The 56736-nt window shown below is 72.1% G+C and carries 51 protein-coding genes; 18 read left to right on the top strand and 33 right to left on the bottom strand.

Annotated features, from left to right (window positions below):
• Window positions 1–252 precede the first annotated feature (252 nt).
• Window positions 253–1170, top strand: a complete 918-nt coding sequence (locus tag LO763_RS16510; protein WP_230786333.1) for a hypothetical protein — start codon at window positions 253–255, stop codon at window positions 1168–1170.
• A 91-nt stretch (window positions 1171–1261) separates the two neighbouring features.
• Here LO763_RS16510 and LO763_RS16505 read toward each other — a convergent pair whose 3' ends face one another.
• The 6 genes from LO763_RS16505 to LO763_RS16480 form a co-directional block, all read right to left on the bottom strand.
• Window positions 1262–1912, bottom strand: coding sequence for an aggregation-promoting factor C-terminal-like domain-containing protein (locus LO763_RS16505; protein WP_230786331.1), 651 nt, complete (start codon window positions 1910–1912; stop codon window positions 1262–1264).
• 415 nt (window positions 1913–2327) lie between these two features.
• The gene (locus LO763_RS16500) at window positions 2328–3413 is read right to left on the bottom strand and encodes an HAAS signaling domain-containing protein (RefSeq protein ID WP_230786329.1); all 1086 of its coding nucleotides are present in this window, start codon (window positions 3411–3413) and stop codon (window positions 2328–2330) included.
• 2 nt (window positions 3414–3415) lie between these two features.
• Window positions 3416–3766: a PadR family transcriptional regulator gene (locus LO763_RS16495; RefSeq protein WP_255672624.1), complete on the bottom strand. Its 351-nt coding sequence runs from the start codon at window positions 3764–3766 to the stop codon at window positions 3416–3418.
• 79 nt (window positions 3767–3845) lie between these two features.
• Window positions 3846–5261, bottom strand: a complete 1416-nt coding sequence (gene gltX, locus LO763_RS16490) for a glutamate--tRNA ligase (protein ID WP_439650298.1) — start codon at window positions 5259–5261, stop codon at window positions 3846–3848.
• A gap of 118 nt (window positions 5262–5379) precedes the next feature.
• Window positions 5380–6171 carry a fumarylacetoacetate hydrolase family protein gene (locus LO763_RS16485; protein ID WP_369432012.1) on the bottom strand — a complete coding sequence of 264 codons (792 nt, stop codon included), beginning with the start codon at window positions 6169–6171 and terminating at the stop codon, window positions 5380–5382.
• 123 nt (window positions 6172–6294) lie between these two features.
• Window positions 6295–6636, bottom strand: coding sequence for a hypothetical protein (locus tag LO763_RS16480; RefSeq protein WP_230786321.1), 342 nt, complete (start codon window positions 6634–6636; stop codon window positions 6295–6297).
• A 179-nt stretch (window positions 6637–6815) separates the two neighbouring features.
• On the opposite strand from LO763_RS16480, the gene LO763_RS16475 reads away from it, so the two are divergent.
• Window positions 6816–7949: a PQQ-binding-like beta-propeller repeat protein gene (locus LO763_RS16475; protein WP_230786319.1), complete on the top strand. Its 1134-nt coding sequence runs from the start codon at window positions 6816–6818 to the stop codon at window positions 7947–7949.
• 152 nt (window positions 7950–8101) lie between these two features.
• Here LO763_RS16475 and cimA read toward each other — a convergent pair whose 3' ends face one another.
• The 7 genes from cimA to rimO form a co-directional block, all read right to left on the bottom strand.
• Window positions 8102–9733, bottom strand: a complete 1632-nt coding sequence (gene cimA, locus LO763_RS16470) for a citramalate synthase (RefSeq protein WP_230786317.1) — start codon at window positions 9731–9733, stop codon at window positions 8102–8104.
• A gap of 266 nt (window positions 9734–9999) precedes the next feature.
• A complete protein-coding gene (locus LO763_RS16465; protein WP_230786315.1) occupies window positions 10000–10704 on the bottom strand; it encodes an RICIN domain-containing protein in 705 nt (234 codons plus the stop codon).
• A gap of 89 nt (window positions 10705–10793) precedes the next feature.
• A complete protein-coding gene (pspM, locus tag LO763_RS16460; protein WP_230786313.1) occupies window positions 10794–11594 on the bottom strand; it encodes a phage shock envelope stress response protein PspM in 801 nt (266 codons plus the stop codon).
• A 12-nt stretch (window positions 11595–11606) separates the two neighbouring features.
• On the bottom strand, window positions 11607–12470 hold the full coding sequence (locus LO763_RS16455) for a PspA/IM30 family protein (RefSeq protein WP_304608843.1): 864 nt from the start codon (window positions 12468–12470) through the stop codon (window positions 11607–11609).
• 149 nt (window positions 12471–12619) lie between these two features.
• On the bottom strand, window positions 12620–13057 hold the full coding sequence (locus LO763_RS29420; RefSeq protein WP_304608842.1) for a helix-turn-helix domain-containing protein: 438 nt from the start codon (window positions 13055–13057) through the stop codon (window positions 12620–12622).
• Between the two features lie 86 nt (window positions 13058–13143).
• Window positions 13144–13725, bottom strand: a complete 582-nt coding sequence (gene pgsA, locus LO763_RS16445; RefSeq protein WP_230786312.1) for a CDP-diacylglycerol--glycerol-3-phosphate 3-phosphatidyltransferase — start codon at window positions 13723–13725, stop codon at window positions 13144–13146.
• Window positions 13722–15209: a 30S ribosomal protein S12 methylthiotransferase RimO gene (gene rimO, locus LO763_RS16440; protein ID WP_230786310.1), complete on the bottom strand. Its 1488-nt coding sequence runs from the start codon at window positions 15207–15209 to the stop codon at window positions 13722–13724. Before rimO ends, pgsA begins: the two co-directional genes overlap by 4 nt.
• A 247-nt stretch (window positions 15210–15456) precedes the next feature.
• Between rimO and LO763_RS16435 the strand changes: the two genes are divergently transcribed.
• Window positions 15457–16542, top strand: coding sequence for a hypothetical protein (locus LO763_RS16435; RefSeq protein WP_230786308.1), 1086 nt, complete (start codon window positions 15457–15459; stop codon window positions 16540–16542).
• 45 nt (window positions 16543–16587) lie between these two features.
• On the opposite strand, the gene LO763_RS30265 is transcribed toward LO763_RS16435, so the two are convergent.
• Entirely contained in the window at window positions 16588–20652 is a 4065-nt protein-coding gene (locus tag LO763_RS30265; protein WP_230786306.1) for a DNA translocase FtsK 4TM domain-containing protein, read from the bottom strand.
• A 74-nt stretch (window positions 20653–20726) separates the two neighbouring features.
• Here LO763_RS30265 and LO763_RS16425 point away from each other — a divergent pair, with 74 nt between their 5' ends.
• The 3 genes from LO763_RS16425 (at window position 20727) to LO763_RS29415 (ending at window position 23093) form a co-directional block, all read left to right on the top strand.
• Window positions 20727–21428 (top strand): SDR family oxidoreductase, encoded by a 702-nt coding sequence (locus LO763_RS16425; protein WP_230786304.1) that lies wholly within the window; start codon window positions 20727–20729, stop codon window positions 21426–21428.
• A gap of 181 nt (window positions 21429–21609) precedes the next feature.
• Window positions 21610–22278, top strand: coding sequence for a hypothetical protein (locus LO763_RS16420; protein WP_230786302.1), 669 nt, complete (start codon window positions 21610–21612; stop codon window positions 22276–22278).
• A 131-nt stretch (window positions 22279–22409) separates the two neighbouring features.
• The gene (locus LO763_RS29415; protein ID WP_304608841.1) at window positions 22410–23093 is read left to right on the top strand and encodes a hypothetical protein; all 684 of its coding nucleotides are present in this window, start codon (window positions 22410–22412) and stop codon (window positions 23091–23093) included.
• Window positions 23094–23219: 126 nt separating this feature from the next.
• Here the strand turns inward: LO763_RS29415 and LO763_RS16405 are convergent, their stop codons facing one another.
• The 3 genes from LO763_RS16405 to thyX form a co-directional block, all read right to left on the bottom strand.
• Window positions 23220–24911 carry a ribonuclease J gene (locus LO763_RS16405; protein ID WP_230786298.1) on the bottom strand — a complete coding sequence of 564 codons (1692 nt, stop codon included), beginning with the start codon at window positions 24909–24911 and terminating at the stop codon, window positions 23220–23222.
• Window positions 24911–25804 (bottom strand): 4-hydroxy-tetrahydrodipicolinate synthase, encoded by an 894-nt coding sequence (gene dapA / locus LO763_RS16400; RefSeq protein ID WP_255672620.1) that lies wholly within the window; start codon window positions 25802–25804, stop codon window positions 24911–24913. The genes LO763_RS16405 and dapA overlap by 1 nt, the downstream gene beginning before the upstream one ends.
• A gap of 168 nt (window positions 25805–25972) precedes the next feature.
• A complete protein-coding gene (thyX, locus tag LO763_RS16395; protein ID WP_230786292.1) occupies window positions 25973–26725 on the bottom strand; it encodes an FAD-dependent thymidylate synthase in 753 nt (250 codons plus the stop codon).
• A 216-nt stretch (window positions 26726–26941) separates the two neighbouring features.
• On the opposite strand from thyX, the gene LO763_RS16390 reads away from it, so the two are divergent.
• Window positions 26942–27436 (top strand): hypothetical protein, encoded by a 495-nt coding sequence (locus LO763_RS16390; RefSeq protein ID WP_230786290.1) that lies wholly within the window; start codon window positions 26942–26944, stop codon window positions 27434–27436.
• Window positions 27437–27447: 11 nt separating this feature from the next.
• Window positions 27448–28269 (top strand): DUF4097 family beta strand repeat-containing protein, encoded by an 822-nt coding sequence (locus LO763_RS16385; protein WP_230786289.1) that lies wholly within the window; start codon window positions 27448–27450, stop codon window positions 28267–28269.
• An 86-nt stretch (window positions 28270–28355) separates the two neighbouring features.
• Here the strand turns inward: LO763_RS16385 and LO763_RS16380 are convergent, their stop codons facing one another.
• The gene (locus LO763_RS16380) at window positions 28356–28913 is read right to left on the bottom strand and encodes a DUF2752 domain-containing protein (RefSeq protein WP_230786287.1); all 558 of its coding nucleotides are present in this window, start codon (window positions 28911–28913) and stop codon (window positions 28356–28358) included.
• Between the two features lie 285 nt (window positions 28914–29198).
• On the opposite strand from LO763_RS16380, the gene LO763_RS16375 reads away from it, so the two are divergent.
• Together LO763_RS16375 and LO763_RS16370 are read left to right on the top strand one after the other, a co-directional pair.
• Window positions 29199–29885, top strand: a complete 687-nt coding sequence (locus LO763_RS16375) for an LppM family (lipo)protein (RefSeq protein ID WP_230786286.1) — start codon at window positions 29199–29201, stop codon at window positions 29883–29885.
• A gap of 120 nt (window positions 29886–30005) precedes the next feature.
• Window positions 30006–30830 (top strand): hypothetical protein, encoded by an 825-nt coding sequence (locus tag LO763_RS16370; RefSeq protein WP_230786284.1) that lies wholly within the window; start codon window positions 30006–30008, stop codon window positions 30828–30830.
• A 57-nt stretch (window positions 30831–30887) separates the two neighbouring features.
• On the opposite strand, the gene dapB is transcribed toward LO763_RS16370, so the two are convergent.
• The 6 genes from dapB to LO763_RS16340 form a co-directional block, all read right to left on the bottom strand.
• Window positions 30888–31622 (bottom strand): 4-hydroxy-tetrahydrodipicolinate reductase, encoded by a 735-nt coding sequence (gene dapB, locus LO763_RS16365; protein ID WP_230786282.1) that lies wholly within the window; start codon window positions 31620–31622, stop codon window positions 30888–30890.
• The gene (locus LO763_RS16360; protein WP_230786280.1) at window positions 31619–32917 is read right to left on the bottom strand and encodes a M16 family metallopeptidase; all 1299 of its coding nucleotides are present in this window, start codon (window positions 32915–32917) and stop codon (window positions 31619–31621) included. Before LO763_RS16360 ends, dapB begins: the two co-directional genes overlap by 4 nt.
• On the bottom strand, window positions 32918–35320 hold the full coding sequence (locus tag LO763_RS16355; protein ID WP_230786278.1) for a polyribonucleotide nucleotidyltransferase: 2403 nt from the start codon (window positions 35318–35320) through the stop codon (window positions 32918–32920).
• A 343-nt stretch (window positions 35321–35663) separates the two neighbouring features.
• Window positions 35664–35939 carry a 30S ribosomal protein S15 gene (rpsO, locus tag LO763_RS16350; protein ID WP_230786276.1) on the bottom strand — a complete coding sequence of 92 codons (276 nt, stop codon included), beginning with the start codon at window positions 35937–35939 and terminating at the stop codon, window positions 35664–35666.
• Window positions 35940–36047: 108 nt separating this feature from the next.
• Entirely contained in the window at window positions 36048–36977 is a 930-nt protein-coding gene (locus LO763_RS16345; protein WP_230786249.1) for a bifunctional riboflavin kinase/FAD synthetase, read from the bottom strand.
• An 87-nt stretch (window positions 36978–37064) separates the two neighbouring features.
• Complete coding sequence (locus LO763_RS16340; protein WP_230786245.1) at window positions 37065–37307, bottom strand: hypothetical protein; 243 nt, start codon at window positions 37305–37307, stop codon at window positions 37065–37067.
• A 242-nt stretch (window positions 37308–37549) separates the two neighbouring features.
• Here LO763_RS16340 and LO763_RS16335 point away from each other — a divergent pair, with 242 nt between their 5' ends.
• Complete coding sequence (locus LO763_RS16335) at window positions 37550–38650, top strand: phospholipase D-like domain-containing protein (protein WP_230786243.1); 1101 nt, start codon at window positions 37550–37552, stop codon at window positions 38648–38650.
• Window positions 38651–38699: 49 nt separating this feature from the next.
• Here the strand turns inward: LO763_RS16335 and LO763_RS16330 are convergent, their stop codons facing one another.
• The 3 genes from LO763_RS16330 to LO763_RS16320 all read right to left on the bottom strand — a co-directional run bounded on the left by LO763_RS16330 (window position 38700) and on the right by LO763_RS16320 (window position 42039).
• Entirely contained in the window at window positions 38700–39650 is a 951-nt protein-coding gene (locus tag LO763_RS16330; RefSeq protein WP_230786241.1) for a carbohydrate ABC transporter permease, read from the bottom strand.
• The gene (locus LO763_RS16325) at window positions 39647–40621 is read right to left on the bottom strand and encodes a carbohydrate ABC transporter permease (protein ID WP_230786239.1); all 975 of its coding nucleotides are present in this window, start codon (window positions 40619–40621) and stop codon (window positions 39647–39649) included. The genes LO763_RS16330 and LO763_RS16325 overlap by 4 nt, the downstream gene beginning before the upstream one ends.
• An 89-nt stretch (window positions 40622–40710) precedes the next feature.
• Complete coding sequence (locus tag LO763_RS16320; RefSeq protein ID WP_230786237.1) at window positions 40711–42039, bottom strand: ABC transporter substrate-binding protein; 1329 nt, start codon at window positions 42037–42039, stop codon at window positions 40711–40713.
• 346 nt (window positions 42040–42385) lie between these two features.
• Between LO763_RS16320 and LO763_RS16315 the strand changes: the two genes are divergently transcribed.
• On the top strand, window positions 42386–43732 hold the full coding sequence (locus LO763_RS16315) for a GH1 family beta-glucosidase (protein WP_230786235.1): 1347 nt from the start codon (window positions 42386–42388) through the stop codon (window positions 43730–43732).
• On the opposite strand, the gene LO763_RS16310 is transcribed toward LO763_RS16315, so the two are convergent.
• On the bottom strand, window positions 43729–44292 hold the full coding sequence (locus tag LO763_RS16310; RefSeq protein ID WP_230786234.1) for a thiamine phosphate synthase: 564 nt from the start codon (window positions 44290–44292) through the stop codon (window positions 43729–43731). The two genes, LO763_RS16315 and LO763_RS16310, sit on opposite strands and share 4 nt — an antisense overlap.
• Before the next feature lie 143 nt (window positions 44293–44435).
• Between LO763_RS16310 and LO763_RS16305 the strand changes: the two genes are divergently transcribed.
• Together LO763_RS16305 and LO763_RS16300 are read left to right on the top strand one after the other, a co-directional pair.
• Entirely contained in the window at window positions 44436–45218 is a 783-nt protein-coding gene (locus LO763_RS16305) for a maleylpyruvate isomerase family mycothiol-dependent enzyme (protein WP_230786232.1), read from the top strand.
• 138 nt (window positions 45219–45356) lie between these two features.
• Window positions 45357–46622, top strand: a complete 1266-nt coding sequence (locus tag LO763_RS16300; RefSeq protein ID WP_230786230.1) for a YibE/F family protein — start codon at window positions 45357–45359, stop codon at window positions 46620–46622.
• Window positions 46623–46649: 27 nt separating this feature from the next.
• Here the strand turns inward: LO763_RS16300 and LO763_RS16295 are convergent, their stop codons facing one another.
• Window positions 46650–47570, bottom strand: a complete 921-nt coding sequence (locus tag LO763_RS16295) for a LysR family transcriptional regulator (RefSeq protein ID WP_230786228.1) — start codon at window positions 47568–47570, stop codon at window positions 46650–46652.
• A 102-nt stretch (window positions 47571–47672) separates the two neighbouring features.
• Here LO763_RS16295 and LO763_RS16290 point away from each other — a divergent pair, with 102 nt between their 5' ends.
• Window positions 47673–48923: a pyridoxal phosphate-dependent aminotransferase gene (locus tag LO763_RS16290; protein ID WP_230786226.1), complete on the top strand. Its 1251-nt coding sequence runs from the start codon at window positions 47673–47675 to the stop codon at window positions 48921–48923.
• A 54-nt stretch (window positions 48924–48977) separates the two neighbouring features.
• Here the strand turns inward: LO763_RS16290 and LO763_RS16285 are convergent, their stop codons facing one another.
• From LO763_RS16285 to LO763_RS16275, 3 genes are all read right to left on the bottom strand, one after another.
• Window positions 48978–49316: a DUF1707 domain-containing protein gene (locus LO763_RS16285; RefSeq protein WP_230786224.1), complete on the bottom strand. Its 339-nt coding sequence runs from the start codon at window positions 49314–49316 to the stop codon at window positions 48978–48980.
• A 169-nt stretch (window positions 49317–49485) separates the two neighbouring features.
• Window positions 49486–49776, bottom strand: coding sequence for a 4a-hydroxytetrahydrobiopterin dehydratase (locus LO763_RS16280; RefSeq protein ID WP_230786222.1), 291 nt, complete (start codon window positions 49774–49776; stop codon window positions 49486–49488).
• A 34-nt stretch (window positions 49777–49810) separates the two neighbouring features.
• Entirely contained in the window at window positions 49811–50422 is a 612-nt protein-coding gene (locus LO763_RS16275; RefSeq protein ID WP_230786220.1) for a carbonic anhydrase, read from the bottom strand.
• Between the two features lie 205 nt (window positions 50423–50627).
• Between LO763_RS16275 and LO763_RS16270 the strand changes: the two genes are divergently transcribed.
• Entirely contained in the window at window positions 50628–51308 is a 681-nt protein-coding gene (locus LO763_RS16270) for a winged helix-turn-helix transcriptional regulator (protein ID WP_230786218.1), read from the top strand.
• On the opposite strand, the gene LO763_RS16265 is transcribed toward LO763_RS16270, so the two are convergent.
• Window positions 51305–52123 carry a putative hydro-lyase gene (locus LO763_RS16265; RefSeq protein ID WP_230786216.1) on the bottom strand — a complete coding sequence of 273 codons (819 nt, stop codon included), beginning with the start codon at window positions 52121–52123 and terminating at the stop codon, window positions 51305–51307. The two genes, LO763_RS16270 and LO763_RS16265, sit on opposite strands and share 4 nt — an antisense overlap.
• 222 nt (window positions 52124–52345) lie before the next feature.
• On the opposite strand from LO763_RS16265, the gene LO763_RS16260 reads away from it, so the two are divergent.
• Entirely contained in the window at window positions 52346–55384 is a 3039-nt protein-coding gene (locus tag LO763_RS16260; protein ID WP_230786214.1) for an AfsR/SARP family transcriptional regulator, read from the top strand.
• 126 nt (window positions 55385–55510) lie between these two features.
• Window positions 55511–56491, top strand: a complete 981-nt coding sequence (locus tag LO763_RS16255; RefSeq protein ID WP_230786212.1) for a zinc-binding dehydrogenase — start codon at window positions 55511–55513, stop codon at window positions 56489–56491.
• Window positions 56492–56736 lie beyond the last annotated feature (245 nt).

Raw genomic sequence — 56736 nt, 5'->3', positions numbered from 1 at the left:
GGGAGGCGCCGCACCCGGTGCGTCGGTCCGGCGGATTGGAAAGGCATCGCTCACGTCAGCGCCTCCGTTCGGGTGAATTCCGGTCCGCAGAACGGTTTCAGCGCCGATTCCTGTCGGTCGCAACCGGGATGCTCGCAGCCAGGCTTCCTTTCCCCTCTCGGGAGGGTGGGGGTTTGGGACGGCCGCGGGGGGGCGACACGCGAGCCGCGGCCGACTAGTGTGGGCCCCAACGATCTTGAAAGCAGGTGCGCCTTGCAGATCACCGTCGACGCCTGGGACCCCTCCTTCGCCGACAATCCGGAGTCCCCCTCCCGCTCCGACCGGGCCGTGGTCCGGTCCGACGTCGAGCTCGACCCCGCCGACTGGCGGCCGGTCGACGCGCCCGCCTCGGGGCCGCGGCGGATCGTCGTGGTCGACGGGGTGCGCCGCATCGACGCCCGCGTCGAGCTGCTCGACGAGGGCGTCCGCTCGCCGGGCGTGTGCGTCTCCTGGGCCGCGGGCGCCGTCGCCTGCGACCTCGACGGCAAGGCCTCGGCCGTCGCCGAGGCGGCCGTGGAGCGCGGCCTGTTCGCCGCCGTCGACCCCGGCGCCGACTTCGGCCGCTACCCGTACCGCAGGGCCGAGTCGGCCGATCCCGGCGAGCTCATCGCGACCGCGCAGGCCGCGATGGCCGAGCTGGAGGCGAAGGTCGCGTCCATGGTCGCGATGGACGCCGAGCTGTCCGTCCTGGACGGCCCGCTGCGCGGGCGCACCCGGCTGCCGAACTCGGTGGGGTACGTCAAGAGCCACCACCGCTCCTACCTCCAGACCGAGCTGAACGCCGTCGTCGAGCGGCTCGCGCCCGGTCAGCGGACCCCGGTCTTCCACCTCATGTCCGGCTGGCCGCGCTACACCTGGTACCTGCGCCTGCCGGGCACGTCCTCGCGCGGGTGGGCGGGCATCGCCCGGCTCGAGGCCGCCGACGACCTGAGCGAGGAGGCGGCCATCGCGCTGGCCGACGCGACGGCGGCGTCCCTGCCGCCGCTGGGCTCGGCCGCGCACAAGGACGCGCGGGCCCCGCAGAACCTCACGCCGATCGCGGGGCTCGAACGCCGCCTCAAGCGGATGCTCGGCGACCCGCGGCTGCTGCTGCGCTCGGTGCGCGCGGCGTCCCTGGAGGCCGGGCGGTAGGCGGACGTGCGAGAGGCCCCGGTGCGTTCCGCACCGGGGCCTCTCGGGGTCAGCGAGTCCGGGGCCCGCATGGGTTCACGATAGCGGCGGTCTAGTACCAGCCGTTGGACTCGCTGTGCGACCAGGCGCCGCACGGGCTGCCGTAGCGGCCCTCGATGTAGTCCAGGCCCCAGGCGATCTGGGTGGCCGGGTTGGTCTGCCAGTCGTCGCCGTGGGAGGCCATCTTGTCGCCGGGGAGCGACTGCGGGATGCCGTAGGCGCCCGAGCTCGGGTTGGAGGCGGTCTCGTTCCAGCCGGACTCGCGGTCCCACAGGTTCACGAGGCAGCCCACCTCGTTCATGTCCCAGCCGGCCTCGAGTGTCATGGTGCAGCCGACGGCCTTGTTGCCGGAGTACTCGGAGCAGTCGGCGGAGACCTCGACCGAGGGACCGGAGTCGCCGGAGCCGGAGGAGGACTCCTCGGCGGCGGGCTCTTCCGGTTCCGGTTCCGGTTCGGGGACTTCGGCGGCCTCGGCCTTGGCGGCGTCGGCGGTGCCCTGCTCCTTGACGGGGAGGATGCTCTCCATCGCGTCGACCTGGTCCCACTGGCGGTCGGCGTCCCCGGCGTCGGCGACGATCTCGGCGGCGAGCAGCTCCTCGGCGGTCGGGTCGTCGGTGCTGATGATCGCCGCGCTGGCGCTGCTGCCCGAGCCGAGGGCGACCAGGACGGCGGCGGCGGAGGCGAACACCCGGTTGCGGACCACGTGCCGGAGCCCGCCGGGGCGGGGCTCTGGGGCGCGGTGCTTCGCTCGGGAAGGCTTCGTTCGGGTAAACATCGGGGGTAACCCTAAGGACCCGATTTCGCGGCGCCGTACCGCTCGGTAATGAGCTCAATACGGCACATTGCGGTCTGCGAGCGAAACTATCGGGTGCCCGTCTCGACCGATAGTTCTGGTATCGAGCGGATTGCGGCAAAGGCCGGAGAACCGGGCGCCCGACCTCCCCCGAACGGCCCATTGACGCCCGGACGGGCCGCCGGATCTTCTTCCACTTAGGTCCACGGAGATGAACGTCACAACGCGGACGCCACCGGGTCGACGCAGGTCACAGCAGCCCCGCATGCCCCTGGAGACGCATCCTCACCAGGGGCGGCGACGCCGGCGTTCTCGCCCGCTCGGCCTAAGACGTCGCGGTCTCCTCAGGGGTCGCGGAGGGCGTCGCGGTCGTCTCGGGGGTGGCGGTCGAGTCCTCGGCAGGCGTCGCCGTCTCCCCGGGGGTCGCGGTCGCACTCTCGGAGGGCGTCGCCGAGGGGCCCGCGGTCGTGTCGGGGGCTTGGTCGGCGCACAGCGGGTACTGGTAGTAGCCCAGGTCGTCAAAGGCCCCGGAGGCGTCGCCCTCCGGAGCGCCCTGCGACCGGTGCTCCTCGGCGGTCGCGAACGGGTCCATGGCCGGCTCGCAGTTCCAGGGGTCGCCGATCATGATCGGGTCGCCGTTCTGGTCGAACAGGTAGACGCCGGTGAGGGGTTCGCCGTTCTCGTCGTAGACGTAGATGTCGGAGAGGTAGGAGGCCGGATCGTCGTAGTAGTAGTCGTCGGAGGCGTTCTCGACCGATCCGATCGGCACGACGCCGCTCAGCGACCACCCGAACGCGTAGAAGCTGTAGGCGACGAGGGCGACGCCCGCCGCCCCGGTCCACAACCGCCGGCGCCGGCCCCATTCGAGGGACTTCTTGCCGATCCGCAGCGAGGCCCAGACGCAGAGCAGCACCAGGGCGATCGCGAGCAGCGTCCCGGGAATCGACCCGAGCAGGTTGTAGCCGGTGGCGTTGAACTGGGCGGCGGCGAACAGGTAGAGGAACACCAGCGCGACGAGGGCGCCCCGCAGGGCCCACCAGCCGGGACGCAGGCGGTCGCGCAGTTCCGCGGCGTCGGCGTGGCCGGTGCTCACGGCGTACTTGTCGGCCCAGTCCTTGAGCCGCCGCGTCAGCGGCTCGGCGGTCTGGCGGAGGCCGCGGCGCAGGCGGTCCCCGGCGCGCTCCCTGGGGACCTCGGCGGTCTCGCGCAGCTCCCGGGCGTAGGCCTCGGGGCTGCCGAGAAGGTCGCGGAGCGCGGTTCCGGCGTCGAGGTCCGCGGCGACCTCGGCGAGGTGGGCGTCCAGGTCGGACATCAGGTCCTCGCGTATGGCCTCGGGCAGGTCGGCCAGATGGCGTTCGACCGCGACCAGGTAGGCGTCGATCTCGGCGGTCCGGCTGGGAACGTCGGTCATGGTCAACCCTTCGTGGGGGCGTCGAGCAGGGTCCGCATCTTCGCGCTGACGTCCTCCCAGGCGTCGCGCATCTGGCGGAGGTGCTTCCGGCCGGGCTCGGTCAGTGCGTAGTACTTGCGGTGGGGCCCTGATTCGCTGGGCTGGACGTACGTGGACAGGTGCCCGGCCCGGTAGAGGCGCCGGAGCGTGCCGTAGACCGAGGCGTCGCCGAGTTCGTCGAACCCGGCCTTGCGCAGGCGGCCCAGGATCTCGTAGCCGTAGCCGTCCTGGTCGTCCAGGACGCGGAGCACGATGATGTCGAGCAGGCCCTTGAGCAGTTGCGATCGATCCACGCCTACCACAGTACCATGCATTGCACAGTAGTGCGCTACGGCGAGTCCCCTGGCGCGGCGAAGGCCCCGCCCGGTGCCGGGCGGGGCCTTCGCGGGGCTCCTAGAGCGTCGCCCGGGCGGCGCGCAGGCGCGCCAGGCTGACGTCCCTGCCGAGCAGCTCCATCGACTCGTACAGCGGCGGCGAGACGGTCTTGCCGCTGACCGCCACGCGGACCGGGCCGAAGGCCTTGCGCGGCTTGAGGCCCATGCCGTCCACGAGGGCGGCCTTGAGGGCCTCCTCGATGGACGCGGTGGTCCACTCGATGCCCTCGAGGGCCGCGATCGAGGCGTCGAGGACCTGCGGCGCGTCGTCCTTGAAGGTCTTCCTGGCGCTGTCCTCGTCGAGCTCGACCTCGGTGCCGCAGAACAGGAAGCGGAGCATCTCGACCGCCTGCGCGAGGGTCGTGCAGCGCTCCTGCACCAGCGGGACCGCGACCTGGAGGACGTGCGCCTGCTCGGGAGTCGGGGCCTCGCCCACGAGTCCGGCCGCGGCCAGGCGCGGGAGCAGGAGCCGGGTCAGCTCGGCGGGGTCCACGGCGCGGAAGTGGTCCGAGCAGATCGCGTCGAACTTCTTCTCGTCGAACCGCGCCGGGTTCGACTTCACGTCGTGCAGGTCGAAGGCCTCCAGGAACTCCGCGACGGTGAACACGTCGCGGTCGCCCGAGATCGACCAGCCGAGGGTCGCCACGTAGTTGAGGACGCCCTCGGGCAGGTACCCGGCCTCCTTGTACTGCAAGAGGTTCGAGCGCGGGTCGCGCTTGGACATCTTCTTACCGCGCTCGTCCACGATGAGCGGCAGGTGCGCGTACTCGGGCTCGGCCTCGGCGATGCCGAGGTCGATCAGGGCCCGCCACATGACGATCTGGCGCGGCGTCGAGGGCATGAGGTCCTCGCCGCGGGTCACCATGGTGACCTTCATGATCGCGTCGTCGACCGGGTTCGTCAGGGTGTACAGCGGCGAGCCGTCGGCGCGGGCGATCACGTAGTCGGGCACGGTCCCGGCGGGCGTGGTGATCTCGCCGCGCACCGCGTCCTGGAAGGTGATGTCCTCGTCCGGCATCCGCATCCGGTACACCGGCTTGCGGCCCTCGGCGCGGAAGGCGGCCTTCTGCTCCTCGGTGAGGTCGCGGTCGAAGTTGTCGTAGCCGAGCTTCGGGTCGCGGCCGGCGGCGCGGTGGCGGGCCTCGACCTCCTCGTTGGTGGAGAAGGCCTCGTAGGCGTAGCCGCCGTCGAGGAGGCGCTCGACGACGTCGGCGTAGACGTCGAGGCGCTGCGACTGCCGGTAGGGGGCGTGGGGGCCGCCGATGTCGGGGCCCTCGTCCCAGGTCATGCCGAGCCACGAGAGCGCCTCGAGGAGCTGCTCGTAGGACTCCTCGGTGTCGCGCGCCGCGTCGGTGTCCTCGATGCGGAAGACGAACTGGCCGCCCTTGGCGCGGGCGTAGCCCCAGGAGAACAGGCAGGTGCGCACCAGGCCCACATGCGGCGTCCCGGTGGGGCTGGGGCAGAAGCGGGTGCGGACGGCATGGGACGGCGAAGCCGTTCCGGTTCGGGGAGCAGCCGCTTGCGGCGGTTGGGCGGGGCGACGGGCGTGGGCGTCATTCACTGGGGACCACCTTGTTGGAGAGCGTGCCGATGCCGGCGACGGAGACGGAGACGGTCTCGCCGGCCTGGAGGGGGCCGACGCCGGCGGGCGTGCCGGTGAGGACCACGTCGCCGGGCAGCAGCGTCATGATCTGGGAGACGTAGGCGACGAGCGAGGCCGGGTCGAAGACCATGTCCTTGGTCGAGCCGAGCTGGCGGACCTCGCCGCCGACCTCGCAGCGGACCTCGGCGTCGGCCACGTCGGTGCCGTTCTCAAGCGGGTCGGTCTCGATCCAGGGGCCGAGCGGGCAGAACGAGTCGAAGCCCTTGGCGCGCGTGAACTGCACGTCCTGCTGCTGGAGGTCGCGGGCGGTCACGTCGTTGGCGCAGGTGTAGCCGAAGATCGAGCCCTTGGCGGCCTCGCGGTCGAGGCCGCGGGCGCCGGGCAGGCCGATGACGACGGCGAGCTCGGCCTCGTGCTCGACCTGGTCGGAGACGGCCGGGAGCCGGATGTGCTCGCCGGGTCCGACGACCGAGGTGGAGGGCTTGAGGAAGATCAAGGGCTCCTTGGGGACCTCGTTGCCCAGTTCGGCGGCGTGCTCGGCGTAGTTGCGGCCCACGCAGACCACTTTGGACGGGAGGATGGGCGCGAGGAGGCGCACGTCCTCCAGCGCCCACCGCTGGCCGGTGAGTTCGATCTGCGCGAAGGGGTGGCCCTCGATCTCGGCGGCGGTGGCCCCCGGGCCCTCCCCTTCGAGGACGGCGAACGACATGCCGGTCGGTTGAGCGATCCGCGCGATCCGCACAGTCGGCCCCTCTCTGAGACTGGTTCGAAACCTTGCGGCCTCAGCTTAGTTCGGGGGCGGGAGGGATCGGAGGCACCACTGGGCGCGGAGCGGCCGGGTCACTGGGCGCGGAGCGGCCTCCGGCTAGCCGAGCAGCAGGAAGAGCCCGGCGAGGACGACGGTGGCGACCAGGGCGCCGACGACGATGCCCATGCCGAGGCGCCGGACCTTGGCGAACATGCCGACGAAGAAGCCGAGCACGCAGGTCAGCGGCGTGGCGACCAGGAGCGAGAGGGCCGTGGCGCCGAGGCGGACCTTGAGGGTCTCGCCGATGTCGCCGACGAGGACGAACCCGAGCGCGACGGCGAGGATCACCGTGATCACCAGGCCGAGGAGGAAGCCGGAGCCGAAGCGGCGCCGTCCGTACACGGCCGAATCCGCGGCCCGGGCGGCCGCGCGGGCGCGATCGGTCTTGTAGGAAGTCACGTTTCAACTGTAGTACGGTCCGGCCAGGCCCAGGTGGCCGTGCGGGCGTTCGCGGTCGCCGCGTTGCGGTCCGGTGTGGAGGCGGGGGGCGTGTGCGCCCCCACTCACGCCCCGGGTGACGCGCCGTCCGCAATGCCCGGAGAGTCATGGTACGCGTGTAAAACTGCCGTATGCGTCGCATGATCACACTCTTCGTACTGCTCGGGGCCGTCCTGCTCGCGCAGGCGCCCGCCGGAGCGATCGGCTCCAGCCTGCCGCAGGCCACCGCGTCCTTCAACGACGAGGTCTACAAGGTGGCCTACGACGGCGACGTCGTCTACTCGGGCGGGATCTTCACCCGCGCCAAGAACCTCGAGGGGAAGTACTCGGACCGGACCTACCTCGCGGCGGTGAACTCGCGGACCGGCGCCCTGCTGCCGTTCGCGCCCGAGCTGGACGGGCCCGTCCACGAGGTGACGACCGGCGGCGGCTACCTGTACATCGCCGGGGCGTTCAAGCACGTCGACGGGGTGGACCGCGCGCGCGTGGCCCGCTTCGACCTCGCCACCGGGGCGCTCGACGAAGAGTGGCGGGCCAAGCCGTCGGCCACGGTCTACTCGATCGAGCCGGTCGGCTCCACGGTCTACCTGGGCGGGACGTTCCTCTCGGTCGGCGGGTTCGCGCAGCCGCGCCTCGCCGCGGTGAGCGCCGCGGACGGCACGCCGATCGCCGGCTTCACGCCGTCGATCCCCGAGGGCGGCGTGCGGGACCTCCAGCAGGGCCACGGCCGCCTCTACGTGGCCGGGAGCTTCGGCATGATGGGCGGCGACAAGAAGTACGGGAAGCTCGGCGCGGTCGACCCGGCCACGGGCGCGGTCGACACCGGGTTCCAGTCCCGGGTGTTCGTGCTCACCCGCGAGGTCGTGGTCTCCGGCGACCGCGTGTTCGCGGCGCTCGACGGGCGCGGCGGCGAGATCCGCGCGTTCACCACCTCGGGCGAGACCCTCTGGTACCAGGCGGTGGACGGCGGGATGCAGACCGTCGCGGTGTGGGGCGACACCGTCATCGGGGGCGGCCACTTCGACCAGGCCTGCGTCACCAACCACGCCGGGCCGCTGGGCCAGTGCCTCGACGGCGTCGAGGCCCACCGCGGCAAGCTCCTCGCGGTCGACATGAACGGGGTGCTCCTGGACTGGAACCCCGGCGCGAACGGGGTGATCGGCGCCTGGGACGCCACCGTGCACCCGTCGGGCGCGAACATGACCGTCGGCGGCTCGTTCACCACCTTCGGGAGCGGCACGACCGAGCAGCGGCGGTTCGCCGTCTTCCAGTGACACGCCCGAGGGCCCGTCCGTCTCGTCGGTTCGAGGCGGGCGGGCCCTTCTCTTGCGCCCTCCCGCGCGGTCGGCGCGGGCCGGGCTGGATCGCGGCCTCGTGGGCCGGACCCGATCGGTGTCGCTCGTGGCGTGTCGGTGGGAGCGGAGGCTCAGCGGCGGTTGAGGCCGTACGCGAGGGCGTCGGCCAGGGCGTTCCAGGAGGCCTCGATGAGGTTGGGGGCCACGCCCACGGTGGTCCACTCGGACTCGCCGTCGCTCATGGAGACCAGGACGCGGGTGACCGCGTCGGTGCCCTTGGAGCCCGCGAGGATGCGGACCTTGAAGTCGGAGAGCGTGAGCTCGGCCAGGCGCGGGTGGCGCGCGGCGAGCGCGCTGCGCAGGGCGGCGTCGAGGGCGTTGACCGGGCCGTTGCCCTGCGCGGTCGCGATGACACGCTCGCCGTCCACGTCGAGCCGCACGGTCGCCTCGGCCACCGTCTCGCCGTTCGGGTCGTGGTCGACGATGACGCGGTAGGTGTCGAGGGCGAAGGGCCGGGGCAGGCCGCCCTCGACCTCGTCGCGGACCAGCAGCTCGAAGGAGGCGTCGGCGGCCTCGAAGGACCAGCCCTTGGACTCGAGCTCCTTGACGCGGCCGGTGATGCGGTCGAGCGCGCCCTTGTCGCCGGAGAGGTCGATGCCCAGTTCGCGGCCCTTGAGCTCGACGGAGGCGCGCCCGGCCATCTCGGTGACCAGGATGCGCATGTCGTTGCCGACGGCCACGGGGTCGACGTGGTTGTACAGGGCCGGGTCGGCCTTGATCGCGGAGGCGTGGATGCCCGCCTTGTGCGCGAACGCGGCGTGCCCGGTGTAGGGGGCGTGCTCGTCGGGGGTCATGTTGGCGATCTCGGCGATGGCGTGCGAGATGCGGGTGAGCTTCTCAAGGCCGCCGTCGGGCAGGACCTTGCGGCCGAGCTTGGTCTCCAGGTTCGCGATGACGCTGAACAGGTTCGCGTTGCCGGGCCGCTCGCCGTAGCCGTTCGCCGTGCCCTGGACGTGCATGACCCCGGCCTGGACGGCGGCGAGGGTGTTGGCGACGGCGCAGCCGGTGTCGTTCTGGGCGTGCATGCCGAGGCGGACGCGCTCGGGCGGGAGGTCGGCCTCCAGGCGGCGGCGCAGCTCGGTGACGGCCGCGGTGATGTCCGAGGGGATGCGCCCGCCGTTGGTGTCGCACAGGACGACCGCTTCGGCGCCGGCCTCGAGCGCGGTCCTGACGACGAGGGCCGCGTAGTCGGGGTCGTGGCGGAAGCCGTCGAAGAAGTGCTCGCAGTCGATGAAGACCTGGCGCTCGTGCTCGCGACCGGTGCGCACCGAGTCGGCGATCATCGCGAGGTTCTCCTCGGGGGTGGTGCGCAGGGCCTGCTCGACGTGGCGCATGTCGGACTTGGCGACCAGGCACAGGACGGGGGCGCGCGATTCGAGGAGGGCTTGGAAGCCGGGGTCCTCGGCGGCGCTGGAGGCGGCCCGGCGGGTCATGCCGAAGGCGACGAGCTTGGCGTGCTTGAAGTTCAGCTCCTCGGCCGCGCGGGAGAAGAACTCGGTGTCCGAGGGGATCGCGCCGGGCCAGCCGCCCTCGATGTAGTCGACGCCGAGGTCGTCGAGGAGTTCGGCGACGGCGAGCTTGTCGGCGACGGAGTAGCGCAGGCCCTCCATCTGGGCGCCGTCGCGGAGCGTGGTGTCGAAGACGTGGAAGTCGCCGTCTCGGGTGGCGTTCGTGCCGCTGGATTGCGGGTCTGGTTGCGTCACTTGGTGCTCCAGGTTCTGTGTGTCATCGGTCCCGCCGCTGCGCAGCCGACCTGAACGTTCGTTTGCCCTGAACGAAAAAGACCCCCTGCGGGCGGCAGGAGGTCTGGCGTTCGGCGGTGGCATCTATCGAAGGTGCTCCGCGGAACGCCCGCAGCTAATGATGAGCTGGAAGGTCACGAGTCGAAGTATGCCACCGGCCCCCGACCCGGACCAGCATTTCCCGCATCATGGGATTCAGTGTGTCGCGGCCGGGGGCGGCGCCGGGGTCACCAGTGGGAGCGCAGGGCCCGGCGGCGCTGCCACCACACGACGAGCGCGGCGCCGCCGAGCAGCGCCGCCGCTCCGGCTCCGGCCGCCACGCCCGCGCCGGTGCCGGCCTGCGGGAGCGTCCGGGCCGCGGTCTCGGTGGGCGGCGCGGAGGACGCGGGGGCCGAGGGGGACTCGCTCGGCGGCGCGGGCGGCGGGACGTCGGCCGCGGCGAACTGCCACTCCTGGGAGTGGAGCGTCCCCGAGTCGACGTCCACGGCGAGGACCCGGGCGCCCTCGACCGCGTCGTTGGACTCCAGGCCGAGGTAGTAGCCGTCGGCGGTGATGAACCGGAAGTCCTGGTGCGAGGGCAGGTCGTCGTAGACGACGTCCCAGGTGAGCGCGTCGGCGCAGTCGGCGAGGAGGACCGGCGCGGTCTCGCCGCCGCCGCTCGTGTCGGCGGTCAGGCACTGCCCGGACTCGTCGTGGACGATCTGGTGGCCGCCGAGCGGCACCAGGGCCTCGGGGGTCCTGACCGTCCACAGGTCGTGGACGGCGCTGAGCCGGATCTCGCCGCCCTCGGCGTCGAGCGGGAGCTCGGGATGGTCCTTGAGGTGGAGCTCGACCGGGCCCTCGGGGATCGGGTCGGCGGCCTGCGCCGGCGCCCCCCAGAGGACGAGCGGGACGGACGCCGCAGCGGCGGAGCGAAGCAGTCGGGATGCCATCCGGCGATTAGATCAAATGAGACATTCTCGTCTATTTCGCCTGGTCGGTCAACGCCGGCGCGGTGAGAGGCCTTGCGCCCCAGCGGGTCTCAGGCGGTGGCGTCGCGGCGGGGGTCGATGCGGCCGTGGATCTCGCTGGCGGCGTCCCCGGCGGCGCGGAGGCGGTCGGCGGCGTCGGTGAGCAGGTCCAGGGTCTCGTCGGCGCGGTGGTCGGTCAGCGCCTGCTGGAGCCCGATCGACCCGGCCAGGCACTCCCCCGCCGCGCTGACCATGTCCTCGTACGCGGCCACGCCGGTCTCCAGGCGCTCGACCATGCGCGCCAGGTTCGCCTCGAGCCCTGCGTGGCGGCCCTCGGGCGCGATGGCCATGGCCTGCTCGACGTCCTTGACGCCCAAGGCGAGCCGGTACAGCTCCTGCCCGGCCCTCGAGGCCCCGGCGAGGATCGCGACCGCCTCGGGGTCGCCCTCGAGGCGCTGCGCCATCTGCTCGGCGGCGATCGAGGCCTGCTCCAGGCGCTCGTAGGGCCGCAGGGCCCGGCTGCCGCGGAACTGGGCCTTGACGCGCCCGCGGCGGATCGCCCCGGCGGTCTCGCCGAACAGGCCGCGGGCCTCCTTGGCCAGCCGCGCCGGGCCGTGGAGCTCCAGCGAGTCGCGCTCGGTCGCGGGCAGGGCCCGGGCCAGGCGCCGGTAGTCGAACCAGCGCACCACGGCCATGGCCGTGGAGAACCCCGCGACGGTGATCCACACCCCGTCCAGGGCGCTCGGGCCGAGGTACGGGGTGAAGAAGGCGCTGCCGGCGATCGAGCCGCCCGCGACCGTGGTCCAGGACTTCGCGGAGGACAGGCGGGCCCGCAGGCGCTTGAACGCGCGCTTGCGGGCCTTGGCGTCCACCGGAGGCGCTCCCTAGCTGTTGGTCTTGTCGGCGGTCTTGTCGGGCTCGGCCGAGCCCTCGTCGCCGAGCGAGGCGCGGATGTCGGCGAGGCGGGCGTTGGTGACCGACTCCTTGGACTCGATCGCGGGACCGGCCTTGGAACCGGAGAGCTGGTCGCCCTCCAGGGAGGCGCGGATCTGCTCCAGGCGGGAGGCGCCGGCCATGTCGCGGGTGGCCCGGTTGACCTCCAGCAGGCGGCCCTCGACCGAGTTCGAGGCGAGCTCGGCGCGGCCCATGGCGTTGGAGTAGCGGCCCTCGATCTTGTCGCGGATCTCGTCGAAGTTCGGCACGTTGCCGGGGGCGGCGGTCTGCGACATCGACTCCAGCGAGGAGGCGATGGTCTCCTGCATCTTGGCCTGCTCCAGCTGGCCGAGCAGCTTGGTGCGCTCCTGGAGCTTCTGCTGCAGGATCATCTGGTTGTTCTCGACGGCCTTCTTGGCCTGGTCGGCGGCGGTGAGCGCCTGGTCGTGCATCACCTTCATGTCCTCAAGGGACTGCTCGGTGGAGACCAGCTGCCCGGCGAGGACCTCGGCGGTGGACTCGAACTGCTGCGCCTTCGCCTCGTCGCCCTCGGCGCGGGCCTTGTCGGCGAGCACCAGCGCCTGGCGCGCCTGCGCCTGGAGGCGCTCCACCTCGGACATCGAGCGGTTGAGCTTCATCTCCAGCTGGCGCTGGTTGCCGATCACCGAAGCCGCCTGCCCCACCAGCGCCTGGTGCTGCTTCTGCGCTTCTTCGATCGCCTGCTGGATCTGGATCTTGGGGTCGGCGTGCTCGTCGATCTTCGCACCGAAGAGCGCCATCATGTACTTCCAGCCCTTGACGAACGGATTGGCCATTATCGGGGTCCTTCCGGTGGAGCCTTGGCGAAGCTCGCGAGCCATAGATTAAGCATTGCAACGCCGACTTGCCTCTAGTGTCGGACATCGGCGCCACCCCTGCGGGACACGGTGACGCCTCAATCGCAAAACTACATCATCGGTCGCGTTCAGGCTGCCGCGCGCACCACCGAATCGGTCACCTCGCCCCGGCGGTGCCGAGAACGGACCTGCGCGATCGACGCCGGCGACGGGGGCGGGGCGTGACGGCGGCGCCGCTGCGACTCCTCGGTGAGGTCCTTGTCACGCGGCAGCAGCAGCGCGACCTGGCGGTTCTGCGGCGCCTCGCGCCCCGGCGGCACGGCGTCGACGTGCTCGTGGGCGGCCACCTCGCGGGAGACCTCGGCGAGGACCTCGGACAGGCGCACCTGGAGCGCGCCGCACACCGAGGCCAGGAGCTCGCTCGACGGCTCCTTGTGGCCCCGCTCGATCTCGGAGAGGTACCCCAGGCTCACATTGGCCTGCTTCGACACGTCGCGCAGCGTCCGCTTCTGGGCGCGGCGTCGGCGCCGCAGGGTCTCTCCCAGCAGTTCCCGCAACAACACCATGAGACTCTCCTCCGCGCCGCCATAGCATCCGGCGAAGCTTTCGAGCCGAACGACTACTCAGTTGAGCTTAAGTGGGTCCTGCAAGCCTAGCTCGTCGCCTTCGGCCCGCTCTCCCTCGATTTGAATGCTTTCCAGAGGTAATCCATTCCCGTCAGCACCGTGAGGACCACCGCACCGCCCATGAGCCACGGGCCCACCGCGTCCAGCGGCGACGGCCAGGGCCACAGGTACCAGGCCACCGCGGTGATCTGGAGGACCGTCTTGAGCTTGCCGCCGCGGTCGGCCGCGATCACCGTCCGCCGCAGGACCGCCATGCGCCATGCGGTGATCCCGATTTCCCTCACCAGGATGACGGCGGTCACCCACCACGGCAGGTCGCCGTAGTAGCTCAGGAGCACCAGCGCGGTCCCGATGAGCGCCTTGTCCGCGATCGGGTCGGCGAGCTTGCCGAAATCGGTCACCAGGTTCCGCGAGCGCGCCAGCCAGCCGTCCACGAAGTCCGTCGCCGAGATGAACACGAACAGCGCGCAGGCGGCCATCCGCCACCCCGAGTGCTCCATGCCCGACAGGGCCACGAACACCGCGAAGACCGGCACCAGGAAGATCCGGGCCACCGTCACCACGTTCGCGATGTTCCACGGTGAGACCGGCTGCTCCCGAGCGGTCACCAGGCCTCCTCGACGATCTCCGCGACCAGGTCCACGCCGTGCGAGTCCACGACCTTCGCGGTCACGAAGTCGCCGACCTCGAGCCCCTCGACCTCGCCGACCAGCGCGATCGTCCCGTCGACCTCCGGCGCCTGGTGCGCGCCGCGGCCGTCCACGCCGTCGTCCTCCACGGACTCCACGAGCACGGTCATCGTCTCGCCGACCCGCTCGGCCGCGCGCTGGCTGACCAGCTCGTCCACGAGCATCGACACGCGGGTGTGCCGGTCGGCGACGTCGTCCTCGTCGACGTGCCCGTCGAGGCCCACCGCCTCGGTGCCGTCCTCGTCGGAGTAGGCGAACACGCCCGTGGAGTCGAGCCGGGCCTCCTCCAGGAAGCCCATGAGCTCCTCGACGTCCTCCTCGGTCTCGCCGGGGAAGCCGACGATGACGTTCGTGCGGGCGCCCGCCAGCGGGGCGCGCTCGCGGATCTGGGCCAGCAGGGCCAGGAAGTTCTCGGTGGAGCCGAAGCGGCGCATCCGCCGCAGCACCTTCGCCGAGGAGTGCTGGAACGACAGGTCGAAGTACGGCACCACCTTCTCGACGCGCAGCATCGACTCGATCAGGCTCGGCCGCAGCTCGGCCGGCTGGAGGTACGACAGGCGGATCCACTCGATCCCCTCGACCGCCGCCATGCCCTCCAGGAGGTGCTCCAGCGCCTGCGGGTCGGCCAGGTCCTTCCCGTACGAGGTGGTGTTCTCCGAGACGAGGTTGAGCTCCTTGACGCCCTCGCCGGCGAGCCAGGCGGCCTCGGCGAGGATCTCCTCGGGGGTGCGGGAGACGAACGAGCCGCGGAAGGAGGGGATGGCGCAGAACGTGCAGCGCCGGTCGCACCCCGAGGCGAGCTTGAGGTTCGCGACCGGGCCGTCGGTGAGGCGCCGGCGCACCACAGCGAGGTGCTGCGGGGCGCCCTCGGCGAGCGCGGCGCCGTCGGCCTGCGCGCTCCGCGAGTGCCCCGGGACCACGGCGGCGGCCCCCTGGCGCGCGGCCGGGGCCAGCGGCAGGAGCTTGCGGCGGTCCGAGGGCCGGTGGGACTCGAGCGCGCGCCCGGCCAGGACGTCGTCCAGGCGGGCGGCCATGTCCGGGTAGTGGTCGAAGCCGAGCACCGCGTCGGCCTCGGGGAGGCTCTCGGCGAGCTCGCGGCCGTAGCGCTCGGCCATACAGCCGGTCGCGACGACCTTCGCGCCCGTCGAGGACGCGTCGAGGAGCACGTCGATGGACTCGGTCTTGGCCTGCTCGATGAACCCGCAGGTGTTGACCATGACCACGTCGGCGTTCTCGCCGTCGTCGCTGATCGTCCAGCCGCCGGCGGCCAGGCGGGCGGCCAGCTCCTCGGAGTCGGTCTCGTTGCGGGCGCAGCCGAGCGTCAGGAGCGCGACGCTCTTGGCGCCTTCGGCGCCGTCGCGGGCGCCCTGGTCCTGGGAACGGGTCGAATGAGCTGCAGACACCAGGAAAGCGTACCTACCGGCCCCCCGGAAGCGCCCGCGCGGCGGGCAGGGCCACACCGACGGCGGGCGGTACAGTGGCGCACCTTACGCCCCGGCCCGGCGCGCGGCGCCCCGCCGGAGAGCGCCGACGGCCCCGCTGGGGCGAATGCGCCGAATTCACGAGGGACAATCCGGGCCTTTCATATGCCGTCTGCGCAGGGACAACATCGGTTCACCGCCCTTGGCGGCCATACCTTAGGCTTGTCACATGTCCCCCAAAGACATCGCCCCCGACAGCCCCCGCACCGCCCGCCGCACCGCCTTCGCGGTGCTCGCGGCCGCGGCCGCGCTGTCGGTCGCCGCCTGCGGCGAAGCCCCGACCGGCACCCTCCACACCCGTGCCGGCTACACCATCACCAGCGACGAGGTGCCCGTCTCGGTCTGCCCGGCCGAAGGCGAGTCCCGGTTCGCCGGCGACGAGGGCCTGCTCGTCGGCGCCCACTTCGCCCTCCGCGTCGAGTGCGTGGCGTCCTTCGACGAGATCCCCGAGGGCTTCCAGCTCGAGTACCTCCTCGGCGAGGACACGCAGCTGTACTCGCCCGAGCCGGGCTACGAGTTCACGCTCGTCCAGTTCGCACCCGACCCCGGCGCGGCCGCCCCGTTCACCGTCAACGACGGCGAGGAGCTGGCGGCGACCCTCAAGGTCGGCGACGAGCAGTGGGACTTCGACGGCTCCGTGCCCGCGCCCGGCGCGGTCTACCTCACCGTCGCCGAGAAGGACGCCCCGATCTCGCTGGAGGTCGTGGACGCCGAGCGGACCCAGGCGATCGACATGCGCGAGCGCACCCGCACCGGCCTCATCGAGGCGCTCTACAACGGGTCCACCAACGTCGTCAACACCGACCTGGTCGAGAACTCCGTCGACGGCTACACCAGCACCGGCAGCTACGAGTACTGGTTCGACGACTGGCAGTACTCCACGCAGTTCACCGTCACCCGCGAGGTCTTCGAACCCGACGTCGGCTGGGTCGCCGAACCCGACCGGGCCCGCCTGGACATCACGTTCGGCTGGCTCCACTCCGGCAGCGGCCTCGAGTGGGCCATCGACCCCGAGGAGGCCCTGAAGGTCTCCGGGCCGGACGGCGAGCTGACCGCGACCGCCGTCGACCACGTCGACGAGGACTGGAGCGACGGCATCTGGCGGACCTTCACCCTCCAGTACGACGTCCCCGCGACCGCGCTCGCGTTCGAGCTGAAGTTCCACCCCGAGGGCCCGGTCGAGTGGCCCGAGGAGGGCATCTCGCTGCCGATCACCGGCGACAAGACCCACGACATCAGCGTCAGCTTCGAGTAGGCGCCGCGCGGGGGCCGGTCCGATGCGGACCGGCCCCCGCGCCGCTCACTCGCCCCTGATGGAGGCGATCACGCCGTCGAGGTCGCCGGGCTGCACCAGCACGTCGCGCGCCTTCGTGCCCTCGGAGGGGCCGACGACGCCGCGGGTCTCCATGAGGTCCATGAGCCGCCCGGCCTTCGCGAAGCCGACGCGGAGCTTGCGCTGGAGCATCGAGGTCGAACCGAACTGGGTGGTGACCACCTGCTCGACGGCCTGGCACAGCAGCTCGAGGTCGTCGCCGATCTCGGGGTCGATCTCGCGGGTCGGGCCGTCCCCGGCGGTGACCTCCTCGAGGTACTGCGGCTCCATCTGTGACTTCACGTGCTCGACGACCGCCTCGATCTCCTCGTCCGAGACCCACGCGCCCTGGATGCGCTCGGGCTTGGAGGCGCCCATCGGCAGGAACAGGCCGTCGCCGCGGCCCACCAGCTTCTCGGCGCCGGGCTGGTCGAGGATGACCCGCGAGTCGGCCAGCGAGGAGGTCGAGAACGCCAGGCGCGAGGGCACGTTGGCCTTGATGAGGCCGGTGACCACGTCCACGGACGGGCGCTGCGTGGCCAGGACCAGGTGGATGCCGGCGGCGCGGGCGAGCTGGGTGATGCGCACGACCGACTCCTCGACGTCGCGGGCGGCGACCATCATGAGGTCGGCCAGCTCGTCCACGATCACCAGCAGGAACGGGTGCGGGCGCAGCTCCCGGCCCGAGGCCGGGTCGGTCGTGAGCTCCCCGGAGCGGACCTTGCGGTTGAAGTCGTCCACGTTCCGCACCCCGGCCTTGGCGAGGTCCTCGTAGCGCATGTCCATCTCCTTGACCACCCATTGGAGGGCGTCGGACGCCTTCTTCGGGTTGGTCACGATGGGGTGCACCAGGTGCGGGATGCCCTCGTAGTTGGACAGCTCGACCCGCTTGGGGTCGATGAGCAGCAGCCGCACCTGCTCGGGGGTGGCGCGCATGAGCAGCGACGCGAGCATCGTGTTGATGAGGCTCGAGTTGTGCGTGGGGACGAACGAGCGGCTTGCGAGGAACTGGTGGCTCGGGCTGTCGACCTCGATGCACCGCACGGGGACCGAGGGCACCGGACGGACGTCGACGATGTACCGCTCACGCGTTGTCGGCCTCGTGGACGCGGTCTGGCGAGCGGCTTTCCTCGGCAGCCGGAAGACCTGGTCCGATGTGGTGAAGGAGACGAGGTAGCAGATCGACGTCTCCGGTTTCCGGCCCTTGACGCTCCGGGTGGCCATGGTCGCCCGGTAACCGAGGCTCTGGACCAGTTCGCGGAAGTCGGCCGCCAGCCCTTCGCTTGTCACGGCGAAGACGATGTTCCCGGACTTGCCCACGGTCCCGTCGGTGTCGAGCAGACCCGCCAGCAGCGCGCGGCGCTGCCGTTCCGAGGCGCGCAGATACCGGCCGGGAATGCGCTTGGGCCCGATCTCCGCGAACAGCGCGCGCATCGTCCGATACGGCGCGGCGGGCGGCGTGCCGGGCTCGGCGCCACCGTTCCGCCCGACCGCGAAGCGGCCCTTCGCGGCGGTGCAGACCGCCGAGACGCCGACGCCCGCGTGGCGGGCCGCCCTGGCCAGGCCGACGCCCTGCTCCGCCAGCGTGATCGCCGCCTGGATCCGGCGCTCGCGTTCAGGAGCGTTCGAGATGTGGTAGCCCATCCTCACGCTCGGGTAACCGGTGACGAGGTAGCCGTCGGCCCGGACGCCCTCCAGGATCGCTTCGTCGGCGCTGGTGATCTGGGCGGACCCCGTGGTTCCGTCGCCAAGCCAGCATCCGAGCGTGTAAGGCTCGATGGGCAGGTCCGCGGCGGGCAGGGCCAGCGCCCCGGCGACCGACACCGAGTGGTTCGCCCAGGACCGACCCCGACTCTCCACCCGCAGCGTGGCCGCGATCTCGGCGGTCGTCGTGACTCCCCGCCGTTCTCGGCGCGTGGCGGACCGCCCCGGCATCGTGACCCGGTCGACCAGCGCCTGGTACATCGCATGGCCGGAGCGCACTGGCACGGTCCTCCGGACCATCCTCCCGCCCCGCTCATAGAACGTGGTCGCGGCACCCTCGACCACTGGGATGTCCCTGGCGACCTGGAAGAGGACGTTCCTGTACCGCACACCGACGTCGTCGAGGACCTGGGCGGTCGACATCGGGATGTCGGGCAGGGCGAGCACCGAATGGGCGCGCGTCTTGATCCAGAGGATCTCCTCCTCGGACCAGTAGGAGTCGTCCTTGCGTCGCCGCGCTTTGGAGCGGTCGGCGCGGGTCGTGGTCACCCACTGGTGCTCGGCGTCCGCGACGATGACCGTTCCGTCGGAGAACTCCACTTCGTAGCAAGGCCGGTCCTCCATCACCTCGGTCGCCGCGATGACCGTGCAGGGGACGCCGTGCTCGTCGAACACGCGGTCGCCGACTTGCAGGTCGCCCATGGCCGACCAGCCGTCGGGAGTCGGAATCGGCTCGTCCAGGGCGAGGGCCTTGCCCGAGCCGGTGGCCCCTGCCACGAGCATGTGCGGAGTCTTGGTCAGGTTGGTGAGGATGTAGCCGCCCTCGACGTCCTTGCCCAGACCAACGATCATCGGGTGGGGGTCGGCCTGGGCGAGCTGCGAGCGCAGCACGTCGCCGAGGGCGACGTCGTCGCGATCCGTGTTGGGGATCTCGACGCCCACCGCGCTCTTGCCCGGGATGGGGTTGATGATGCGGATGTCGGAGCTCTTGACCGCGTAGGCGATGTTCTTGGCCAGCTGGATGATCCGCTCGACCTTGACGGCCGGGCCGAGCTCGACCTCGTAGCGGGTCACGGTGGGGCCGCGGGTGAACCCGGTGACGGCGGCGTCCACGTTGAACTGCTCGAACACCTCCATCAGAGCGGCGATCACGGCCTCGTTGGCCTTGGAGCGCTTCTTGGCGGTCGGGCCGGTCGGCAGCATGCCGAGCGAGGGAAGCCGGTAGTCGCCCTCCAGCGCCGCGGCGCCGTCGGAGAGGGTGGGCTGCTCGGTCCGCTTGGGCGCCGGGGTGTGCTTCGGCGGTTCGCGGACCGGTTCGGGGGGCGGCGCGGGCCTGGCCGCGGCGGCCTCGGCCTCGGCGCCGCCGTTGTTGAGCTCGGGGACCTCCTCGGGCGAGAGGCGCGGCAGCACCGTGGTGGGGTGGTGGGCCCGGCGGGCCTCCTCCTCCTTGAGGCGCTTGGCCTCGCGGCTCTCGGCGCGCGTCTTGCGCTTCTCGGACTCGGCCTCGGACTCGGCCTCGTCGTCCTCGTACGACTCGACCCTGCCGGTCGCCAGGCCCCACAGGAGCGCGAGCTTGTACGGCACCTGGTTCAGCGGCGTCGCGGTCACCACGAGGACGCCGAAGAGGAGCAGGAGCACCAGGAGCGGGAACGCGACGTAGGCGGAGACGCCCGCGGCGAGTCCGCCGCCGACGATCCAGCCGATCTGCCCGCCGGCGGCCATCCGCTCGCCCATGTCGGCCGGCAGACCCGAGATCAGGTGCAGGAGGCCGAGGCTGGAGAGCCAGATCGCGCTCCAGCCGACGAGCGACCGCCCGTGCGTCTCCTCGGGCGGGCTCTGGCGCATCACCCGCAGTCCCCACAGGACCAGCAGGACCGGGAGGGCGCGGGTGGCGAGGCCGAGGAGCCAGTCGAGGATGAACGCGAGGCGCTCGCCGACGGGGCCGGCCACGTCGAACCAGACGGCGCAGGCGAGCACGATCGCGACGGCGACCAGGAGCAGGCCGAGACCGTCGCGGCGGTGCGCCGGGTCGATCTCGCGGGCGGTGGCGGCCTCCTTGCCCACCGAGCGGGCCATCCAGCCGGTGGTGCGGGCGGTGCCGACCCACAGGCCCCGCAGGCCGAGGCCGAGGGCCTCGAGCGGGCCGGGGACGGTGCTGCGGCGCTTGGCGGCGGTCTTCTTCGCGGTCCGCTTGGCGGTCTTCTTGACCGCTTTCTTGGCGGTCTTCTTCGCGGTCTTCTTCGCTGCGGGCGGCGCGCTCTTGCGGGCGGGGGACGGGGCGGGCTTGCGCCGCGCCGCCGGCGCACTCCCCTTGCGGGCCGTGCCCTTGCCGTTCGTCCTGGCCATCATGGTCCATACGTTACCGCCCGCACGCCGAGCGGCGCTCCGGTGAAGGCGCTTACGGGAGCGGCTAATGTGACGGCATGTCGAAAACGATCCTCGTGACCGGGGCGGGCCGCGGACTCGGGCGGACCCTGGCCCAGCGGTTCGCCGACCGCGGCGACGCGGTCATCGCGCACGCCCGCACCGCGGCGGCGCTCGACGGCGTGCCGCACGAGCAGGCGCTCATCGCGGACCTGGGCGACCCGGCGGGCCTCGCGGGCGCCGTCGCGGAGGCCGGGATCGAGCGCCTGGACGCGGTGGTGCACAACGCGGGAGTGCTCAATGTGGCCGCGGTGGGCGAGGAGACCCTGGAGTGGTGGCAGCGGACGCTCACCGTCAACGTGGTCGCGGTGGCGGAGCTGACGCGGCTGCTGCTGCCGGCGCTGCGCGCGGCGCGGGGGCACGTGCTGTTCCTCAACTCGGGCGCGGGGCTGAGCGCGGCGCCGCGGCTGGCCTCCTACTCGGCGAGCAAGCACGCGCTGAAGGCGCTGGCGGACGCGCTGCGCGCGGAGGAGCGGGCGAACGGGGTGCGGGTGACGAGCTTCTATCCGTCGCATTTCGACACGGACATGCAGCGGGGGCTGCGGGACCAGTACGGGGCCGAGTACGACCCCGAGCGGGCGATGAGCCGGGAGACGGTGGCGAAGACCATCGCGGACCTGCTCGACGCCCCGGCGGACATGGTGGTCAACGAGCTGCGGGTCGAGCCCCCGAATCCGCTCCCGATCAGGCCCAAGAACTAGCGAATCCGTATATATCACGATAAACCCCCCTTAAGGGACCCCTGGCGCAAAAATAGCACCCGGGTACGACATCCCTCCCGCATCGCTGCACGAGCGTTCCTCGCGAATGGCGGGAACCCTTTAGGATGCGGAGGACGATCCCCTGTCCGGCGCCCCGACGCACGATTGAGATGTGACCGCCGTGAGCGAACACGCTCCCCAGCAACCGCAGTACCAGTCCTACCCCCAGCCGGGCCCGCCCGCGCAGGCCGCGCCCGGCGGGTTCCTCCCCAGCGGCCCCGACCGCCCCACCCCCGTCGGCCTCGGCCTCGCCGGGGTCGGCCTGCTCCTCCTCGCCGTCGGCTCCCTGATCCCGCAGATCTCGCTCGGCGGCAGCGACGGCGACGACATCGCCGGCTCGGCCCTCGAGACCGCCGGCGTCAGCCTCCCTGGCCTGCCCCCCGCCCTGGTCCTCGTGGTCCTCGTCGGCTGGGCCGCCGCCGGCGTCAGGCCGAACCTCCAGTGGGCCGCCAAACTCGGCGGCATCGGCCTCGCCGCCCTCACCGCGGCCGCCGCGCTGCACCCGGTCATCGAGCTCAACGGCGTCTTCGGCAGCGATGCGTGGGAAGAGGCCGAACTGGACGTCGAAGCCAGCGCCGGCGGCGGCATCTGGCTCTTCATCCTGGCCGCCGCGCTCCTGGCCGTCAGCATCTTCCTGATGCGCTGGGCGCCGCCGAAGCAGCCGGCCCAGCAGCAGTTCTACCAGCAACCGGGACAGCAGCCCGGCCCGCAGCCGACGGTCCAGCAGCCGGCCGCGCCGCAGCAGAACCAGCAGCAGGGCAACGGCTGGCCCGGCATGACCCAGCAGTAGCCGCGAACGCCGAAGCGGGGCCGCCCTTTCCGGGCGGCCCCGCTTTTTCGCCTCCATACAGGACACTGCGAACGCGGTGGCGCCGGTGTTCAGGACCATGCGCCCGGTCTCCGGCCAGTAGCATGGCACCGGTGAACTCCATGCCTCCTCAGGACCCCTCCGAGCCCGCCGCGCCCTCGGCGCCGCCCGGGCCGCCCCACATGGCGCCGCCGCCGCCCGGGCCGCCGCAGTTCGCCCCTCCCCCGCCGCTTCGGCCGCCGTCGGACGCGCCCTCGCCGATCGGCCTGGGCGTCGCCGGCGTCGGCCTCGCGCTGCTGTGCGTCTCACTGCTGCTGCCGCGGATCAAGATCGACGACCCCGACGGCGAGTTCAGCTTCTACTCGCTCTCCGGGGTCTACAGCACCGGCAGCGGGTTCGGGATCGACACGCCCACCGTGGTCCTGGCGATCGCGCTGCTCGCCGCGGTCGGGCTCAGCACCCTCCGCCGTCCGGCGCTGCGCTGGCCGGTGCGCCTGGGGGCCGTCGGCGCCGCCGCGCTCTTCGCCGCCGTCGCCTACCACCCGGTGACGCAGCTGCGCCAGGCCGTGGAGTACTTCCAGGGCTACGACGAGTTCGACGGCTCCGAGTCCGCGTCCGCGCAGATCGACATCACCGCCGACAGCGGCGTGTACCTCCTCGCCGTCGGGGTCGCGCTGCTGGCGTTGAGCACGTTCTTCATGCACGTGCGCAGTCAGGGGCAGTACGTCGCGCCGCCGCCCCCGGCCCCGGCCGGCTGGCCCGGAGCCGAGCCCACGATCACCGTCAGCCCCGGTTAGGGCGTGGACGAGGCGGGGCCGCAACCGGATCGGTTGCGGCCCCGCCTCGTCCACGTACTGCCGTCAGACCTCGAGCCGCGCCTCACGCGTGCCCTCACACTCCGAGGCTCCACTTCACGCGTGCTCTCATACTTCGAGCACGTGCGGCACGATCATCGGGCGGCGGCGGTAGGTGTCGTTGACCCACTTGCCGACCGTGCGCCGCAGGATCTGCTGGAGCTGGTGCGCCTCGGTGATGCCGTCCTGCGCCGCGCGCTCCATGGCGTCGTCGATGAGCGGCAGGACCCCGTCGAAGGCCTTCGGGTCCTCCGAGAAGCCCCGGGCGGAGACCGTGGGGCCGCCGACGACCTTGCCGTTCTCGGAGTCGATCACGACCGTGGCGGCGATGAAGCCGCCGTCGCCGAGCATCCGGCGCTCGCTGAGCACCGGCTCGCCGACGTCGCCGACCGACAGGCCGTCCACGTAGACGAGGTTGTTCGGGATGTGCCCGACCAGGCGCGCGCGCCCGTCGATCAGGTCCACCACGTCGCCGTTCTCGATGACGATGACCTGGTCGGACGGCACGCCCGACTCGATCGCGAGCCGCGCGTGCGCCTGGAGGTGCCGCGCCTCGCCGTGGACCGGGATCATGTTGGAGGGCTTGACGACGTTGAGCACGTACAGCAGCTCGCCCGCGGGGGCGTGGCCGGAGACGTGGACCTTCGCGACGTCCTTGTGGATCACGGTGGCGCCGGTGCGCGCGAGGCGGTTGATGACCCCGTACACGGCGGTCTCGTTGCCGGGCACCAGCGACGACGCGAGGATCACGGTGTCCTCGGGCTCGACGGTGATGTGCCGGTGGTCGCCGGAGGCCATGCGGCCCAGGGCGCTCATCGGCTCGCCCTGCGAACCGGTGGACATGTAGACGATCTCGTCGGCCGGCAGGCGCACCGCCTCGTCCATGCTCACCAGCAGCCCCTCGGGGACCTGCATGAGCCCGAGGTCGCGGGCGATCGCCATGTTGCGGACCATGGAGCGGCCCACGAAGGCGACCTTGCGGCCGTGCGCGTGCGCGGCGTCCATGACCTGCTGGACGCGGTGCACGTGGCTCGCGAAGGAGGCGACGATGATGCGGCCCTTGACGTCCTCGAAGAGCTTGTCGAGGACCGGCCCGATCTGGCGCTCGGAGGTCACGAAGCCGGGGATCTCGGCGTTGGTGGAGTCCGACAGCAGCAGGTCGACGCCCTGGTCGCCGAGGCGGGCGAACCCGGCCAGGTCGGTGATGCGCCCGTCCAGCGGCAGCTGGTCCATCTTGAAGTCGCCGGTGCACAGCACGAGTCCGGCGTCGGTGCGGATCGCGACGGCGAGCGCGTCGGGGATCGAGTGGTTGACGGCGAGGAACTCCAGGCCGAACGGTCCGAGCTGGAGGGTCTCGTTCTCGGCGACGACGATCCCGGCGGGCTTGATGCGCCGTTCGCGCAGCTTCGCCTCGACGAGGGCGACGGAGAAGCGGGAGCCCACGACGGGGATGTCGTTCTTGTGCTCGAGCAGGAACGGGATCGCGCCGATGTGGTCCTCGTGGCCGTGGGTGACGACGATGGCCTCGATGTCGTCGAGGCGGTCGAGGATGGGCGTGAAGTCGGGCAGGATGAGGTCGACGCCGGGCTGGTCGACGTCGGGGAAGAGCACCCCGCAGTCGACGATGAGGAGCCGGCCGTCGAACTCGAACAGGGTCATGTTGCGGCCGATGGCGCCCAGGCCGCCGAGGGGTACGACGCGGAGGGCGCCGTCGGGGAGGGCGCCGGGCGCGCCCAGGTTCTTGGGTCGGGTCAGGCCCATCAGGCCTCCTTCAGGTCGGCGATGCGGGCGGCGATGCGTTCGGCGAGCGCCGCTTCGGGCGGGAGCAGAGGCAGGCGCGGCTCGCCGGCGGGCAGGCCCTGCGAGGCGAGCCCGGACTTGACGGCGGCGACGCCGGGGCCGTGGCACATGAGGGCGTCGGTGACCGGGAGGAGGGCGTCGTTGAGGGCCGCGGCCCGTACGGTGTCGCCCTGGTCGTAGGCGTCGAACATGGCGTTGAGGTGCTTGCCGACGAGGTGGGAGGTGACGGAGACGACGCCGACCTGGCCGGTGGCGTAGGCGGCGAGGTTGAGCTCGTCGACGCCGCAGTAGAAGGCGAGGCCGGTGGCGACGCGGACGCGCTGGGCCTTGGCGAGGTCGCCGGTGGCGTCCTTGACGGCGATGATGCGCTCGTGCCGGGCGATGCGGGCGAAGGTCTCGTCGGCGATGCCGATGACCGAGCGGGGCGGGATGTCGTAGAGCATCACGGGCAGCTCGGTGGCGTCGGCGACGGCCTCGAAGTGGGCGGCGACGCCGGCCTGGGTGGGCTTGCTGTAGTAGGGGGTGACGAGGAGGAGCGCCTGGGCGCCGGCCTTCTGGGAGAGCTCGGCGAGGTGGATCGAGTGGCGGGTGTCGTAGGTGGAGGCGCCGGCGATGACGTGGGCGCGGTCGCCGACGGCCTCGACGACGGTCTCGACGACCTGGGCCTTCTCGGCGTCGGTGGTGGTGGGCGATTCGCCGGTGGTGCCGTTCACGACCAGGCCGTCGCATCCCTGCTCGTCGACGAGGTGGCGGGCGAGGGCGGCGGTGCCGGGGACGTCGAGTTCCCCGGAGGGTGTGAACGGCGTGATCATGGCCGCGAGTGTTCGCCCGAAGGGGCGCGTTGCGTTGCGCATCTGCTTTCACCAATGCTGATTCCGGCGGCTGGGGCTCCGGCGCCCGGCCGCTCGTTCCGTATGACTGTCTCAGGTTGCGCCGCCCCGCGGCCGTGGTTTCGCCACGGCGCCGCTCGCGGGCGCGTGTACGGGCCCGTGGCGCGGGGTGGTGCGGCCTCGCCTGCTGCTCTAGCCCTCGGTGACGTAGGGGCTGGAGGCGACCTCGGTGCCGTCGTCGAGCTTCGTGATGCGGAAGTCGGCGAAGACGTTGGCGGCCTTCTCTTTGAGCTGCTTGAGGCATTCGATGGCCAGCGCCCGGATCTCGACGTCGGCGTGCTCGGAGGCGCGCATGGCGATGAAGTGGCGCCAGGCGCGGTAGTTGCCGGTCACGACGATGCGGGTCTCGGTGGCGTTGGGGAGGACCGATCGCGCCGCTTGGCGCGCCTGCTTTCGGCGCAGGGTCGGGTTCGCGACGTCGGCGAACTTCTTCTCGAGGCCTTCGAGGAGGTCGTCGTAGGCGCTCTGGGCGGCGTCGGCGGCGGCGAGGAAGCGCTCGTGGAGTTCGGGGTCGGAGGCGATGGCCTCGGGTTCGACCATGCTCGCGTCGCGCTCGGGGACGTAGCGCTGGGACAGCTGGGAGTAGGAGAAGTGGCGGTGGCGGATCAGCTCGTGGGTGAGGGAGCGGGAGATGCCGCTGAGGTAGAAGCTGACGGTGCCGTGCTCGAGGACGGAGAGGTGTCCGACCTGGAGGATGTGGTCGAGGTAGCCGGCGTTGGTGGCGGTCTTGGGGTTGGGCTTCTTCCAGGACTGGTAGCAGGCGCGTCCGGCGAACTCGGCGAGGGCCTGGCCGCCGTCGGCGTCGGTGTCCCAGGGGACGTCGGCCGGGGACTCGAAGTGCGTCCATGCGATGAGTCGGACGTCCATCGGTACGATTTCGGGCATCCCCGCTCCCCCTCGTTCGTGTTCGGTGCCTGTTATTGCTGGTGCTCGACTCCCTGAGGGTACTCGTGGGCGGAGTGTGGTCCGGCACGCGCCCGGGCCGGGACCGCGGGTCGGGAGTGTCGGGTGCGGCGGGGGCGGCGCGGGCCGGGCCGTCGCGCATCTCGTGGTTTCAGCGCGCCGCTTGACAGACGTCAGAAATGATGTCATGATGGTGTCATGGATTTGACGCCGTATATCGAATCGCTCCGCCGAAGCCTCACCGCTGCCGCCGCGCCCGGCGGCGAGGACGCCGCGCGGACCGCGGAACTGCTGTCGGAAGCACTCGACGCGGGGGCTCGCCTGGCGCTCATGGAGGCCCTCTCCGAAGCCGCCGCCGAGATCACCGCCGGACTGGATCAGGCCGGCTCCTCGGCGTCGGTCGATCTTCGGGTGCGGGGCAAGGAAGTGGACTTGCGGGTCAGCGGCGGTGAGACCGCCGAGGCCGCGCCGCCGCCGGCCCCGCCGGTCGAGGACGACGTCGCCCGCATCACGCTGCGCCTGCCCGAGTCGCTGAAGGAGAACGTCGAGAAGGCGGCCTCCGCGGACGGCGCCTCGGTCAACGCCTGGCTGGTCCGCGCGATCAACAACGCCGTGCACGCCTCGCGCACCTCCGGCCCGTCCGGCGGCGGCGCGAAGTACAGCCAGCGCATCACCGGCTACGCCAGGGCTTAGGAGCACCTCTGATGAACGAGTACACCGAATTCACCCACGACGGGCCCATCACGGCGGCGCTCACGCTCGCCGACGGCTCGGTCGCCGTCACCGCCCACGAGGCCAAGACGGTGCTGGTGGAGATCAAGCCCGCGCAGCGGCGCTCCGAGGGCGACGCCGACGCCGCCGACCTGGCGCGCGTCGAGTTCGAGAACGGGCACCTCCGCGTCATGGCGCCGGACAAGCCCACGAACTGGTTCTTCCGCAAGGAGATCGGCGTGCACCTCGCGGTGAAGGTCCCGGTCGGCTCGGAGGTCTCGGTGAAGACCACCTCCGCCCCGATCAGCCTCCACGGCCGGCTCGGCGCCGTCTCGATCAACACGGTCGCGGGATCGGCCACGGTGGAGAGCGCCTCGAGCGTGCGCGCCAACACGGTCTCCGGGTCGATCAGCGTCATCGACACCGCCGAGGACTTCCGGGCCAACACGGCCTCGGGCCAGGTCAAGGCCGACCACGTCGGCGGGGACTTCTCCGCGAAGACGGTGGCCGGCTCGATCACGGCCGAGCGCATCGACGCCTCCGCGAACGTGAACACGCTCTCGGGCGGCATCGAGCTGGCCGCGCTCAAGTCGGGCAGCGTCAAGGCGAACACCGTGTCGGGGCGCATCACCATCGGCGTGGTGCCGGGCACGGACGTCTGGGTGGACCTGGACGCGAAGGCCGGCACGGTGACCTCGGAGCTGGCGACGGGCGACACCTCGCCGGCGCCGGCCGGGGGCGGCACGAGCCTGGAGGTGCGGGCCCGCTCGGTCTCGGGCGACATCTACCTGCACCGCGCGAACGCCTACGCGTAGAGGAGACCCGGCCCTGGCGTCGCCCGGGCCGCATGAACCGCACACAACACCCACGGGAGGGCCCGGCCGCCGCAGCGGCCGGGCCCTCACACGTAGAAGAACGCGAACGGCTCCCAGGGGAGGTTGCGGGCGACGAAGAACGCGGCCCAGACGAGGAGGAAGCCGGTGAGGGCCCTCGGGGTGAGGTGGAAGGTCGGCAGCCGCCAGGTGCGCCTGGGGGCCAGGCGCGGCAGGGCCCAGGCGAGGTACATCCAGACGATGAACGGGGCGGCGAAGACGGCCATGAGGTGGTGGCGGGCGGCTTCGGGCAGGTTGAGGGTGAGCACGTAGTAGAACGCGCGGGTGCCGCCGCAGCCGGGGCAGTCGAAGCCGGTGGTGAGCTTGAAGAGGCAGGTGGTCGTGCCGGTGTCGTCGGTCGGGTCGGTGGCGAGGACGCCGCCGGCGGCGACCGCGAAGCACCCGAGCAGGGCGAGCGGGGCGAACCACGGGTAGGCGAGCAGGTCGCCGGTCCAGCGGCGCCGCCGCGGCGGCGGTCCGGGGTCGCCCGGGGCGGGGCTCGGCGGGCGGGGACCGGCCGCGGCGCCCGCCGCTGCGGACGGGGCCTCGGACCCGCCGCTCAGGGCGGCATCATCGACTGCGCACACATCGCCTCCTCGACCTCAGCGTAACGGCCGGGAGCGGGCGGGAGGACCCGCGGGCACGGCGAGAGCGACCGGCGCTCGTTCGCGGCGCCCCCGAGCACAAGGGTGCATCGGGGGTGCGACAGGAATCCGGCGGCCGCTTCGAACACCGGGCGCCGGGCGCGGCGGGAGCCTCCGGGGCCCGTTCGCAGGGCCCCCGGCACAAGGGTGCATCGGGGGGTCCGACAATCCGTGGCCCGAGTCGGCGAAAACGGCGGGACGCGCCGCGCCGGAGCTTAGGCTCGGTTGATGTTCCGTCGCACCGCCCGCCGCGCGCTCGTCGCCGCCGCCGCGCTCGCGCTGCTGCTCACCGCCAGCGGCTGCCTCCGGCTCGACCTCGGCCTCCAGATCCGGTCCGACGACACCGTCGGCGGGGCCTTCACCGCCGCCTGGAGCGAGGACTTCCTCGACCGGGCCGCCGACGAGGGCCTCGGCCGGGACGAACTCGACGCGTTCCTCGACGCCCTCCTCGACGGCGTCCCCGGCACCGAGCGCACCCCCTACGAGGAGGACGGCTTCGTCGGGTACACCGCGACCTTCACCGACCGCCCGCTCGCCGACTTCGCCGAGTTCGGCGGCGACGACTGGGGTTACCTGCGCCTCGACCACTCCGGCCGCCAGTACGACCTCGAGGGCTACTGGGACCTCCGCGCCGCCGGGTTCATCGACCCCGACGCGTTCGAGGACGCCGAGATCCTCATCAGCGTCGACTTCCCCGCCCGCGTCACCGAGCACAACGGGCGGCTCGACGGCCGCACCGTCACCTGGACCATGACCCCCGGCGAGGACTACGAGCTCAACGCCACCGCCGTCGAGAACGACGTCGCGACCTTCGCCCTCGTCGCCCTCGCCTGCACCGTCGCAGCCCTCGCGCTGCTGTGGCTGTGGCAGTGGCGGGCCCTGCGCCGCCACTCGGTCGGCACCCGCTCCGCGTGACCTGTTGGCTCGCGCACAAACAGTAGTCGCCGCGTTCACGGCCCGTATCCTGGGGAGCCTCGGGCGGATCACGGACTGGTAACGGACACCCGTCGTACGACGCCACCGGAAGGAGGACGGGTGACGCAGTACCAATCGAACAGCAAGGGCGGCAAAGAGAAAGACCCCAGTCTTGAACTGAGCGTCGGGCAGGTGCTCGCCGCGGCCGGGGCCACCGTCCTCGGCACGGTGCTCGCGAAGCTCCTCAACCTCTGGGGCACCGTCCCCGGCGCCGCGTTCCTCAGCCTCTTCTCGGCGATCGGCTCCGTGCTCATCCTCCGGGCCATCCGCCGCACCGGCGACCGCGTCAAGGCGCAGATCCAGGCCATGGCCCCCAAGGGATCCGCCAAGGGCACCGCCGTCACCGTCAAGCTCGAACCGGGCGGCGCCACCGCGACCGCCAGGATCCCCGACACCGCGCGGCTCGAGGCGCACGCCGGCGACGACACCGCCGAGATGGAGGTCCCCGACCTCGAACCCGAAGGGCGCGTCACGAAGACCGGGTCGCACCGGCGGACGCTCATCGCCATCCTCGTCTCCAGCGTCCTGGTCTTCGGCCTCACCATCGGCGCGCTGTACCTCATCGGCGCGCTCACCGGCGACCCCGGCCGGCTCATCAACGCCGAACCGGACCAGAGCACGACCGTGATCGTCGAGACCCCCTCGGACGAGCCCGGGACCGAGACCGCCGAGTCCCCCACCGCGCCGGACTCCCCCAGCGGGTCCGCGACCGCGCCGCCCGCCGAGACGCCCTCCCCGAGCGAGTCGACCGCCGAGGCGCCCAGCGAGACCGAGCAGGCCCCCGGCGAGACGCCGTCGCCGACCGACGAGGGCCAGGGCGGCGCCGAGACGACCACCGGCCCCGCTCCCGAGGAGCCCGCGAGCGAGGACCCCGCCGAGGAGTGAGCCCGGACGGGCGAAGCGCCCGCCGGCATCCGCCGGCGGGCGCTTCGTCGGGTCGGGCTAGTCGAGCAGGTCGTCGAGGCCCACGGTCAGCCCGGGGCGCTTGACCACCTCGCGGACCGCGAGCAGCACGCCGGGCATGAACGAGGCCCGGTCGAGCGAGTCGTGGCTGATCGCGAAGCGCTCGCCGGGGCCGCCGAAGCGGACCTCCTGGCTCGCGACGTACCCGGCCGAGCGGATCGCGTGCACGCGCACGCCCTCGACCTCCGCGCCCCGCGAGCGGTGCGGGTCGGCCTCGGTCGCGTCCGGCATCGGCGGGCAGTCCGCCTCCGCGCGGGCCGCGGCGATGATCCGGGCGGTGTGCACGGCTGTGCCCGAGGGCGCGTCGATCTTGCGCGGATGGTGCGCCTCGATGATCTCGGCCGAGTCGAAGTGCCTGGCGGCCTTCGCGGCGAACTGCATGAGCAGGACCGCGCCGATCCCGAAGTTCGGGGCGATGACCGACCCGACCTCCGGGTCCGCGGCGACGACCTCGCGGGCGGCGTCGAGGCGCTGCTCGTCGAAGCCCGAGACGCCGACGACGGTGTGGATGCCGCGGTCGACGCACCAGGCGAGGTTCTCCATGACGACGTCCGGCAGTGTGAAGTCCACGGCCACGTCGACGCCCGCGAGCTTCTCGAGCGGCTCGTCGCGGCCCACGGTCGCGGTCAGCTCCATGTCGTCGGCGGCGTCCACCGCCTCGCACACGGCCCGGCCCATGCGGCCGCGCGCCCCGAGCACCCCCACCTTGATCATGCGAAGTCCTTCTGGTCGAACGGCCCCACGGCCGCGGTCGTCATCGGCTGCGACAGGATCTCGGCGGCGACCGAGCGCACCTGCTCGGCGGTGACCGCCTCGATGTCCGCGAGCTCCCGCTCGATGCTCAGGTGCTCGCCGTACAGCAGCTCCTCGCGGCCCAGCGCGTTCATGCGCGAACCGGAGTCCTCCAGGGACAGGACCATGCCGCCCTTGCTCATGCCCTTGCCGCGGCGCAGCTCCTCGTCCGTGACGCCCTCGGCCGCCATCGTCGCCAGCTCCGCGAGCACCAGCTCGCGCACCTGGTGGACCTTGTCGGGGTTGGAGCCGGCGTAGACGCCGAACACGCCGGTGTCGGCGAAGTAGGTGCTGAAGGAGTACACCGTGTACGCCAGGCCGCGCTGCTCGCGCACCGACTGGAACAGCCGCGAGGACATGCCGCCGCCGAGGATGTTGTTGAGGACCTCGAAGGCGTCCTTGCGGTCGTCGTGGCGCGAGAACAGGCGGCAGCCCACCACCAGGTGCGCCTGCTCGGTGTCGTGGCGCTCCACCAGGAGCCGCCGCGGCCGGGGCAGGGGCGCCGCGTCCTCGCGCCGCCCGCGCGGGAGCGAGGTGCCGCCCAGCAGGGGCGCGAACGCCTCCTGGACGAGCTTCACGGTCTCGCCGTGGTCGACTCCGCCCGCGGCGCACACCGTCAGGTTCGGCGCCCGGTAGTGGCGGCGGTAGAACTCGTGGATCTGCTCGCGGGTCAGGGCCTTGACGGTGCGCGGGTCCCCGGCGATGTCGCGCCCGAGGGGGCCGTCGCCGAACAGGGCCCGCGAGAACAGCTCGTGGACGACGTCGGAGGGCTCGTCGGCGGAGGCGGCGATCTCCTCGAGGATCACGTCGCGCTCGACCTCGACGTCCTCGGGGGTCACCAGCGAGGCGCACATGGCGTCGCCGAGGACGTCCACGGCCATGGGCAGGTCGTCGTCGAGCACCCGCGCGTAGAAGCAGGTGAGCTCCCGCGCGGTGTACGCGTTCGACTCGCCGCCGACGGACTCGACCGCCTCGGCGATCTCGGTGGCGGTGCGCTTCGCGGTGCCCTTGAACAGGAGGTGTTCGAGGAAGTGCGAGACGCCGGCGTACTCGGGGGCCTCATCGCGGGCCCCCACCCCGACCCACACGCCGACGGAGGCCGAGCGCATGGTCGGGACGGTCTCGGTGAGCACACGCAAACCGCCGGGCAGCACGGTCATACGGACCGTGCCGCCCAGCGGGTCGTCGATGAGCGTGCGAGTCTGGAGGCGACTCATCTACTCTTCCGAGCCTCCACCGTCTTCGGTGCGGCGGGTGCGGCGCCGGCGGCGCTCGCCGTCGCCGCCGCGGTCACCACGGTCGCCGCGGTCGCCGGAGCGCTCGCGGTCGCGGCGCGGGCCGCGGTCACCGCGGTCGCCCCGGTCCCCGCGGGACTCCTTGCGCTCGGCCGGGCGGCCCTTCTTGTAGCCCTCGGGCTCCTGGCCCTCGGGGTAGACCTTGTCGAGGTAGATCTTGCCGCGGTTGTCGATGTCGCCGATCTCGACCTCGATCTTGTCGCCGACGCCCAGGACGTCCTCGACCCGCTCGACGCGCTTGCCGTCGCCGACCTTCGAGATGTGCAGCAGGCCGTCGCGGCCGGGCACCAGCGAGATGAACGCGCCGAAGTCGGTGGTCTTGACGACCGTGCCCAGGAACCGGTCCCCCACGTTCGGGAGGGTCGGGTTCGCGATGGCGTTGATCGTCTCGACCGCGGCGGACGCGGCCTCGCCGTTCTCCGCCGACACGTAGATCGTGCCGTCGTCCTCGACGGTGATGTCCGCGCCGGTGTCGTCCTGGATCTGGTTGATCGTCTGGCCCTTCGGGCCGATGATCGCGCCGATCTTGTCGACCGGGATCTTCAGCGTGGTGATCCGCGGCGCGGTGCTGGCCAGCTCGCCCGGCTCGCTGATCGCGTCGAGCATGACGTCGAGGATCGCGTGGCGGGCGTCGTTGGCCTGCTGGAGCGCCTGCGCCAGCACGTCCGAGGGCAGGCCGTCGAGCTTGGTGTCCAGCTGGAGGGCCGTCACGAACTCAGGCGTCCCGGCGACCTTGAAGTCCATGTCGCCGTAGGCGTCCTCGGCGCCGAGGATGTCGGTGAGGGTCACGTACTTGGTGCCCTCCTCGGTCTCCTCGGAGATGAGGCCCATCGCGATGCCCGCGACGGGCGCCTTGATCGGGACGCCCGCGTTCATGAGCGACATCGTGGACGCGCAGACCGAGCCCATCGAGGTCGAGCCGTTCGACGCGAGCGCCTCGGAGACCTGGCGGATCGCGTAGGGGAACTCCTCGCGGCTCGGCAGCACCGGCACCAGGGCGCGCTCGGCGAGCGCGCCGTGGCCGATCTCGCGGCGCTTGGGCGAGCCGACGCGGCCGGTCTCACCGGTCGAGTACGGCGGGAAGTTGTAGTTGTGCATGTAGCGCTTCTTGCTGACCGGCGACAGCGTGTCGATGGCCTGCTCCATGCGCAGCATGTTCAGCGTGGTGACGCCCATGATCTGGGTTTCGCCGCGCTCGAACAGGGCCGAGCCGTGGACGCGCGGCAGGATGCCGGCCTCCGCGCCCAGCGGGCGGATGTAGGCGGGCAGGCGGCCGTCGATGCGGACGCCCTCGTTGATGACGCGCTTGCGGACCAGCTTCTTGGTGAGCGTGCGCAGGGCGGCGCCCAGCTCGCCCTCGCGGCCCTCGAAGTCCGCCGCGAGCTTCTCGAGCATGAGCGCCTTGACGCGGTCGAGCTCGTTCTGCCGGTCGGTCTTGTCGGCGATCTGGAGCGCCTGGTCGAGCTCGGCGGTGACGGCCGACTCGACGGCGGCGTACGCGTCGTCCTGGTAGTCCGGGAAGCGCGGGTAGTCGGCGACCGGCTTGGCCGCGACGGCGGCCAGTTCGGCCTGGGCGCGGACGAGCTCGGCGATGACCGGCTTGACGGCCTCGAGGCCGCTCGCGACGACCTCCTCGGTCGGCTTGGTGCCGCCCGCGGCGATGTGGCCGATCGTGTTCTCGGTGGCCTCGGCCTCGACCATCATGATCGCGACGTCGCCCGAGTCGAGGACCCGGCCGGTGACGACCATGTCGAAGGTGGCCTTCTCGATCTGCTCCAGGGTCGGGAACGCGACCCAGGTGCCGTCGATGAGGACGACGCGGGTCGAGCCCAGCGGGCCCGAGAACGGCAGCCCGGCGAGCTGCGTCGACATGGAGGCGCCGTTCATGGCGACCACGTCGTACTCGTCCTTGGCGTCGACGGCCAGGATCGTGCCGATGACCTGGACCTCGTTGCGCAGGCCCGACACGAAGGACGGGCGCAGGCCGCGGTCGATGAGGCGGCAGATGAGGATGGCGTTCTCGCTGGGGCGGCCCTCGCGGCGGAAGAACGAGCCGGGGATGCGCCCGGCGGCGTACATCCGCTCCTCGATGTCGACGGTCAGCGGGAAGAAGTCGAAGTGGTCCTTCGGGTTCTTCGAGGCGGACGTGGTCGAGAGGACCACGGTGTCGTCCATCTGCACGATGGCCGAGCCCTGGGCCAGCTTGGCCAGGCGCCCGGTGCTGAAGACGATCTTGCGGGTGCCGTACTCGCCGTTGTCGATGACGGCGGTGGCGTGGTGTTCCCCGAGGTTGTAGGCCTCGGGTGTCCGGTCGTTATCGGACATATAGTGTCGATCTCCTTGTGAAGTGCCGTGGCACTGCGTAGTTCGGAGCGCCGCCCGCCTATACGCGTTCCGGTCTTCGATCGAAGCACTCGGAGGTTCGGCCCCGCGTCGCGCGGGGCGTTCCGGATGCCACTACCGAGGACCGGGGCGGTCTCTGGCGAGCCGCGCCGCGCCTCTCCGTGAGGCGCTGCGGCGAGCGTGGTGCTCTCCGTCCACCACCCTACGTTATCCGGCCGACGGGACGGCAGCCGCGAAGGAAAAGTGAGCCCGGACAGGTGGCTCCGGGGGGCGGGGACGGCGAAAGGGAGCGCCCCGTGCGGGACGCTCCCTCGGTCGAGTCGCGCTAGGCGTTGTCGCGGATGCCGAGACGCTCGATCAGGTTGCGGTAGCGCGCGATGTCTTCCTTCTTCAGGTACTTGAGGAGACGGCGGCGCTTGCCCACCAGGAGGAGCAGACCGCGACGCGAGTGGTGGTCGTGCTTGTGCACCTGGACGTGGGCGGTGAGCTCCTTGATGCGGGCGGTCAGGATCGCGACCTGGACGTCGGTGGAACCCGAGTCGCCCTCACCGGTCGCGTACTCCTTGATGATCGCGGACTTCTTCTCAGCGTCGAGCGCCATGTTCGAGCACCTTTCTGGTTTGCGATATCCGGCCGGATCCGCGGTGTCGGGCAGATCGGTCGGGTCCGCGCGTTCCACCGCGGGGACCGGACCAGGTTAACAGGCGCGTTACCCCAGCTCCAAGACGCGGCGGGTGTCTGCGACGTCGGTCTCGATCTGGCGGACGAGGGGCTCGATCCCGTCGAAGGCGACCTGGCCGCGCAGGCGCGCGGTGAAGTCGAGGCGGACGCGCTCGCCGTAGAGGTCGCCGGAGAAGTCCAGGAGGTAGGCCTCGACGGTGCGCTCGCCGCCCTCGAAGGTGGGGTTGGTGCCGACGCTGATCGCGGCCGGGTGGCGGTGGGAGTCGCGGTGGCACCAGCCGGCGTAGACGCCGTCGGCGGGGATCGCGGTGTTCGGCGCGGTCGCGAGGTTCGCGGTCGGGAAGCCCAGGGCGGTCCCGCCGCGCCCGGCGCCGTGCACGACGGTGCCCTCGAGGCCGAAGTCGCGGCCGAGGACCTCGGCGGCGGCGGCCACGTCGCCCGCGGCGACCAGGCGGCGCACGCGGGTGGAGGAGAACGCCTCCGCGTCGGCGGTGAGGGTCTGCGGCAGCACCTCGAAGCCGAACTCCTCCCCGAGTTCGGCGAGCTTGGCGACGTCCCCGGCGGCCTTGTGGCCGAAGCGGAAGTTCTCGCCGACGCACACGGCCTTGGCGTGCAGGGCGCCGACGAGCACGTGCCGGACGAAGTAGTCGGGGCTGAGCTTGGAGAGCTCCTCGGTGAACGGGAGCACGCACACGGCGTCGACGCCGAGCGCCTCCAGCAGCTCGAGCCGCCGGTCCACGGTGGTCAGCTGCGCGGGGACCGCGTGCGGTGCGACCACGGCGGTCGGGTGCGGGTCGAAGGTGACCACGACGCAGCGGGCCTCGCGCTCGGCGGCGGCCTTGGCGGCGGTGCGGATCAGGGCCGCGTGCCCGCGGTGCACGCCGTCGAACACGCCGATGGCCACGACGGAGGCGGGCCAGCCCTCAGGGGTCGCGTCTATTCCACGCCAGGTTTCCACGGGGATGATCTTTCCACCCCCGCACGCCGGTCGGCGTCCGGACGAGGCCGCAGTGACCCGGCCTGTCGGGGCCGGGTCAGCGGGTCCCTAGAGCATCAGCGACTGCTCGGCGTTGCCTCCCGACGCGAAGATCAGCAGCATCAGGACGCCGACGGCGACCAGGAGTAGCATTCCGGCCAGTAGCCAGCCGGCCCCCACGGCCGGTTCCGGGGCGGGCGGCTCGTCCTCGGGGACCGCCTGCGGTTGGGTGCGCTCGGGCCGATGCGCGATCTGCTCGGCGAGACTCAGGTGAAGCTCCTCGGGCAGTTCTTCTGCTGCATGTGCGCTCATGGCGTCTCCTGGTGGCGAGTTCCAGTCACGGGCTTCTTCACCTTCGATTGTTGAGAGAACGTCGGCTATCCGACTGTCGTTTCCCGGAATCCGCCTGACAAGAGCGCCAATTCGCCCTTATGGAAATTACAAGGCCGTGACGGCGCCACCAGGCGAAACATCCCTTCAACCACCGGAACGCCCGCCGTGTCGGCGAAGACGTGCGATCTTCATGAAGCAGACACGACTGATGGGGGTTCAGCATGCATCGCAGGTTCCTCGCCGTTGCCGCCTTGAGCGCGGTTCTGGCGGCCTTGTCCGTTCCCGCCCCGGCCGCGGCCGCCACGACCGGGTGCACCCGCTCCGGCGACTACACGGTCTGCCGGACCGACCCGAGGGGCGGTGAGGACACGTCGATCGTGGCCGAGATCGTCCGCCAGATCGGGAAGGCGAAGAAGGGCGACACCGTCAGGGCGGCGGCCTTCGAGCTGACGCTCCACCGGACGGTCGCGCCGCTCACGGAGGCGCTGGCGGACGCGGAGGGGCGCGGCGTGGACGTGCGGGTCGTCGTGGGCGAGCGCAGCGGCGGCGCCGATTCCAGCGGCCCCGCGATCGCCGAGCTCGAGCAGGCGGGGGCCAAAGTGGAGCAGTGCGCGGGCTCGTGCCTGCCGACCGCTTCGGGCGAGGGCCGCGGGCCGCACCACAACCGGTTCTTCCTCATCGAACGGGGCGGGACGCCGACGGTGCTGGTGACGAGCTTCAACTTCCGGCGCGGCCACGCCGAGCAGGCCCACCTCATGATCGGCGTCCACGGCGACCGGGAGCTGTTCGAGTTCTACTCGGGCTTCTGGAACCGGCTCTACGGCGGCGGCTGGGACGGCTGGGGCGAGCGGGACAAGACCGTCGCGACCGATCTCGCGCAGGCGTGGGTGTTCCCGCGCAAGGAGGACCCGATCGCGGAGCAGCTCGGGAGGATCACCGGCTGCGGGGACGGCGACCGGGTACTGGTGGCGCACGCGAACTTCCAGTCGAACCGGCCGGCGGTGCGCGGCGAGCTCGACCGGATCCAGGGGCTCGGGTGCCAGGTGCGGGTCCTGCTGACCGACAAGGACACCAACGACCCGGGGTGGCTCAAGGACAAGCTCGGGAAGTCGAACGTGCGGATCCACCCCGCGTACCGGAGCAAGCTCATCATCGCGGAGGCGCAGTTCGGGGACCGGCACGAGTCGGTGGTGTGGACCGGCACGCACAACCTGACCGCCAACTCGCTCAACCAGACCGACGACAACGTCCTCAAGGTCGAGGACGGGGAGGTCGTGGACCTCCTGGCGGCGTACTTCCAGCGGCTGTGGCGGGAGGCGTGACGGTCCGGGGGGAAGGGCGAAAACCCCTCCCCCCGGTGGTCCGCGCCGGTCAGCCCTTGACCGAGCCGGCCAGGAGCCCGCGCACGAAGTAGCGCTGGAGCAGCAGGAACACCACGAGCGGCACGATGATCGCGATGAACGCCGCGGCCGGGAGCCGCGTCCAGCCGAAGCCCCACGTCCCGGCCATGTCGCCCAGGACCGCGGTCAGCGGCCGCGTGGCCTCGCCGGGCGCGAAGGTGCGGCCGACCAGGAAGTCGTTCCACACCCACAGGAACTGGAAGATGCCGATCGACGCGAGCGCCGGCGTCACCAGCGGCAGGACCACCTTGCGGAAGATCTGCGAGTGGCTGGCGCCGTCGATGCGCGCGGCCTCCATGACGTCGGACGGCAGCTCCCGCATGAAGTTGTGCAGCAGGAAGATCGCCAGCGGCAGGCCGAAGATCGAGTGGGCGATCCAGACCTGGACGATCGTGTTGACGCCGTCGAGGTTCCACTCGGGGGTGATCGGCACGCTGCCGATGTGCAGGCCCGTGCTGAAGAAGGACAGCAGCGGGATGAGCGCCATCTGGAGCGGCACCACCTGGAGCGCGAAGATGGAGATGTACAGGAGGTTGCGGCCCTTGAAGTCGATCCAGGAGAGCGCGTAGGCGGCCATCGCGGCGAACGCGACGGGGATGAGCACGCCCGGGATCGTGATGACGATGGTGTTGATCAGGTTGCGGATGAGCCCGCCGCCCTGGGAGTCCGAGTAGAGGACGTAGTTGTAGGTGTCGAGCGTGAAGCTCGGGTCGGTGAAGAAGGTCCACCAGCCCGATTCGCGGATGTCGTCCTCGGGCCGGAACGAGGAGATGAACAGCCCGAAGGTGGGGATCGTCCACAGTATCGCGATGATCAGCGCCGCGACGCTCGCGGCCCGGCTGGACAGGACCCGGCGCAGGCGCTCGCCGCGGGTCTCCCCGATGCGCGCGGGCTTCTCGGGCGCTTGGGCGTCCGTGCTCATCGGGCCTCCAGTTCCTGGCGGCGCATGTTGCGCACCTGGTAGATGACGACGGGGACGACGAGCAGGAACAGCAGCACGGCCATGGTGGCGCCGCGCCCGTCGTTGTTGAGCCGGAAGGCCTGCTCGACCATGTTGTGGGCGAGGACGTCGGTGTCGTAGTGGCCGCCGGTCATCGCGCGCACGATGTCGAACAGCTTGAGCGTGGCGATGAAGACGGTGACGGCGACGACGACGATGGCCGAGCGGATCGACGGGACGGTGACGTTCCAGAAGATCTCGGCCGGGCTGGCGCCGTCGATGCGGGCGGCCTCGACGATCTCGTTCGGCACGCCCTTGAGCGCGGCGGACAGGACCACCGTGGCGAAGCCGACCTCGATCCAGATGAGGACGACCATGAGCAGGAAGTTGTTCCACGGCGACTCGGTGAGCCAGTTGACCGGGTCGGCGCCGAGCCAGACGAGCAGCTGGTTGAGCAGGCCGATCTGGTCGCCGGAGGCGTCGTACTGGTAGACGAACTTCCAGATGATCGCGGCGCCCACGAACGAGATGCCCATGGGCAGGAACACGAGGGCCTTGAAGACCCGCTCGCCGCGCCGGCCGTCGATGAGGACGGCGTAGAGCAGGCCGAGGGCCGTCGACAGCAGCGGGACGATGACGATCCACAGTGCGGTGTTGACGAGGATCTGGAGGGCGTCGGGGTCGGAGACGGCCCAGGCGTAGTTGTCCAGGCCGACGAACTCGGAGCCGTCGCCGGAGAAGAAGGACATGATGACGGTGCGCACGGCCGGGTAGACCAGGCCGACGAGGAGGAACAGCACCGCCGGGGCCAGGAAGACGAAGGCGACCGCGCGGCTGCGGTCGCGGCGGGAGGCGAGTTCGGCGAGTCCGTAGAGGGCCATGAGGATCGCGAGGAACGCGACCAGGCCCACGGCGAGGAGGCCGAACCGGTCGGTGTAATCGGAGATGTCCACGTGTTGTGACTCCAGTTGTCCGGGCAATGGGGCCGAGCGGGGCCGGTCCGGCCCCGCTCGGTTTCATTGTCAGCTACACGGGCCCGGCCCTACGGCCAGGAGGCCTCGATGTCGTCGGCCATCTGCTGGGCGTCCTTGTCGCCGCTGACCCACTCGATGATGCCGGTCCAGAAGGACGAGGCGCCGACCTCGCCGGGCATGAGGTCCGAGCCGTCGAAGCGGACGGTGACCGACGGGTCGGTCAGGATCTGCGTGGCGAGCACGTTGATCGGCGTGGTCGCGTTGTTCGGGTCCACGCCCTGGTGGGCGGTGCTCCACGGGCCGGTCTGGAGGCGGGCGTTGTGGTAGACCTCGCTGGCCAGGTACTGGCGGGTGGCCTCGGTGGCCTCGGAGTCGCTGAACGCGGCCACGAACTCGCCGCCGACCAGCATGGTCTTGTCGCCCTCGTTGGTCTCGGGGAACTGGAACGCGAAGACGTCGCCGTCCTCGGCCACGTTCGTGCCCTCGGGCCACATGGCGCCGTAGAAGGACGCCATCCGGTAGAAGGCGCAGCTGCCGTCGAGGATCGGGTGGCCGGCCTCCTGGAACGGCGTCGACGCGATCGTGTCGGTGCCGTTGAAGACGTAGTCCTCATTGGTCAGGACCGTGCCGGCCTTCTCGATGGCCTCGACGATCTGCGGGTCGTTGAACGGGATCTCGTGGCTGACCCACTGGTCGTACACGTCGGTGCCCTCGCGCAGGACGATGTCCTCGATCCAGTCGGTGCCCGGCCAGCCGGTGGCGCCGCCGGACTCGAAGCCCGCGCACCACGGCGTGATGCCGGAGTCGGCGATGGTGTCCGAGAGCGTCATCAGCTCGTCCCAGGTCTTGGGGACCTCGTACCCGTTCTCGCTGAAGAACGTCGGCGAGTACCAGATGAAGGACTTCGCGTTGGACGAGTTCGGCGCCGCGTACAGCTGGCCGTCGATCGTGCCGTAGTTCAGCCAGTCCTCGGTCCAGCCCTCGGTCGCCAGGGCGGTGACCTCTTCGGACGCGGGGACGAGGCTGTCCTTGAAGTTGGACATGAGGCCCGGTTGCGGGAACAGCGCGATGTCGGGGGCGTTGCCGCCGTCGACGCGGACCGCCATGTCGGCCTCGAACTCGCCGGTGCCCTCGTAGTCGATGTTGACGCCGGTGCACTCCTCGAAGAACGCCCAGGCGGCCATCATCTCGTCGGCCTCCTGGTCGCGGATGGAGCCGAGGATGGTGACCGTCTCTCCGTCGAAGGAGCCGAAGTCGTAGTTCGCGCAGTCCTGGGCCTCCTCCGGGACCTCGCCGCGCGAGCTGTCCTCGTCCTCCGGCGCGCCGCACGCCGTCGCGGCGAGCGCGATGGCACCGGCGGCAGCCGCAAGGCAGGAAATTCGTCGGGTCTTGCTCATCGGGGTTTCCCTCTCTTCGCAGGTGTTGTCAGCCCGGCGAGTCCGACTGCCTCCCTGTCCCGACCATTCGCGGAACCGCTCTCACCCGGTCCGTTCCCTGGTAGGGACCGCCTCACCCGCCGTCGGGCGACGCTGGCAATCGTGCTCTGAGTAACACTGAATGTCAAGTCTGCATTGCCGAATCGTTACTGGATGCGATTGGATCGATATCTGTTGAGACCCGTGTCATGGGAGCGATACCAGTGACGTATCATTCCGAGGCCCGGCAACTCACTTGCGGCGCGGGCCGGCGCACTCCCAGGCGGCTCGCGTTCACGAAACTCATCGCCGAGAAAGGTGTCATCCGATGACGCAGCTGACCTTCCCCGAGGGCTTCCTCTGGGGAACCGCGACGGCCTCCTACCAGGTCGAGGGCGCCGCCGCCGAGGACGGGCGCGGGCCCTCCATCTGGGACACGTTCGCGGACACGCCGGGGAAGACCTGGCGCGGCCAGACCGGCCGCGTCGCCTGCGACCACTACCACCGCCTCGACGAGGACGTCGCCCTCATGGCGTCGCTGGGCCTCGACACCTACCGGTTCTCGATCGCGTGGCCGCGCATCCAGCCCGACGGCACGGGCCCCGCCAACCCGGCGGGGCTCGACTTCTACGACCGGCTCGTCGACAAGCTGGTCGCCGCCGGGATCAAGCCGATGCCGACGCTCTACCACTGGGACCTGCCGCAGGGCTTCGAGGACCGCGGCGGCTGGCCCGAGCGCGAGACCGCCGAGCGCTTCGGCGAGTACGCCGCGATCGTCGCGGGCCGGCTCTCCGACCGCGTCCACACCTGGTGGACCCTGAACGAGCCGTGGTGCTCGGCGTTCCTCGGCTACGGCAACGGCCACCACGCCCCCGGGCGCACCGAGCCCGCCGCGGCGCTCGCCGCGGCCCACCACCTCAACCTCGCCCACGGCCTCGCCGTGCAGGCGCTGCGCGCCGCCGGCGCCGAGCGGGTCTCGATCGCGCTCAACCCGACCCAGTGCCGCGGCGACGAGGAGGCCGTGCGAATCGCCGACGGACTCGCGAACCGGGTCTTCTTCGACCCGATCCTCAAGGGCGAGTACCCCGCCGAGATGCTCGAGCGGACCGCGCACCACACCGACTGGTCCTTCGTGCGCGACGGCGACCTCGACCAGATCAACCAGCCGATCGACCTGCTCGGCGTCAACTACTACAACCCCACCTGGTTCCGGGTGAACCCCGACGCCCCCGAGTCCGACGTGCAGCCCGGCTCGGCCGGGATCGAGACCTGGACCCCCGAGGGCCTGGAGTTCACCGACATGGGCTGGCCGATCGAGGCGTCCGGCCTGACGGACCTGCTGGTGCGCCTGCACAAGGACTACAACGTGCCGACCATGATCACCGAGAACGGCGCGGCCTACCCGACCGGGCCCGGCGAGGACGGCGAGGTCGACGACGTCGAGCGCGTCGCCTACCTGCGCGCGCACATCGCGGCGGTCCACGACGCGATCGAGGCGGGCGCGGACGTCCGCGGCTACACCGCCTGGTCCCTCATGGACAACTTCGAGTGGGCCTTCGGCTACGACAAGCGCTTCGGCATCGTCCACGTCGACTACGCGACCCAGAAGCGGACCCCCAAGTCCAGCGCCAAGTTCTACGCCGGCGTCATCGAGGCGAACGGGCTGGAGCGCTAGAGGAGCGCCTCCCGGAGCCCGCGCACCGCGCGCTCCGGGTCGGCGGCGCGCATCACCGCGCCCATGACCGCGACCCCCGCCGCGCCCGCCTCCCTCGCGGCGCGGGCGCGGTCGGGGCCGGTGACGCCGCCGAGCGCGAACACGGGGACCGGTCCCCCGCACACCGCGGCCAGCCCGTCCGTGCCCGCGGCGGGGCCGTAGCCGGGCTTGGACGCGGTGGGCCAGACCGGCGAGTAGGTGCAGTAGTCGAGCCCGGGGTCGATGCGCTCCCCGGCGTGGACGGAGCGGCCCAGCAGCGCGGGCCGCGGCGCCGGGACCGGGAAGCGGGCCGAGAGGTGCGCGGCCGCGACGGGCGCGGCCGGGTCGGCGACGATGAGCGTGCCGCCCGCGTCCTCCAGGACCGGCCGCAGAGCCGCGGCCAGGGCGAGGCGGGCCTCCCACGGCAGGTGCTTGTCGCGCAGGACGAGCGCGAACGGGCCGCCGCGCAGCGCCAGCGCGACCTGCTCGGCGAGGGGCCGCGGGCACCGGGGCGCGTCGGAGACGACCAGGAGCGGATGCATGGGGATCCGAGCCTATCCGGAGTGGCCGGTGTTCCGGGAGTCGCTTTCGCCTGACTCGCCGCTGCTACACCGGTTTAACGCTTGTGTATCGGTCCACGTCTCGAACTTGCGTAATTCACGACACAGGTGCGAAACTTCAGAGGATGAACATCGGCGATCAAATCAACGTGCTGCGGACCGAAGGGGAGCGGATCGCTGTCGCTGGTGGGGAACTCGCGCTCAACGCCATCGTGCCCACCTGCCCGGGCTGGGTCGTCAAGGACCTCTTGACCCATATCGGGACCGTCCATCGCTGGGCGGCGGCGATCGTCGGCGGAGCGCTGCCTCACGACCCCAGGAAGCAGGACCTCCAGCGGATCGTGGGGCCCCTGCCCCACGACGACCTGCTGGTCGACTGGGTGCGCGAGGGCCTCGACCGGCTCGCGGCCACACTGGAGGACGCACCTGACGACCTCCAGTGCTGGCAGGTGTTCCCCTCTCAGTCCTCACGGCGCTTCTGGGTCCGCAGACAGGCCCACGAGACCACCATCCACCGCGTCGACGCCGAACAGGCGCGCGGCGACGAGATATCACCGGTCGGCCCCGACTTCGCGGCCGACGGCATCGACGAGCTGCTGCTGGGCTTCCACGGCAGGCCGTCGAGCCGGGTGCGGGCACTGCGGCCGTCAGTGCTCCACATCCACGCCAGCGACCTGCCCCCAGGCCGCGGCGACTGGTACATCCACCCCACCGACACGGGCCCGCTCGTGACGTTCAGCGAGGTCGAGACCCCGCACTGCGTCATCGAGGGCCCGGTGGAGCTGCTGTACCTGGCGCTGTGGAACCGGCTGCCCTTCGACGACCTGTCAGTCCACGGAGACCCGGCACTGCTCCACTTGTGGCGCAATTACTCCGCGGTCCGATGGGTCGATCCCGTTGACGTATAGAGACTGGAGCGCTACAGACCGAAACCCCTGGTAACCCATTCGTCACCTTCTGAACAGTCCGCCGCGCGGACGCCCGGCGGCGTGCCGCGCCGCCGCGGCTCCGACGCGCGGCCGGATCGGGATCGTAAGCTCGGCAACGTGAACCACGTCCATACCGTCCCGAACGACGCCGTCCCCCGCGCCGCCCTGTGGATCCTGGTCCCCGCCGCGGTCGCCACGGTCCTCGGCATGGTCCTGCTGTGGCCCCAGGGGGTCGAGGACGCCGCGGCCGAGGCCTACGGCACCGAGGTGGACGGCGACGTCGTCTCGGTGCACGAGACCGAGTGCGACGAGGCCGACGCCGCGCTGAACGAGCAGCTCCAGGCCACCGTGTGCGGCGACGTCGTCGTGCGCCTGACCAGCGGCGAGCACGCCGGCGAGGAGACGGTCGTCGACATCCCGAGCGGCCCGGGCGCGCCGGTGGTGGCCGCCGGGGACGACGTCATCATCCTCTACACGCCCGACTCGGTCTCGGGCCAGCAGTTCCACATCATCGACCACGACCGCTCCGGCGCGCTGTGGGCGCTGGTGATCGCCTTCGCCCTGGCGGTGATCGCGTTCGGCCGCTGGAAGGGGGTGCGGTCCCTGATCGGCCTCGCCGTGACGTTCGCGGTGGTGCTGCTGTTCATGGTCCCGGCGATCCTCGACGGGTCCTCGCCGATCCTGGTCGCGGTCGTCGGGGCGGCCGCGATCATGCTCGTGTCGCTGTACCTGTCGCACGGGTGGAACCGGACCACGACCGTGGCCGTGGTGGGGACGCTCGCGTCCCTGGTGCTCACGGTGCTCCTGGCGCAGGCGGCGGTGCGGCTCGCGAAGCTCAACGGGGTCCTCGACGAGAACACCACGAACCTCGCGCTCCAGTACCCGATCGACATGTCGGGGCTGCTCCTGGCGGGCATCCTCATCGGCGCGCTCGGCGTCATCGACGACGTGACGGTCTCGCAGGCGGCCACGGTGGACGAGGTCGCGAAGGCGAACCCGCGGTGGGGGCCGGCGCGGCTGTTCAAGTCGGGCATGCGGGTCGGGCGCGACCACCTCGCGTCGGTGGTGAACACCCTGGTGCTGGCGTACGCGGGCGCCTCGCTGCCGCTGCTGGTGCTCATCGCCGCGGCCGGGCGGCCCATGGACCAGGTGCTCACGAGCCAGACGATCGCGACCGAGATCGTGCGGTCGGTCGCGGGCACGCTGGGGCTGATCGCGGCCGTCCCGGTCACGACCTGGCTGGCCGCGGTGCTCGCGCGGCGCACGCCGCGGGAGAAGGCCCCGAAGGAGCAGGCGCCCCGGCCGAAGCCGCCGAAGCCGGACCCGGCGGCGCGGGCGTGGGACGAGGACGAGTCGCCTTATCCCCCTTCGCACCTGCGCTGAAGCCTGAAAACCCCCGCAGGGCGCGGGTCAGAAGCGCTCGGCGGCGGCCATGAGCTTGCGGGCCGCCTGGTGGAGCGCCTGGAGCACCGTCATCACCGCCGGGCGGCCCGTCGAGGCCGTCCGGTGGACCACGTACACGTCCCGGCCCGGCATGGCCTCGGCGAAGCGGCGCACCGCCACGTCCCGGCGCTCGGCCGCCGCCATCCACGGCGCCACGGTCACCCCCAGGCCCTTGGCCACGAGCGTGAGGATGGTGTCCAGGCCCTCGAACTCCGAGACCGGCGCGGTGATGCCCTCGGCCCGCCACAGCCGGTCGAGCGCCGTCCGCGACGGCTCGCCCTCCGGGGAGGCGATCCACGACTCCCCGGCCAGCTCGTGCGCCGACAGGACCTCCCGGTCCGCCAGGGGGTGGCGGACCGGCAGCGCGACCACGAGCGGGTCGTTCACCAGGTGGTGGAAGGTCAGCGGCCCGGCCGTCGCGGGGCGGCGCTGACCCGACCAGTCGTCGATGAGGGCCAGGTCGATCTCCCCCGAGCGCACGCGCGCCAGCGACTCGGAGACCGTCAGCTGCTGGCGCAGGACCATCTGGAGCTCGGGGTAGCGGCGCAGGCGCCGGACCATCGGCCCGGCCAGCGCGACCGCGACGGTGGGGAACGCGGTCACGGTGACCCGGCCGCGGGGCTCGGCGGCCTCGGCGGCGAGGTCGGTCTCGGCGGCGTCGATCGCCTCGATGATGCGCGCGGTGTGCTCCACGAGCCGGCGCCCGGCGTCGGTCAGCTGGGCCGACCGGGCGGTGCGTTCGAGGAGGGCCACGCCGGTCTCCTTCTCCAGGGCGGCGAGCTGCTGCGAGACCGCCGAGGCGGTCTGGCCGGTCGCCAAGGCAGTGGCGGCTATCGATCCCTGGGCGGCGAACTCGTAGAGGAGCCGCAGGCGGCGAACGTCGAGCATAAGGAAATCTTATCCTCGGCGAAAGGTAGAAATACTTGCGTTGATGCTCGCGGCGGAGGACTCTGGGCACCGTCAGACACGACACGCAACAGGGAGTCACCAGTGACCGTCTCCGCCACTCTCGCCGCCAACGAAGCGACCGCCGCGCGCCGGGCCGCCGGGCAGGAGGTGCTCGCACTCGGCTTCGGTGAAGCGGGGATTCCGGTGCACCCCATGCTGAGCCGCTACCTCGGCCGGGCCGCCGGGACGGCCTCCTACGGGCCCGTGGCCGGGATCGGCCCGGCCCGCGAGGCCGCCGCCGGGTACTGGACCCGCCGCGGCGTCCCCACCGACGCCGCGCAGGTCCTGCTCGGACCCGGCTCCAAGCCGCTGCTGTTCGCCCTGCTCCACGCCGTCGGGGGCGACGTGGTGCTGCCCAGCCCCGCGTGGGTGTCGTACGCGGCCCAGGCGGAGCTGCTCGGTCGCGACCCGCTCCGGGTGCCGGTCCCGCGCGGCGAGGGCGGCGTGCCCGACGCCGAGGCGATGGACGCGGCCGTGCGCGAGGCGCGGGCCGCGGGCCGGGACCCGCGGGTCGTGGTGGTCACGCTGCCGGACAACCCGACCGGGCGCCTGGCCTCCGAGCGGTCGGTGAAGGCCCTGTGCGAGGCCGCGCGGGAGCTCGACCTGATCGTGGTGGCCGACGAGATCTACCGGGACCTGGTGTTCAAGGAGGGCGCGTTCCCCTCCCCCGCCGCGTGGGCGCCGGAGCGGACGGTGACCACCACGTCCCTGTCGAAGAACTACGCGCTCGGCGGCTGGCGGGTCGGCGCGGCGCGCTTCCCCGACTCGCCGCTGGGGGCGGCGCTGCGGGAGTCGGTGCGGGGCATCGCCTCGGAGCTGTGGTCCTCGACGCCGATGCCGATGCAGCACGCGGCCGCCTACGCCTGGTCGGACCCGGAGGTGCTGGTGGACCGGGTGGCGGCGTCGCGGCGGCTGCACGGCTCGGTCGCGACCGCGGTGGCCGGGGCGTTCGCGCGCGCCGGCTGCGCCGTGGAGGCCCCGCAGGGCGGCTTCTACGTGTGGCCCGACTTCGGCCCGGTGCGCGAGGCCCTGGCCCGCCGCCGGGGCGTGGCGACCAGCGCCGACCTGGCCCGGGCGCTGCTGGACGAGTTCGGGGTCGTGGTCCTGCCGGGCACCGCGTTCGGCGACGACCCGGCGTCGCTGACGATCCGCGTGGCGGTCCCGGGGATCTACGGGGAGTCCGATGCGGAGCGTCTCGCGGCGCTGGTGGCGCCCGACCCGGTGGCGATGCCGTGGATCGCCGAGGCCCTCGCGGGCCTGGAGGAGAAGCTCGCCGCGTTCGTCGCGGCGTAGGCGGCCGCCGGGGGCGCTGGTGAGGCCGATGCATCAGCGCCCCCGGCGGTCTCGTCAACTGGCGACCGCGACCACGAGGTACACGCACAGGGCCACGGCGATGAGCGCGGCGGCGACGATGGCGAAGCCGACGAAGCGCTGGATCTCGAGCTCGTGGCCGTGGCGGACCGGTCCGCGCCAGCGGCCGAAGCGCCAGTGGTCCTTGCCCTGCTCGTAGTCGGCGACGTCCTGGAGGAGGGCCTGGAGGTCGGCGACCGTCTCGGCCCGGCGGGCGAGCTGGCGCCGCAGCCGGTACTCCTTGCCGTCGATCTCGCCGCGGCGCCGGGCCCTGGCGAGGCGGTCGAAGGTGATGCGCCGGTCGGCGCGGGACGGGCGGGCGACGAATGCGTCCATGGCGTGCTCCCACTGGTGCCGTCTGCCATCGCGACAGCGATGGGGGTCTTTGCATTCCCCGTTCGCGCAGGTCGTACACATCGGTGCCGCGTCCGCCTCGGGTTGGGCGCCAGCCGCTCTCGGAGACGCCGAAGGCCGCGCCGGTGGGGCGCGGCCTTCGGCGTGCGGATCAGTCCAGGAGGTCGGAGACGGCGGTCGCCAGGTCGACGTCCTTGGCGGACACGCGGTGTCCGGCCGAGTGCGTGGTCGTGGACACGGTGAGCCGGTCGTAGTTGACGGTCAGGTCCGAGTGGTGGTCGCGCCGCTCGTTGAGCAGGCCGACCGCGGTCGCGGCGGCGAGCGCCTGGAGGTGCCCGCCGAAGGACCAGCTGCGTTCGAGGCGGTGCTCGACGTGGCTCCAGCCGGGCAGTTCCGACAGCGCCAGTTCGATCTCGGCCTCGGTCAAGGGTTGATCGCTCATGGTTCGATTGTGGCAGCCGCCGGTCGCGGTGTCCTCAGTCCTCGTCGACGAGGGTGACCCGGCCGGTGTCGAGGTCGTAGACCGCGCCGACGACGAGGACGCCCTCGAGGCTCTCGCGGCGGCTGAGGTCGGCGACGGTGCGGCGCACCTGGAGCCGCAGGGCGTGCGACGCGGGGTCCTCGCCCTCGGGGGTCTCCGACAGGGCCTGCGAGGCGGGCTGCCACAGCTGCTCGACGAGGTAGCCGGTGCGCGGGTCGTGGGTGTCGTCGGCGACGGCGTTCAAGGCGGCGTCGATCGCCCCGCACCGCTCGTGGCCGAGCACGACCACCAGGGAGACGCCCAGCTCGGCGGCGGAGAACTCCAGGGACCCGACGGCGGCGCGGTCGGGCACGTGGCCTGCGGTGCGCACCACGAGCAGCTGCCCGAAGTCGCGGTCGAACACGCTCTCGGCGGTGACGCGGGAGTCGATGCACGTGAAGACGACGGCGCTGGGCGTCTGACCGGGGGCGGCCTCGCGGGCGGCGGTGATGTCGCGCTTGTAGCGCGGCTCCCCCGCGACGAATCGGCCGTTGCCCTCGAGCAGTTCGACCAGTGTCTTGGCGGCTTCGTGGTGCTCCATGAGAGCGGAGGTGGTCAGTTCTGGCACGCTCTGAATGGTGCCGCATGATCCGAGCGGGTGCAAGCGCGACGTGCGGGTCGCGGCGCGCGTTTCGCAAAGTGTGCGTTACCGTTCCGAGATGCGATGGTCATTTACCAGGACTTGCCGCTCGTCTTCGGGGACCTTATGATGAAGACGGACTACCGCGACGGTATTCACCTGCGGTTTCATTCTGCTGTTTCGGAGGACTCCAGTGCGCACCTACGGTGAGGGCTGCCCGGCGGCACACGCGCTCGACCTCGTCGGCGAACGCTGGTCGCTCCTGATCGTCCGCGAGCTCCTCCTGGGGCCGAAGCGGTTCACCGACCTGCGCGGCGGGCTCCACGGCGCGAGCGCCAACGTCCTGTCGCAGCGGCTGCGCGAACTCGAGGCCCACGGCGTGGTCTCCAAGCGCCGCCTCCCGCCCCCGGCCGCATCCAAAGTGTACGAGCTGACCGACTGGGGCCGCGACCTCGAACCGGCCATCGTGTACCTGCTGCGCTGGGGCGCGCGGTCCGCGGCCATCCCGCTCGACGCGCCGATGGGCGTCGACGCGCTCATCCTCTCGATGCGCAGCCTCTTCATGCCCGTCGCCGCGAGGGGCTTCGACGCGGCGTTCGAACTGTGGGTCGGCGACCGGCCGTTCATCGCCGAGATCATCGACGCCCAGCTGATCCTGGCCCCCGGCAGGCCCGAGCACCCGCACGCGGTCATCCGCACCGACGCCGAGACCCTCAAACGGCTCACCCTGGGGGGACGCAGCCTCGACGTGTCGCTGCACGCCGGGCGCGTCACCGTCCAGGGCGACCAGGCGATGGCCGAGCGGTTCCTCGGCCTGTTCCGCCTCCCCGAGCCCGCCGCGGCCTCGGCCGGGGCGGCCCCGGGGACGGTCTAGCGCTCCCGGCGGCGGACCGGAATCTCCCCGGTGCCGCGGACGCGGCGGTCGGTGATGAGCATGTGCCCCGGCGCGTGGGTGATCGCGAACGGCAGGCGCGCCCTGACCACGGCCTCCTGGAGCGTCACCCCGCACGACCAGAACACCGGCACGTCGCCGGCCTCGAACCGCACCGGGTCCCCGAAATCGGGCCTGGACAGGTCCCGGACCCCGATCTCCCGCGGCTCGCCCACGTAGACCGGCGCCCCGTGCGCGTACGGCATGTCGGCCGTGAGCCTGGCGGCGCGCCGGACGAGGTCGGCGGGGATCGGGCGCATCGACACGACCTGCGGGCCGCGGAACCGCCCGGCGCGCAGGCACAGCAGGTTCGAGCGGAACATCGGGACGTTCCGGCCCTGCTCCAGGTGGCGCAGCGGGATCCCCCACCGCTCCAGCACGGGCTCGAACGTGAAACTGCACCCGACCAGGAACGTCACCAGGTCGCGGCGCCACAGGTCCACCACGTCGGTGCGCCGCGCGACCAGCTGGCCCCGCCGCCACACGTGGTAGGCCGGAAGGTCGCGGCGCAGGTCCGCGCCCTCGGCCAGCCCGGTGGTGAAGCGGCCCGGCCCCACCGCGTCCAGCAGCGGGCAGGGCCGCGCGTTGCGCACGGTGAAGCGGCGCAGGTCGTCCGCGTAGCGGCGGGGCACGCTCACCAGGTTGGCCTGCACGAACCCGTGCGACCAGCCGCCGGTGGCGGTGTCCAGCCCGTCCCGGAACCTGGCGCGGGCCTCGCGGGGAAGGGCCGTCGCCTCGGGACGCTGTTTCGTGAACATCGTTCCTCCTCGAATTCGCTGCTCGATGCCGTCGAGCATCCGATCCGGCGCGTTAAGACCTTCACGAGTCCTTCACGAGCAGGACGCACCGGCCAGAAGCGCGGCCCGGAGCGGCCGAGGGGCGGAACCGCTTGCAAGCGTTCCCAAATGATCAGCAAATGCCCATACACTGGTGATCCCTGGCATCGAACGGCCGCACCGCGACCCCCCGGGAGGTGGCCTGTGGAATTCGGCATCCTCGGACCGCTCCAGCTGTCCTGGGAGGACAACCCCGTCCCCCTCCCCGGCCGGACCCTGCCCCGGCTCTTCGCCGTCCTCCTCCTGGAGGCCGGACACGTGGTCGCACTGCCGCACCTGGTCGACGCGATCTGGGAGGAGGACCCGCCCGCCACCGCGCGCCGCCAGATCCAGAACACCGTCGCCACCGCCCGCGGCCTGCTCCTGCACGCCGGAACCTCCGAACTCGAGAAGGTCGGCGACGGCTACCGGATGCGGGTGCGCCCCGAGAAGCTCGACTCGCTGCGCTTCCAGCGCTCCGCGCGCATCGCCCGCGAGCAGGTCGCCGCCTCCGAGCCCGAGGCGGCCCTCGCCACCCTCCGCGAAGCGCTCGCCCTGTGGCGCGGACCGGCCCTCGCCGGCCTCGGCGGCCGCTTCATCGAGTCCGGGGCGCTGCGGTGGAACGAGGAGCGCGCCGCCGCCGAAGAGGACCGCGCCGAACTCGAACTCGCGCTCGCCACCGGCGTCTCCGTCGTCGCCGACCTGCGCCGCGTCCTCGAACGCCACCCCTACCGCCAGCGGGCCGCCGAACTGCTCATCACCGCCCTCCACCGGGAGGAGCGCGCCGCCGAGGCCCTCGACGAGTACGAGGCCATCCGCCGCCAGCTCGCCGACGAGCTCGGCATCGACCCCGGCCGGCGGCTCAAGGACCTGTACGCCGCGATGCTCCGCGACGACCCCTCCCTCAGGCCGCCGCCCAAGGCGGCCGCCCCCCGGCACGACCTGCCCGCCCCCGCGCAGCTCCCGTCCGACAGCATCCACTTCACCGGCCGCGCCGACCAGCTCGCGGCCCTCGACCGGCTGCTGGAGCCGGGCCCGCGCGTCGCGGTCCTCTCCGGGATCGGCGGCTCGGGCAAGACCACCCTCGCCCTCCACTGGGCCCACCGCGTCCGCGAGCGCTTCCCCGACGGCCAGCTGTACGTGAACCTCCGCGGCTTCGACCGGGCCGCGCCCCTCACCCCCCTCGACGCCGTCGCCGGATTCCTGCGGGCGCTCGGCGTCCCGACCGAGTCGATCCCGCCCGACGCCGACGAGGCCGCCGCACTCCTGCGCTCGCGCCTGGCCGACACGCGCACGCTCGTGCTCCTCGACAACGCCCGCAACTCCCGCCAGGTCGTCCCCCTGCTGCCCGCCACCGCCGGCAGCGTCGCGGTCGTCACCAGCCGCTCCCGCCTGCCCGACCTGGCCGCCCTCCACGACGTCCGCCAGGTCACCGTCGGCGCGCTCGACGCCGACGAGTCGGTCCGGATGATGGCGAGCCTCATCGGCCCCGAACGCGTCCGGGCCGAACCCGAGGCCGCCCGGCGGGTCGCCGAGCTGTGCGGCGGACTGCCGCTGGCGCTGCGGATCGTCGGCACCAACCTGCGCGGGCAGCAGGGTACGACGCTCGCCGGGACCGCCTCGGCCCTCGCCGGACGGGACCGGCTCGCGCACCTCGCGGTCGAGGGCGACCCGACGACGACGGTGGCCGCCGCCTTCGACCTCTCCTTCCAGGCCCTCGAACCCGAAGAGGAGCTGCTGTACCTCAACCTCGCGTTCCTGCCCGGCGCCGACTTCTCCAAGGGCCTCGCGATGTCCCTGGCCGCGTGGGAGCCCGACGCGGCCGAACGGCTCCTGGCGAAACTCGTCGCCGCCCACCGCGTCGACGAGTACCGGCCCGGCCGCTACCGGTTCCACGACCTCGTCCGCGACTACGCCCGCCGCAAGGCCGAGGCCGGGTTCGACCCGGCCGCCCTCCAGCGCCTGCGCGAGCAGGCCGTCGACTGGTACGCGAAGGGCTCGGCGCGCCTGCCGGTCGAGGAGTACCGCAACATCGTGGCGACCTTCCTCGAATGGAACGGCCACCCCGCGGTGTCCCGGCTGCTCACCCGGCTCATCGCGTTCGCCGACGCGGTGTACCTCGACGAGGGCGCCGAGCGGCGCGCCCTCGCCGACTCCCAGTACGAGCTGCCCGAGCTCGCGTACGTCGCCGAGCGCGGCATCGAGACCGGCGTCCGCTCGGACGAGCCGATGGACGCGGTGCGCGCGTACGCGCTCGCCGACGCCGTCGCCTACGCCGCCGGTGAGCTGCACCAGTCGAAGGCCTACGCCGAGAAGACCCTCCAGTACCTGCGCCGCACCCCGCACGGCGACCGGACCGGCAAGGCCCGCAACGACCTCGGGACCACCCTGACCCAGCTGGGCCGGTACCGGGAGGCCGTCTCGATCCTCCGCGAGGCCGTCGCCGCCGCCGACAGGTCCGGGGACCGCCACGTCCGCGTCGAGGCGCTCACCTCGCTGGGGACCGTGCTGCGGCGCATGGGGCTCTTCGCCGAGGCCGAGACGCTGCTGCTCAAGGCCCGCTCGCTCGACGCCGCCGGGCCGGACGGGCCCGCGACGGTCTACCCGCTGCTGTCCCTCTCGGAGCTGTACGTCGACCAGGGCCGCATCTCGGCCGCCGAGGAGCAGTGCCGCGAGACCGCCGAGATGCTGCGCGACCACCCGTCCAAGTACTACCGGGCCCGGCTCTACTTCAGGCAGTCGGCGGTGCACCGCGCCGACGGCGACTTCGCGCGCGCCGAGGCCGCGCTGCTGCACGGGCTCGAACTCGTCGAGCAGGTCAACGGCTGGCGCCACCAGCTCGTCTACACGTACTGGCTCGCCGAGATGTACGTGGACGAGCACCAGACCGACCACGCCCGCGACGCCCTCGACCGCGTCGCCCACCTCGACCGGTACCAGACCTCGGAGACCCTCGCGGTCAAGGCGAGGGTCCTGTGCAAGCTCCACACCGCCGACGGCGACCTGGTGCGGGCGGTCCGGATGGGCCGCCAGGCCTGCGACGTGTTCGCGGCCATGCCCGACCCGCTGCGCCAGGCCCGGAGCCTGCGGGCGCTGGCGCGCGCCTACGGGGCCGCGGGCGCGACCGAGCCGGCCGGGCGCTGCCGCGCCGAGGCGCGGGAGCTGTTCGAGGCCTTGGGCATCGACGAGGGCCGGGAGCCGTGACCGGCGCCGCCCCCGGCCGCCCCTGACCTTCGTCAGAGGCGGTTCAGGTCGATCGACAGATGCGGTCCCAGTCGGTCCCTCCCTACCGTTGCGCGCACACCCATCGGACAAGGAAAGCAGGACCAGATGCACGCGATCCGACACCATTCCTTCGGCGGCCCCGAGGTCCTCGTCCACGAGGAGGTCCCCGAGCCCGAACCGGGCCCCGGCCAGGTCCGCATCGCCACCCGGGCCGCCGGGGTCCACCTCCTGGACGCGACCTTCCGCAGCGGCGCCGCCGACACCCCGTACCCGCTGCCGGCGCTCCCGGCCCTGCCCGGGCGCGAGGCCGCCGGGATCGTCGACGCCGTCGGCGAGGGGGTCGAGGCCTCCTGGATCGGCAGGCGCGTGGTCGCGCACCTCGGGTTCGCGTCGGGCGGATACGCCGAGAAGGCGGTCCGCGAGGTCGCGTCGGTGCACGAGATCCCCGAGGGCGTCGACTTCGGCGAGGCCGTCGCGATGATCGGGACCGGGCGCACCGCGCTGATGGTCCTCGGCGTCGGCCCGGTGTCGGCAGAGGACACGGTGATCGTGCCCGCCGCCGCGGGCGGGCTCGGCACCCTGCTGGTGCAGGCCGCCAAGAACGCGGGGGCGTACGTGGTCGGCCTGGCTGGCGGGGCCGACAAGGTCGGGCGGGTCGCCGCGAACGGCGCCGACGCCGCCGTCGACTACCGGGCCGAGGGCTGGACCGCGGCGCTGGACGAGGCGCTCGAGGGGCGCGAGGCGACGCTGCTGTACGACTCGGTCGGCGGCGAGGTCGGCCGCGCGGCCTTCGACAGGCTCGGCTTCGGCGGCCGGATGGTCGTCTTCGGATGGTCGGCCGGGAGGCCCACCGAGGCCACGGTCGAGGACATCGTGGGCCGGGGCCTCACCGTCTCCGGCGCGCTCGGCCCGAAGCTGCTGGAGCGGCTCGGCGGGTTGCGGGCGCTGGAGGAGCGTTCGCTGGCCGAGCTCGCGGCGGGGCGGCTGCGCCCGGCGGTGCAGGCCTTCCCGCTGGCCGAGGCCGCCGAAGCCCATCGGGCCATGGAGAACCGGGGCACGACGGGAAAGGTGGTCCTGGTGCCGTGAGGGCGGCGCGGCGGGTGAGCGTCGTCGAGGCCGGAGGTCGGGGGAACCGGCGCCGGCGGCGCCGGGCGGTGAGACGGAAGGCCATGGGAGTCGGCGGCGCGGGCGCCGGGAGGAGGGTCGAAGGGTCGCGATGAAGGCGAGGTGAGGCCGGGGTTGCGAGGTCGGCGTGGTAAGTCGGCATCGTGGAACTGGGCCGCTGGGCCGCTGGGCCGCTGGGCCGCTGGGCCGCTGGGCCGCTGGGCCGC

Source organism: Glycomyces amatae, assembly GCF_020991375.1.
Taxonomy (GTDB): Bacteria; Actinomycetota; Actinomycetes; order Mycobacteriales; family Micromonosporaceae; genus Glycomyces; species Glycomyces amatae.
The sequence above is the reverse complement of the archived record's forward strand: the minus strand, read 5'-3'. Positions and strand labels throughout refer to the sequence as shown.

Bases quoted from the DNA above. Each gene is read 5' to 3' on its own strand.
- LO763_RS16355 (WP_230786278.1), bottom strand. From the start codon at position 35,320: ATGTCCGATAACGACCGGACACCCGAGGCCTACAACCTCGGGGAACAC.
- LO763_RS16475 (WP_230786319.1), top strand. From the start codon at position 6,816: ATGATCACACTCTTCGTACTGCTCGGGGCCGTCCTGCTCGCGCAGGCG.
- LO763_RS16495 (WP_255672624.1), bottom strand. From the start codon at position 3,766: ATGCATGGTACTGTGGTAGGCGTGGATCGATCGCAACTGCTCAAGGGC.
- LO763_RS16405 (WP_230786298.1), bottom strand. From the start codon at position 24,911: ATGGGCCTGACCCGACCCAAGAACCTGGGCGCGCCCGGCGCCCTCCCC.
- LO763_RS16340 (WP_230786245.1), bottom strand. From the start codon at position 37,307: ATGAGCGCACATGCAGCAGAAGAACTGCCCGAGGAGCTTCACCTGAGT.
- LO763_RS16315 (WP_230786235.1), top strand. From the start codon at position 42,386: ATGACGCAGCTGACCTTCCCCGAGGGCTTCCTCTGGGGAACCGCGACG.
- LO763_RS16425 (WP_230786304.1), top strand. From the start codon at position 20,727: ATGTCGAAAACGATCCTCGTGACCGGGGCGGGCCGCGGACTCGGGCGG.
- LO763_RS16330 (WP_230786241.1), bottom strand. From the start codon at position 39,650: ATGAGCACGGACGCCCAAGCGCCCGAGAAGCCCGCGCGCATCGGGGAG.
- LO763_RS16310 (WP_230786234.1), bottom strand. From the start codon at position 44,292: ATGCATCCGCTCCTGGTCGTCTCCGACGCGCCCCGGTGCCCGCGGCCC.
- LO763_RS30265 (WP_230786306.1), bottom strand. From the start codon at position 20,652: ATGATGGCCAGGACGAACGGCAAGGGCACGGCCCGCAAGGGGAGTGCG.
- dapB (WP_230786282.1), bottom strand. From the start codon at position 31,622: ATGATCAAGGTGGGGGTGCTCGGGGCGCGCGGCCGCATGGGCCGGGCC.
- LO763_RS16305 (WP_230786232.1), top strand. From the start codon at position 44,436: ATGAACATCGGCGATCAAATCAACGTGCTGCGGACCGAAGGGGAGCGG.
- LO763_RS16280 (WP_230786222.1), bottom strand. From the start codon at position 49,776: ATGAGCGATCAACCCTTGACCGAGGCCGAGATCGAACTGGCGCTGTCG.
- LO763_RS16375 (WP_230786286.1), top strand. From the start codon at position 29,199: ATGTTCCGTCGCACCGCCCGCCGCGCGCTCGTCGCCGCCGCCGCGCTC.
- LO763_RS16465 (WP_230786315.1), bottom strand. From the start codon at position 10,704: ATGGCATCCCGACTGCTTCGCTCCGCCGCTGCGGCGTCCGTCCCGCTC.
- LO763_RS16295 (WP_230786228.1), bottom strand. From the start codon at position 47,570: ATGCTCGACGTTCGCCGCCTGCGGCTCCTCTACGAGTTCGCCGCCCAG.
- LO763_RS16335 (WP_230786243.1), top strand. From the start codon at position 37,550: ATGCATCGCAGGTTCCTCGCCGTTGCCGCCTTGAGCGCGGTTCTGGCG.
- LO763_RS16390 (WP_230786290.1), top strand. From the start codon at position 26,942: ATGGATTTGACGCCGTATATCGAATCGCTCCGCCGAAGCCTCACCGCT.
- thyX (WP_230786292.1), bottom strand. From the start codon at position 26,725: ATGCCCGAAATCGTACCGATGGACGTCCGACTCATCGCATGGACGCAC.
- LO763_RS16255 (WP_230786212.1), top strand. From the start codon at position 55,511: ATGCACGCGATCCGACACCATTCCTTCGGCGGCCCCGAGGTCCTCGTC.
- LO763_RS16285 (WP_230786224.1), bottom strand. From the start codon at position 49,316: ATGGACGCATTCGTCGCCCGCCCGTCCCGCGCCGACCGGCGCATCACC.
- dapA (WP_255672620.1), bottom strand. From the start codon at position 25,804: ATGCGCAACGCAACGCGCCCCTTCGGGCGAACACTCGCGGCCATGATC.
- LO763_RS16320 (WP_230786237.1), bottom strand. From the start codon at position 42,039: ATGAGCAAGACCCGACGAATTTCCTGCCTTGCGGCTGCCGCCGGTGCC.
- LO763_RS16435 (WP_230786308.1), top strand. From the start codon at position 15,457: ATGTCCCCCAAAGACATCGCCCCCGACAGCCCCCGCACCGCCCGCCGC.
- LO763_RS16455 (WP_304608843.1), bottom strand. From the start codon at position 12,470: ATGGCCAATCCGTTCGTCAAGGGCTGGAAGTACATGATGGCGCTCTTC.
- LO763_RS16360 (WP_230786280.1), bottom strand. From the start codon at position 32,917: ATGAGTCGCCTCCAGACTCGCACGCTCATCGACGACCCGCTGGGCGGC.
- LO763_RS29420 (WP_304608842.1), bottom strand. From the start codon at position 13,057: ATGGTGTTGTTGCGGGAACTGCTGGGAGAGACCCTGCGGCGCCGACGC.
- LO763_RS16265 (WP_230786216.1), bottom strand. From the start codon at position 52,123: ATGTTCACGAAACAGCGTCCCGAGGCGACGGCCCTTCCCCGCGAGGCC.
- rpsO (WP_230786276.1), bottom strand. From the start codon at position 35,939: ATGGCGCTCGACGCTGAGAAGAAGTCCGCGATCATCAAGGAGTACGCG.
- LO763_RS16500 (WP_230786329.1), bottom strand. From the start codon at position 3,413: ATGACCGACGTTCCCAGCCGGACCGCCGAGATCGACGCCTACCTGGTC.
- LO763_RS16385 (WP_230786289.1), top strand. From the start codon at position 27,448: ATGAACGAGTACACCGAATTCACCCACGACGGGCCCATCACGGCGGCG.